Source organism: Arthrobacter sp. 01L42 (assembly GCF_056400005.1).
The window spans coordinates 1-57,671 of record NZ_JBFTSL010000010.1; the positions used below are offsets into that span (position 1 = coordinate 1).

Genomic DNA, 57,671 nt, shown 5'->3' on the forward strand with positions numbered 1-57,671 from the left:
CAACACCGCCATCAAACACCTGAAACGGACAGGACGGGGATTCGTCAATAGCCGGAACTACACCACCCGCATTATGCTCAGAAGCGCCGCCAGAACGGCGGCCTGAACATTCACCGCACACCGGAAATCACCACGAACCGGGGAGAGCCGAGTAACCGCCGCGCGGAGGCGTTTTTCCCCGAGTGGTTGAGCAGCGGATTCGACGTGCCGCGACAGCTCACAGGCTTTGTGTCCTACCAGACTGATGATCTGGCGCTGCTGGACGCAGACGAACAGCGGCGTGCCTGGCATGTCCCGCCCGCACTGACGGAGAAGATCACTGACGCCGCCACGGCATGGGGCCGCTTCGACGGCGCCGACGTCTACCTGCTGCGCAACATTCACTAGACCCTTACGCAGAACCCCGACGTGGGTCACGCGTTGGCGGACGCGGCCACGAAATCGCCATGGCTCGGGTGACCTACCTGCAGCCCGAGCAGCGCCGGGTCGCCTGGGCATCGCTAAGCCTCCTGGGCCGGGCCTGCTACGGGGTCATGGATGACACGGTGTCCTGGCAGGACCGGCTGGCCCATGTTGTCAAGGCAATGGTCGCGTTCCCCGAGGACACCGATCTGGCGTTTGTGCAGTACAGCGCTGCCCCTACCCTTAGCTGGAGTACACTATCGACCGGCAGGCCCCTGCTGCCATACGTGCAGGAATACCACGTTCGCTACAACAGGCACCTGAACGCGCAGTACATCCCCGACGCGCACGGATTGCAAATCCTCACCGACGCCCACCTGACGCACGCGAACGACCTCTCCGACTGGATCATCGAACCCCTCGGCGCAGGCAAACACCTCGTGCAGGCCAAAGACCTGGAGCCCTGGTACGCCACCATCGACCCCAACCCGGCAATACTCGCGAAGGCCCGCGCCGACTTCGGAGGCATGCTCCTCACACCGGAGAACATCGCAGCCAACCCGCCACCCTGGTCCTGACCCAGCGATGGCGTCAGCCAAACGATGGCGTAAGCGTAAGCGTGGATCGCCTTGTCGTCGCGGATCTATGAAAATCGCCATTCTGAACGAATCGTCGCAGCTCCAGCCATCCGGCGCGGCTGAGTCAACGGGGGGTCGATACGCGCGCACCCCCTTGTCTGGCCGCCCATCGACTAAACTTGGTCCGATGTCTAGATTATTTGGAACCGATGGAGTCCGGGGCCTGGCGAACGGGTTGCTGACCGCCGAGCTCGCCATGCAGCTGGCCCAGGCCGCCGCCGTCGTACTTGGCCATGACCGCAACACGACCGGGAAGCGGCCGATCGCCGTGGTGGCACGGGACCCGCGGGCCAGCGGTGAGTTCCTCGCGGCTGCCGTGGAGGCGGGGCTCTCCAGCTCAGGAATCGACGTCTACGACGCCGGCGTGCTGCCCACCCCGGCCGCCGCCTACCTCGTGGCGGACCTCAACGCCGACTTCGGCGTCATGATCTCCGCCTCCCACAACCCCGCGCCGGACAACGGCATCAAATTCTTCGCCCGCGGCGGCCAGAAGCTGCCCGACGACGTCGAGGACGCCATCGAAGTGCAGCTCGGCAAGGAGCCCTTCCGGCCCGTCGGCGGTGAGGTGGGACGCATCCAGCGCTTCTCCGACGCCGAGGACCGCTACATCGTGCACCTCCTCGGCACGCTTCCGCACCGCCTGGACGGACTGAAGGTCGTCCTCGACTGCGCCCACGGCGCGGCCAGCGGCTGTTCCCCGCAGGTGTTCAAGGACGCCGGCGCCAACGTGATCGTCATTGGCGCCGAACCGGACGGGCTCAACATCAACGAAGGGGTCGGCTCCACGCACCTCGGCCCGCTCAAGCGCGCCGTCCTGGACCACGGGGCGGACCTCGGCATCGCGCACGACGGCGACGCCGACCGCTGCCTCGCCGTGGACCACGAAGGCAACGAGGTGGACGGCGACCAGATCATGGCCATCCTGGCCGTGGCCCTCAAGGACGCCGGAAAGCTTAAGGATGATGTCCTGGTGGCCACCGTCATGAGCAACCTCGGCCTGAAGATCGCCCTGCGCGACGCCGGGATCAGCCTGCGCGAAACCGGCGTGGGGGACCGCTACGTCCTCGAGGAAATGCGCAACGGCGGCTACAGCCTTGGCGGCGAGCAGTCCGGGCATGTAATTTTTGCCGACCACGCCACCACCGGCGACGGCGTACTGACCGGACTGCAGATTGCCGCCCAGGTGGCACTCACCGGCCGCCCGCTCAAGGAGCTGTCCACCGTGATGACCAAGCTGCCCCAGGTCCTCATCAACGTCAAGGGCGTGGATCGTACCCGGGTCAAGGGCGATGCGGTGGTGGCGCAGGCGGTATCCGCGGCAGAATCCGAACTCGGCGACACCGGACGCGTCCTGCTGCGCCCCTCGGGCACCGAGCCGGTGGTGCGCGTGATGGTGGAGGCCGGAGACCACGAGACAGCCCAGGGCGTCGCGGAGCGCCTGGCGCAGGTGGTCCGGACCGAACTGGCTTTGGAGCTCGTCCCCGAGTAGGTAGCCGGCAACGGTTCTGTCTGAGGATCTCCGCGCCCGGCGACGCCGGGTTTCCCCACCTATGCCCGCGTCCGACGGCGTGTGGGCCGGTTGCGCCGGCGTGTGCCGGCGTCGTGGTGGCAAAGATGGGGAAAATCCGCGCGGACCGACGGGTAGGCGGGCGCCGCCTACAAGTACGCCGGGGCGGCTTCCAGGCCGAAGTATTCCTCGAGCGTGCCGATGCCGCGGGCGCGCATGTCCCCGGCCGCCTCCTTGCCGATGAAGCGCAGATGCCATGGCTCGTAGAAATACCCGGTGATTTCGTGCAGCATCCACGGGTAGCGGACCACGAAGCCGAAGCGGTGGGCGTTCGCCTTGGCCCAGATCGCCGCCGGGCGGTCCTTGAACTGGGGCGTGAAAGAGTCCGCCCCGCTGCCGTCGCCGATGTCGAACGCCCAGCCCGTCTGGTGCTCTGAGTAGCCGGGCCGGGCCGAGGCGGTGTCTGCCTCCGCCTGTCCGCGGGAATTCACGTAGCTGCCGTAGGTTGCCTGCTGCGTCGCGAACGAACGGTACCCGCTGGCCAGGGTGACGATGACGCCGTCGGCAGCCGCGGCCGCGAACATCCTCTCAGCCGCTGCCGCCGTCGTGCTGTTCACCAGCGCCGCCTCGCCCGACGTTGCCCGGCGGACGGCCGGCCGGGCCAGATCCGGCGGCACAAAGGTGGCGGGGGAGAGCGGGCGGTGTTTGTTGACGATCACCCACGGGCTGGTGGGGTCCGAAAGGGAGTGCTGCGGCCCCGGCGCCGCGGCCGATGGAGGGCGAGCAGCGGACGATGGCGGGACACGCGACGGCGCCTGCGTCGCCGTAGCGGTGCTTTCCGGAACGGGCGCCGACGATGAGCTTGCCGGCGGGGTCGACGCCGAAGCGGCGGCGGTCGGCGTCGAACTGCCCGTGCCCGTGCCCGGCGTAGGCCCCGGCGTGCCGGACGGCGTGAAGGACTGGGCCGGGGTGCAGGCGGACAGCGCCGCGAGGCCCGTGCCCGCCAGCAGGAGGCGGCTGAAAGCCCGGCGGCTCGGCGATTCCGGGCCGGCTTCCTGCCGTCCCGCCGTCCCGTCCGCGTCGTCGTAGCACATCTGTGCTAGACCTTCCTCAGCAGCATCCGGCGGATGGAGTGGTCGGCGTCCTTGGTGAGGACCAGTTGCGCGCGGCCCCGGGTCGGGAGGACGTTTTCCTCGAGGTTGGGCTCGTTGATGCGCTTCCAGATCTCACGGGCGGTCTCTTCGGCCTCGGCATCGGAGAGTGTTGCGTAACGGTGGAAGTACGATTCCGGCTGGGCGAAGGCTGTGCTCCGCAGTTTGCGGAACCGGTCCACGTACCACTCCTCGATATACGAGGTCTTCGCGTCGACGTAGATGGAGAAATCGAAGAAGTCACTCAGGGCCAGGCCCTGCCTGCCGTCCTGCCGCGGCCGGGCCGGGGCCAGGACGTTCAGCCCCTCGACAATCAGCACGTCCGGGCGGCGCACCACCACTTCCTTGCCGGGGACGATGTCATAGGTGACGTGGGAATACCAGGGGGCCCGGACCTCCTCGGCGCCGCCCTTGATCTCGCTCACGAAGCGCAGCAGGGAACGGCGGTCGTAGGACTCCGGAAAACCCTTGCGCTCGAGCAGTTGCCGGCGCTTAAGCTCGGCGAGCGGGTAGAGGAATCCGTCCGTGGTGATGAGCTCCACGTTGGGGGTGCCGGGCCAGCGCCGGAGCATTTCGCGCAGGACGCGGGCGATGGTGGACTTACCCACGGCCACCGAACCGGCCACGCCGATCACGAACGGCGTGCGCTGGGTGCTTTCGCCGAGGAAGGTGGTGGTGGCCGCGTGAAGCTGGCCCGCGGCTTCCACATACAGGTGCAGGAGCCTGGACAGCGGCAGGTAGACCTCGCGCACTTCCTTGATGTCGAGGGGGTCCCCGAGGCCGCGAAGGCGGAACACATCCTCTTCATTAAGGGGCTGCTCCATCTGGGCAGCGAGCCGGGACCAGGTCTGCCGGTCCAGCTCCACGAACGGGGAGACACCTTCCCCGTTCGCTTCATTGCGTTGCAAAGTCACCCTAGAGATTCTGCCCTTCACAACGCCGAGAGCGAAATGGACTGGCCGGTGGAAGCCGGGGCCGGCCGTCCTGAGCCCCGCGCAGGGGCCGTCACGCCCCGCCGTCCCACGTCCTCCCTCCCGGAAACCCGCTAGGCTTATGACCATGTGTGGAATCGTTGGATATGTGGGCCACTCAGATGGCCGGGTAAATGCTGGACACAATGCCTTGGACGTTGTCCTTGAAGGATTGCGGCGCCTGGAGTACCGCGGCTACGACTCCGCGGGTATCGCTGTAGTGGCCGACGGCACGATTTCTTCCCGGAAGAAGTCCGGCAAACTGAGCAACCTCATTGCGGAGCTGGACGCCCGCCCGCTGCCGGAATCCCTCACGGGAATCGGCCACACGCGCTGGGCGACGCACGGCGGCCCGACGGACCAGAACGCGCACCCGCACCTGTCCGACGGCGGCAAGCTGGCCCTGATCCACAACGGCATCATCGAGAACTTTGCCGAGCTCAAGCTCGAGCTCCAGCGCAAGGGCGTCACCTTCGAATCCGAGACCGACACGGAAGTGGCGGCCGCCCTGCTCGGGGACATCTACCGGAACCAGCTCGGCGGTGACGCCAGCAACGGCGGCCTCACCCGGGCAATGCAGCTTGCCTGCCAGCGGCTCGAGGGAGCTTTCACGCTCCTCGCCGTCCACGCCGACCAGCCCGACGTTGTGGTCGCTGCCCGCCGGAACTCCCCGCTCGTCGTCGGCCTCGGCGAAGGCGAGAACTTCCTCGGTTCCGACGTCTCCGGCTTCATCGACTACACCCGGCGCGCCGTGGAACTCGGCCAGGACCAGATCGTCACGATCACCGCCGACTCCGTGGAAATCACGGACTTCTACGGCGCCCCCGCCGAGGGCAAGGAATACCACGTCAACTGGGACCCGGCCTCGGCGGAAAAGGGCGGCTTCCCGTCCTTCATGGAAAAGGAAATCCACGACCAGCCGGATGCCGTGCTGCAGACCTTGCTGGGCCGTTCCGACATCCACGGCAAGCTGACGCTTGATGAGCTCCGCGTCGATCCGCAACTGCTCAAGAACGTCAACAAGATCATCGTCCTCGCGTGTGGCACCTCCGCCTACGCCGGGCAGGTGGCGAAATACGCCATTGAGCACTGGTGCCGGATCCCCACCGAGGTCGAGCTCTCGCACGAATTCCGCTACCGGGATCCGATCGTGGACGAGAACACGCTGATTGTCTCCATCTCCCAGTCCGGCGAGACCATGGACACCCTCATGGCGGTCCGCTACGCCAAGGAACAGGGCGCCAAGACCGTCTCCATCTGCAACACCAACGGCTCCACCATCCCGCGCGAATCTGACGCCGTGCTCTACACGCACGCCGGACCCGAAATCGCCGTGGCCTCGACCAAGGCGTTCCTGGCCCAGATCACGGCTGCCTACCTGCTGGGCCTTTATTTGGCACAGCTGCGCGGCAACAAGTTCCAGGGCGAGATCAAGGACATCCTGGCCGACCTGGGCAAGATCCCGGCCAAGATCCAGCGCATCCTCGACAACGAGGCCCAGATCAAGGAACTCGGCCAGTCCATGGCTGACGCCAAGTCCGTGCTGTTCCTGGGCCGCCACGTCGGTTTCCCGGTGGCGATGGAGGGCGCGCTGAAGCTCAAGGAGCTCGCGTACATCCACGCCGAGGGCTTCGCCGCAGGAGAACTCAAGCACGGCCCGATCGCGCTGATCGAGGAAGGCCAGCCCGTCTTCGTGGTGGTCCCCTCCCCGCGCGGCCGCGACTCGCTGCACTCCAAGGTGGTCTCCAACATCCAGGAAGTCCGTGCCCGCGGCGCCAAGACGATCGTGATCGCCGAAGAAGGCGACGAGGCCGTCAAGGCGTACGCCGAACACGTCTTCTACATCCCGGAGACCCCCACGCTCCTGGCGCCGCTGCTCGCAACGGTTCCGCTGCAGATCTTCGCCCTCGCACTCGCCTCGGCCAAGGGTTACGACGTGGACCAGCCACGCAACCTGGCCAAGAGCGTGACCGTAGAATAACGCCATGATTGTTGGCATAGGCGTAGACGTCGTAGACATTGAGCGGTTCGGGCGCCAGCTCGAGCGCACCCCCGGGCTGCGTGACAGGCTGTTCGTCCCCGCCGAGCGGGAACTGAACACGCGGTCCCTCGCCGCGCGGTTTGCCGCGAAGGAGGCCGTGGCCAAGGTGCTGGGGGCGCCGGCCGGCATGAACTGGCAGGACTGCTGGATTGGGCTGGACCAGAACGGCCCCACCGTCCAGGTCAAAGGCACCGTGCTGGCCGTGGCGGAGTCCAAGGGCGTCAAGCGCTGGCACTTGTCCATGAGCCACGACGGCGGGATCGCCACGGCGACGGTTGTCGCCGAAGGCTGAGACGGCCGTCCATGCAGAACCGGCCCCAGCGCCGAGCATTCCCCAGCGACCGCGAATGGACTGAAACCATGATCAGCGCCTACACCGGAACCCAAGTGCGAGAGGCCGAAAAGCCATTTCTCGACGACACACTGGGCTCCGGTGCGGGCGCTGTTCTTATGCAGCGGGCCGCGTACGGCCTCGCCAACGCTGTGATCCGCGAATTGCGGAGCCGCGGGCAGCGGCTGTACGGCTCCAGCGTGGCCGTGCTGGCAGGCAAGGGCAACAACGGCGGAGACGGGCTCTTCGCCGCCGCGCTGCTGGCCCGCCGCGGCATGCGCACGACGGCGGTGCTCACCGCGGGCGCGGCCCACGACGCCGGGCTGGCGGCGTTCCGGAAGGCCGGCGGCCATGCCGTGGCCCTCACCGGTGACAACGCTGCCGAACTCGCCGCGCTGGCCGGCGGCGCCGACGTCGTGATCGACGCAGTCCTCGGGACCGGAGCCCAGGGCGGGCTGCGCGGACCGGCCGCCGAACTGGTCGCGGCCCTGGAGCGTTCCCGGCCAGGCTCCCGTTCCCCCTTGGTGGTGGCCTGCGATATCCCCAGCGGGGTGGACGCGGACACGGGGGAGGCGCACGCGCCGGTGCTGGCGGCCGACATGACGGTGACCTTTGGGGCCGCCAAGGCCGGCCTGCTGGCGGACCCGGGCGCGGACTTCGCGGGCGCCATCCGGGTGGTCCCGATCGGAATCGAGCAGGCGCTGCCATGGCCGTCCCTGCGACGGCTTGAGGCCGCAGACCTGTCCGCCCTTTTGCCACGCCCGCAGCGGCGGGCGCACAAGTACTCCCGGGGGGTGCTGGGGGTGGTCGCGGGCTCCGGCGCTTATCCCGGCGCCGCGGTGCTGGCCTGCCAGGGCGCCCAGGCAGCCGGCGCCGGAATGGTGCGTTACCTGGGGCCGCCGGACGTCGCCGACCTGGTTCGCCGTTCCTGTCCCGAGGTGGTGTGCAGCGCCGGCGCCGTGGCCGACACGCACGTTCAGGCGTGGCTCGTTGGCTCCGGACTCGATGACTCCGATGAGGAGCAGTTGCAGCGCGCCCGTGACGCCGCAGACTCGGGCCTGCCGACGATCGCCGACGCCGGCGCGTTGCCGGCCCTGCCTGATGTGCTCGCCCCGCAAGTGATCCTGACACCCCACGCCGGCGAACTGTCGGCATTGCTTCAGCGCCTCGGGGCCGGGTTGGACCGCTCCGCCGTCGAAGCATCCACCCTCAGCGCTGTGCGGCGGGCTGCGGGCCTGACTGAAGCCACCGTGCTGCTCAAGGGCGCCACGACCCTTGTGGCCTCCCCCTTCCAGGACTTCTTCAGCCAGTCCGAAGGCACGCCCTGGCTCGCCACGGCAGGCAGCGGCGACGTCCTGGCCGGAGTCATCGGCGCGCTGCTGGCCCAGTTGGGCGCCGACGTCGGGCGCTTCGGTGCATATGACATCGACCCCGACGCCAGATGGGCGGCGATCGCGGCGATGGCTGCCAGCATCCATGGTCGTGCCGGAGTCCGGGCTTCCCGCGGGGGGCCAATGACCGCAACGGCCATCGCGCGTGCCGTTCCGGAGGTGATGCGGGAGCTGTAACAAACGGGGGCGCTCCGAGCGCCCGGGCAAATACTAACCCTACTTACAAGTAGTCTGTCTAGAGAATATTCGTTCCGCACGAGGAGTACACATGGAAGTCTGGCCCGGATCGGCTTACCCGCTGGGAGCCACTTTTGACGGCACTGGCACCAACTTTGCCCTGTTCAGCGAGCGTGCCGAGCGGGTGGAACTGTGCCTCCTCGCTGACGACCTCACCGAAACCCGGATCGAACTGACCGAAGTGGACGGCTACGTGTGGCACTGCTACCTGCCGCAGGTCCAGCCCGGACAGAAGTACGGCTACCGGGTCCACGGCCCGTACGAACCCGAACACGGCAACCGCTTCAACCCGAACAAGCTGCTGATGGACCCCTACGCCAAGGCCGTCCAGGGCCAGATCGACTGGGACCCGGCGCTCTTCACCTACGAATTCGGCGACCCCGACTCGCGCAATGACAGCGACTCGGCCCCGCACACCATGCACGGCGTCGTCATCAACCCGTTCTTCGAGTGGGACGGCGACCGCCAGCTGCGGATCCCCTACCACCAGTCGGTCATCTACGAGGCTCACGTCAAGGGCCTGACCGAGCTCCACCCGGAAATTCCCGAAGAGCAGCGCGGCACCTATGCCGGCGTGTCCCATCCGGCCGTGATTGAGCACCTGAAGAAGCTCGGCGTCACCGCGATCGAGCTCATGCCCGTCCACCAGTTCGTCAACGACGGCACGCTCGAGGAGAAGGGCCTCAACAACTACTGGGGCTACAACACCATCGGCTTCTTCGCCCCGCAAAACACCTACAGCTCCTCCGGCGACGTCGGGCACCAGGTGCAGGAATTCAAGGCCATGGTCCGCGAGCTGCACAAGGCCGGCATCGAAGTGATCCTGGACGTGGTGTACAACCACACCGCTGAAGGCAACCACCTCGGCCCGACGCTGTCCTTCAAGGGCATCGACAACCAGGCCTACTACCGGCTGGTGGACGATGACCAGAAGCACTACATGGACTACACCGGCACCGGCAACTCCCTCAATGTCCGGCACCCGCACTCCCTTCAGCTGCTGATGGACTCCCTGCGCTACTGGGTGACGGAAATGCACGTCGACGGCTTCCGCTTCGACCTCGCCTCCACCCTGGCCCGCGAGTTCTACGACGTGGACAAGCTGTCCACCTTCTTCGAACTCATCCAGCAGGACCCGATCGTCTCCCAGGTCAAGCTGATCGCCGAGCCGTGGGACATCGGCCCGGGCGGCTACCAGGTGGGCAACTTCCCGCCCCAGTGGACCGAGTGGAACGGCAAATACCGCGACACGGTCCGCGACTTCTGGCGCGGCGAGCCCTCGACCCTGGGCGAATTCGCCTCCCGCCTGACCGGTTCCGCGGACCTCTACGAAAGCTCCGCCCGGCGCCCGGTGGCCTCGATCAACTTCGTCACGGCGCACGACGGCTTTACCATGCGCGACCTCGTGTCCTACAACGAGAAGCACAACGACGCCAACGGCGAAGGCAACAACGACGGCGAATCCCACAACCGCTCCTGGAACTGCGGCGAGGAAGGGGACACGGACAACGACCAGGTCCTGACCCTCCGTGCCCGCCAGCAGCGCAACTTCATCGCCACCTTGCTGCTCTCGCAGGGCGTCCCGATGCTCCTGCACGGCGACGAGCTCGGCCGCACCCAGCAGGGCAACAACAACACCTACTGCCAGGACTCCGAGCTGAGCTGGATCCACTGGGACGCGATGGACCAGCCGCTGGTGGAGTTCACCGCCGTCGTCAACAAGATCCGGCACGACCACCCGACGTTCCGCCGCAGCCGCTTCTTCGACGGCCGCCCGGTGGTCCGCGGTGAGGGCGAGAAACTGCCGGACATCGTCTGGCTGAAGACCGACGGCACCGGAATGCTCCCGGAGGACTGGGGCAGCGGCTTCGGCCGGACCATCGGCGTGTTCTACAACGGCCACGGCATCCAGGAACAGGACTCCCGCGGACGCCGGATCACCGACGACAGTTTCCTGCTCGGCTTCAACGCCCACGACGGCGACGTGGACTTCGCCCTGCCGGCCGAGGAGTACTCACGGTTCTGGGACGTGCTGGTGGACACCGCGGACCAGGCGGACACTGAGGCCCCGCTGAAAGCCGGGTCCGTGCTGAAGCTGGCGGCAAAGTCGATGGTGGTGCTCCGGGCCCACTCCGGCCCCGAGGTGGAAGTGGACTACTCCGCGGCAGCCTCCCTCGCCGCGATGGCCGAGCACGAGGATTCGGCGGATGCAGGTTCTGCGGTCCAGGCACCGGAAGCTCCGGCGGACCCGGCACCGGAGGCGCCGGCTCCGGCGGACCCGGCTCCGGCTCCGGAGGCCCCGGCAACCGGCGCCTCCAAGGGCTCCGCGAAAGCCTCCGGCTCGAAAAAGGCGGGGGCCGACAAGCCGAAGACCCCGAAGGGCCGGGCTAAATGAGAACCCCCGTCTCGACGTACCGGCTGCAGATCCGGCCCGGGTTTACGCTGCAGGACGCCGCGCAGACCGTGCCGTACCTGAAGTCGCTGGGCGTGGACTGGATTTACCTCTCGCCGATCCTCACGGCGGAGCGCGGCTCGGACCACGGCTACGACGTTACCGATCCCTCCGCCATTGATCCGGACCGGGGCGGCGCGGACGGCCTGCTGGCGGCGTCGGCCGCCGCGCGGGAGGCCGGCATGGGTGTGCTGGTCGATATCGTGCCCAACCACGTCGGCGTCGCGACCCCGGCCCAGAACCCGTGGTGGTGGTCGCTCCTGAAGGAGGGGCAGCAGTCCCGCTACGCGCAGGCGTTCGACGTCGACTGGGGCATCGGCGGCGGCCGGGTGCGGATCCCGGTGCTGGGGGACGACTCCGACGTCGACGCGCTGGAAATCAAGGACGGGGAACTGCGCTACTACGACCACCGGTTTCCGCTTGCAGAGGGCACGTATACCGCAGGTGACTCCACTGCCGACGATCCCCGCGAGGTCCACGACCGTCAGCACTACGAACTGATCGGCTGGCGCCGGGCCGACACTGACCTGAACTACCGCCGGTTCTTTGCCGTCAACAGCCTGGCCGGGATCCGGGTGGAGATCCCCGAGGTCTTCGATGAAGCCCACGCGGAGATTGAGCGCTGGTTCCGCGAGGGACTCGTCGACGGGCTGCGGATCGACCACCCGGACGGCCTCGCCGATCCGGAGGGATACCTGCACCGGCTGCGGGAGGCCACGGGCGGCAGCTACCTGCTGATCGAGAAGATCCTGGAACCGGGCGAGGCCCTGCCGGCCGGCTTCGAGTGCGAGGGCACCACCGGCTACGACGCCCTCGCGGACGTGGACCGGGTGTTCGTCGACGCCGCGGGCCAGGGCCCGCTTGACGCGCTCGACGCCGAACTGCGCGGCGCCGCTGCCGACTACGAGGACATGATCCGCGGCACCAAACGGCGGATCACGGACGGAATCCTGCACTCGGAAATGCTCCGGCTGGCACGGCTGGTCCCTGCCGGGGCAGGGCTGGGCCAGGAAGCCGCGGCGGACGCACTGTCCGAGATCATCGCCGCGTTCCCGGTCTACCGCAGCTACCTTCCGGAGGGCGCTGACGTCCTGAGGGAGGCATGCGAACTCGCGGTCCGCCGCCGCCCCGAGCTGGAAGGCGCCGTCGGCGTGCTGCTGCCGCTGCTGCTCGACGCGCAGGCTGCCCCCTCCGCAGAACTGGGCATGCGCTTCCAGCAGACCTCCGGGATGGTCATGGCCAAGGGCGTGGAAGACACCGCGTTCTTCCGCTACACCCGGCTGGGCACCCTGACCGAAGTCGGCGCCGACCCCACCGAGTTCGCCGTGGCACCGGAAGAATTCCACACCCGGATGGGCCGCCGCCAGGCCGAATTGCCGTTGTCCATGACCACGCTCAGCACCCACGACACCAAGCGCAGCGAGGACACCCGGGCCCGGATCTCGGTCCTGGCCGAACTCGCACCGGAATGGCAGGCATCCCTGCAGCGGCTGCAGAAGCTGGCGCCGCTGCCGGACGGCCCGCTGGCCAACCTGCTGTGGCAGGCCATCGCGGGCGTGTGGCCCGCAGACCGGGACCGGCTGCAGTCCTACGCGCAAAAAGCCGCCCGGGAGGCCGGAAACTCGACCAACTGGATCGATCCGGACGAGGCCTTTGAGGCGAAACTTGCAGCCGCCGTCGACGCCGCCTTCGACACCCCGGAGGTGACCGCCGAGCTGGACTCCCTCGTGGCCCTGCTGGAGCCCTACGGCGCCGCCAATTCCCTGGGCGCCAAGCTCGTGCAGCTCACCATGCCCGGGGTGCCGGACGTCTACCAGGGCACCGAATTCTGGGACCGCTCGCTGACCGATCCGGACAACCGGCGGCCGTTCGACTTCGGTGCCCGCCGGCGCGCCCTCGCCGCGCTCGACGCCGGTGAGCGTCCGGCGTCGTTCCTGGACGAGGCAGCGAAACTCCTCGTCACCTCGCGGGCCCTGCGGCTGCGACGGGACCGGCCGGAGCTGTTCACCGGGTACGCCCCGGTCACCGCCACGGGCGCCGCCGCTGCGCACCTGCTCGCCTTTGACCGCGGGACTCCCGCAGCCCCGGGCGCGCTGACGCTCGCCACCCGGCTGCCCCGCGGCCTGGAGCAGCGCGGCGGCTGGCAGGACACGACCGTCGAGCTCGCCGCGGCCATGGCCGATGAACTGACCGGTGCCACACACGGTCCGGGCACCGTGGCGGTGGGGGAGATCCTGCGGGACTACCCCGTGGCCCTCCTGGTGCCCACCGCCTAAGCAGACCTTCGATATGGGGAATAGTACCGACATGGGGAACGGAAGAATGCCATGACCTTGCCTGCACACGGAAGCGACCGCTTCGATCTCTGGGCACCGGAAGCGCAGGACGTCACGCTCCTCGCTGACGGCCGGAAGTACGACATGACCCGCCGCGGCGCGGAGGCACCCGGCTGGTGGACCGCCGCCGGGGCGCCCGCCGCCGGGGACGTGGACTACGGCTACCTGGTGGACGGGGATCCCACCCCGCTGCCGGACCCGCGGTCCCGCCGCCAGCCCGCGGGCGTGCACGCGCTCTCCCGCACGTTCGACGCCGGACGCCACCAGTGGGCTGACGGCCAGTGGGCGGGGCGGGAGCTCAAGGGCGCCGTCATCTACGAACTCCATGTGGGCACGTTCACGCCGGAGGGAACACTGGACGCCGCGGCAGGGAAGCTGTCGTACCTGGCGGAGCTGGGCATCGACTTCGTCGAGCTGCTGCCGGTCAACGGGTTCAACGGCACCCACAACTGGGGCTACGACGGTGTCCTCTGGTACGCCGTGCACGAAGGCTACGGCGGACCCGCCGCGTACCAGCGCTTCGTGGACGCCGCCCACGCCGCCGGCCTGGGCGTCATCCAGGACGTCGTCTACAACCACCTCGGCCCCAGCGGCAACTATCTTCCCCGGTTCGGGCCCTACCTGAAATCGGGGGAGGGCAACACCTGGGGCGACTCGGTTAACCTTGACGGCCCGGAGTCGGACGAGGTGCGCCGCTACATCCTGGACAACGCCGCGATGTGGCTGCGCGATTACCACGTGGACGGCCTGCGCCTGGACGCCGTGCACGCCTTCAAGGACGAGCGCGCCGTGCACCTGCTGGAGGACTTCGGCGCCCTCGCCGACGAAATAGCCGCCGAGACCGGACGTCCGGCCACGATGATCGCGGAATCGGACCTGAACAACCCGCGCCTGCTCTACCCGCGGGACACCAACGGGTACGGGCTGGCCGGGCAGTGGAGCGATGACTTCCACCACGCCGTCCACGTCAACGTCAGCGGCGAAACCACCGGCTACTACGCCGACTTCGACTCGATCGGGGCTCTGGCCAAGGTCCTGGAGCGCGGGTTCTTCCACGACGGCAGCTACTCCAGCTTCCGCGCCCGCCACCACGGCCGGCCCATCGACCCGGCCCAGGTCCACCCGGCCGCGCTGGTGGTGTGCAGCCAGAACCACGACCAGATCGGCAACCGTGCCACCGGGGACAGGCTGTCCCAGACCTTGGGCTACGGGCCGCTCGCGCTCGCCGCCGTCGCCACCCTGACTTCGCCGTTCACGCCCATGCTGTTCATGGGCGAGGAATACGGGGCCACCACCCCGTGGCAGTTCTTCACCTCCCACCCGGAACCGGAGCTGGGCAAGGCGACGGCCGAGGGCCGGATCAGGGAGTTCGAGCGCATGGGCTGGGACCCCGCCGTCGTCCCCGACCCGCAGGATCCGGAGACCTTCACCCGGTCCAAGCTGGACTGGGCCGAGGCCTCGGGAGGGGACCACGCCCGCCTCCTGGAGCTGTACCGGGCGCTCATCGCGCTGCGCCGCACCACGCCGGACCTGACGGAACCCGGTTTCGAGGACACCGCCGTCGACGTCAGCGAGAACGAGGGCTGGCTGCTGCTGCGCCGCGGCCGCACCGAGGTGGCGATGAACTTTTCCGCCGAGGCGCGGCGGGTCCCGGTCCGCGGGGCGGCCCTGGCCCTGGCAACCGACGACGGCGTCCGGCTGGACCCGGCTTCCGATGCTGAACCCGCTCCTGGCGGCGCGGCGCCGGCCACACCACTGCATCTACCCGGCCACAGCGCCGCGGTACTCACCCACTAAGGCAGGATATGACGTATGACATATTTGGCAGCTGATACCCGCTACGACTCCATGCCCTACCGCCGCGTGGGGCGCAGCGGCCTGAAACTCCCGGCCATCTCACTGGGCCTGTGGCACAACTTCGGCGACGACAAGCCGTTCGAGATCCAGCGCGCCATCCTGCGCCGGGCCTTCGACCTGGGCGTCACCCACTTTGACCTCGCCAACAACTACGGCCCGCCCTATGGCAGCGCCGAGACCAACTTCGGCCGCCACTTCAAGGACGACTTCAAGCCGTACCGCGACGAGCTGATCATCTCCAGCAAGGCCGGCTACGACATGTGGCCGGGCCCGTACGGCAACTTTGGCTCCCGCAAGTACCTGCTGGCCAGCCTGGACCAGTCGCTGGGCCGGATGGGCCTGGACTATGTGGACATCTTCTACAGCCACCGCCCGGACCCCGAAACGCCGATGGAAGAAACCATGGGCGCCCTGGACCAGGCCGTGCGCTCCGGCAAGGCGCTCTACGCAGGCATTTCGTCCTACACCCCGGAACAGACCATCGAGGCCGCGGGGATCCTCAAGGAACTCGGCACCCCGCTGCTGATCCACCAGCCCAGCTACTCCATGCTCAACCGCTGGACCGAGAACGGCAGCCCCAACCTCTTCGAGGCGCTGGAGCAGGTGGGCGCCGGATCCATCGCGTTCTCGCCGCTGGCCCAGGGCATGCTCACCGACCGCTACCTGAAGGGCATTCCGGCCGACTCCCGGGCCGCCCAGCACAAGTCCCTGGGCGAATCCATGATCACCGAGGAGAAGCTGGACCGCGTGCGCGGGCTCAACCGGATCGCCGAGGGCCGCGGGCAGACGCTCGCGCAGCTGGCCATCGCCTGGATCCTGCGCGATCAGGGCAAGGGCTCGTCGGTCACGTCCGCACTGGTGGGCGCGTCCAGCGTCCGGCAGCTTGAGGACACCTTGTCTGCGATCAACAACCTGGATTTCACGGCCGATGAGATCGACGCGATCGATGAATTCGCCGTCGAATCAGATATTAACCTGTGGGCCCAGAAGTCGTAGGCATCCGCAGTTAACACAAGTGCCGGGGCCGCCGGGGAACAACCGCGGCCCCGGCGGCGTTGACTAGACTACTAAGGGCGCCTTACGGCGTCGTGTCCGCCTGCCGCCCGCACAACTGATGCAGTACCTCAGAGTGCGGCCGCGCCGGTCACCCTTGTTTCTCAAAAGGAGTTCCGTGTCTTCACATCCGATTCGTGTTGCAATCGTCGGCGTAGGTAACTGCGCCGCTTCGCTGGTCCAGGGCGTCCAGTACTACAAAGATGCCGACCCCAAGGCCACGATCCCGGGCCTGATGCACGTGGAGTTCGGCCAGTACCACGTCGGCGACGTCCAGTTCGTTGCCGCGTTCGACGTCGACGGCAAGAAGGTGGGGCAGGACCTGTCCGACGCCATCCTGGCCAGCGAAAACAACACCATCAAGATCGCCGATGTCCCGCCGACCGGCGTCACGGTCCAGCGCGGCCACACCCTGGACGGCCTGGGCAAGTACTACCTCGAGACCATCGAGCAGTCCCCGGAGGAGCCGGTCGACGTCGTCCAGGCCCTCAAGGACGCCCAGGTTGACGTCATGGTCTGCTACCTGCCGGTCGGCTCCCAGCAGGCCGCCGAGTTCTACGCCCAGTGCGCGATCGATGCCGGCGTGGCGTTCGTCAACGCCCTGCCGGTCTTCCTGGCCGGCACCAAGGAGTGGGCGGACAAGTTCATCGCCGCGGGCGTGCCGATCGTGGGCGATGACATCAAGAGCCAGATCGGTGCCACCATCACGCACCGCGTCATGGCCAAGCTGTTCGAGGACCGCGGCGTCACCCTGGACCGCACGTACCAGCTGAACGTCGGCGGCAACATGGACTTCAAGAACATGCTCGAGCGCGACCGCCTGGAGTCCAAGAAGATCTCCAAGACCCAGGCCGTCACCTCCAACGTCGAGGCCGAGCTCGCCGCCAAGGACGTCCACATCGGCCCGTCCGACTACGTCCAGTGGCTCGATGACCGCAAGTGGGCCTTCGTCCGCCTCGAGGGCCGCAACTTCGGCGACGCCCCGGTGTCGCTGGAATACAAGCTCGAAGTCTGGGACTCGCCCAACTCCGCCGGCGTGATCATCGACGCCATCCGTGCCGCCAAGATCGGCCTGGACCGCGGCATCGGCGGCCCGCTGGTCTCGGCGTCGAGCTACTTCATGAAGTCCCCGCCGGAGCAGTTCAACGACGACCTCGCCCGTGAAAAGGTCGAGGCCTTCATCCGCGGCGACCTGGAGCGCTAACCGCCACAGCTGCCGCGCTACCCCCGGACGCTCCCTCACGTTTGGCGTGTTCCAACCCGACGCTCCCTCACCAATGGTGGGGGAGCGTCGTCGTTTTCGGATTGGGTCCGGGATGCTCCCTCACCTTTGGCCGATACCGACCCGATCCTCCCTCACGTCTTGCAGACATCGGCGGCTCGCTGCCTCAGATTGCGCTGGAAAAGCCAGCTGCGGCCGGCGGGCTGAGGTATGAGGTGCGGAGGATTCGCTTCATCTTGGTGACGGCGCCGGAGAAGCCATCCGCGAGGTCATCTTTTGTCAGGACGAGCACTGTCCATCCGGCTGCCTCGAAGGCCTTGTCACGGCGGCGGTCGCTGAAGATCTGTGCGGGGAGCAGGTGGTGCCCGCCGTCGTACTGAACCGCCAGCCGCCGACGGCGATACCCAAGGTCCGCCGTCGGCGCGGCAGGACTGTCCGGTCGCAGCGGGAGCTGCAGTTCCGGTTCCGGGAGCCCGGCGTCGCACATCGCCAGCCGCAGCAACGTCTCCGGCGCTGAATCCGAGCCCACGCGCATCAAGTCCAGTGCGGCACGGGCGCGGACGATTCCCTGCAGGTTCGGGTGACGGCCCACCATCCAACGCAGCTCATCGATGGTCGCAAAGGGATCACTGCGCCCTTCCAACCCCAGTCGGGGAATCCGCACCAGCTCATCACCCAGGCAGACCAACTCCGGCAGGCTCAACCGCAGGGCGAGGTCGAGCCACGTCCGGGAGCGCGTGCTGATCCGGATCCCGTCCACTGTCTCGACCTCGCCCTCCAACGCAAGAACCGTGTGTCCGAGGATGCCTTTGCGCCGGACCTCCGGGAGCGCCCGCGGCTTGCTCAGGTGTAGCTCCTCCGAGTCCGAGAGCCACGGAGGCAATATCTGGCATCGGAGCCTGGCAGCGGTGACGTGGGAGATCCAGGCGCCAGGCGACGCTGCGGCCAACGCACGAGCCGCCGCCTCCAGCTCGAAGTCCCAATCCGTGGGCCGGTAGAGACCCCGGCTGATGTGGATTACGTCGGAGTGCCTGAGTCTGGTTCTCGGCACTCCCAAGGACCTTGCATCCGCGATGGTAAAGGGTGCTGCGCTGAGTGGACCGGGAAGCTTCGTAGGCTTTTCCATGCTGGAATTTTGAACCAATTTGGAGAACCGCGCAGGAGTTATCCACAGATGTCCCGGATCGGCCCGCGGCGGCAGGCGCAAGCGCCACGCCGGACCTGAGGGAGCGTCGGGTGGGGGCACGCCGGACCTGAGGGATCGTTGGTTGGGGGGATGCAGGATGTGAGGGAGCGTCGGGTGGGTTAGAAGAGGCCGACCGGGTTGCCGGCGTCGTCGACGTCCATCCGCATCGCTGCCGGCACCTTGGGCAGGCCCGGCATGGTCATCACGGCGCCGGTGAGGGCCACGATGAAGCCCGCGCCGGTCTTGGGGATGAGATCCCGGACGTGGATGGTGAAGCCCTTGGGCGCGCCGAGGCGGGTGGCGTCGTCGGTGAAGGAGTACTGGGTCTTCGCCATGCACACCGGCATCCCGGACCAGCCGTTCTTCTCGATCTCGGCCAGCCGTTTGAGCGCGGGCACGGAGAAGTCCACGCCGTCGGCGCCGTAAATCTCCTGCACGATGGTCCGGATCTTGTCCTCCACGGACATCTCCAGCGGGTACAGGTGCCGGAAGCCGTGCGGGGCGTCGATCGCGGCCGCTACCTTCGCCGCGAGCTCGTCGCCGCCGTCGCCGCCACCACCGCGGCCCCAGACATCGGCCACCGCGGCCTGGACACCCTCCGCGGCGCACCACTGAAGCAGCCAGTCCAGCTCCTCGGCGGTGTCCGTGGCGAATTTGTTGACCGCCACGACCGGGGTGATGCCGAACTTCTCGACGTTGCGGATGTGGCGCCGCAGATTGGCGACGCCGGCGGCCAGCGCCTCCACGTTGGGCTCCTTGAGCAGGTCTTTCGGCACGCCGCCGTGCATCTTGAGCGCCCGGACGGTGGCCACGAGGACGACGGCGGACGGGGCGACGTCGGCCATCCGCGCCTTGATGTCCATGTACTTTTCGGCGCCGAGGTCCGCGCCGAACCCCGCCTCGGTGATGACGATGTCTGCAAGGCGGCGGGCCGTCTGCGTGGCGATGAGGGAGTTGCAGCCGTGGGCGATGTTGGCGAAGGGCCCGCCGTGCACCAGCGCCGGGGTGCCGGCGATGGTCTGCACGAGGTTGGGTTTGATCGCGTCCTTGAGCAGCATGGTCAGGGCGCCCTGGACGCCGAGGTCGGCCACGGTGACGGGCCGGCGGTCGTAGGTGTAGCCGAACGTGATCCGGCCAAGCCGGTCGCGCAAATCGTTCAGGTCCGTGGCGAGGCAGAACACGGCCATGATCTCCGAGGCCACGGTGATGTCGAAGCCGTCCTGCCTCGGCGTGCCCTGGGCCGGCCCGCCGAGGCCGATCACGACCTCCCGGAGGGACCGGTCGTTCATGTCCAGGACGCGCTTGAACGTCATCCGGCGCGGATCGATGTTGAGCTCGTTGCCCTGGAAGATGTGGTTGTCCACGAGGGCCATGAGGGCGTTGTTCGCCGATGTGATGGCGTGGAAATCGCCCGTGAAGTGCAGGTTGATCTGGTCCATCGGCAGCACCTGGGAGTAGCCGCCGCCGGTCGCGCCGCCCTTCATGCCCAGGATGGGGCCGAGCGAGGGTTCGCGCAGCGCGATCATCACGCTGTGCCCGGCCCGGGCCAGGGAATCCGCGAGCCCCACCGTCGTGGTGGACTTGCCTTCGCCGGCGGGGGTGGGCGACATCGCGGAGACCAGCACCACCTTGCCGGGCGCGCGCACGGGGGTGCCCGCCGGAACGGTCAGCTTCGCAGGGTCGATCTTGGCCTTGTAGGGTCCGTAAAGTTCCAGCGCGTCCGGGGCGATGCCGGCGGCCGCCGCAATCTCCCCGATCGGCTTCATGACTGCCCGCTGGGCAATTTCCAGGTCGCTGGGGACGTTGTTCCCGGCAGTGGTGGTCTCAGACATCGTTGTCCTTCGGCTCGTGGCGTCGGCGGGTTTGTCCCGGTCCGGTGTTGCCGGGCGGGGTTGGAGCGGGCGGAGGGGGTGCAACCGGTTCAGGGTGTGTGGCCCACCGGGATGGTCAGGCTTCCAAAATACTGGCTTACGGCGGTGTGGTAGCTCTCCAGCGTAATCGCGGCGGTGCGTTGCCAGCCGAACTCCTGGGCATGGATCGCGGCGGCGCGCCCCATGTCGGTGCGGGTTTGGGTGTCGTCGAAGAGCGACTCGAGGGCGTCCGCCCAGTCGCTGGCCTTGTGGCCTTCGATCAGCATCCCGGTCCGTCCGTCCTGGACGGCGCGGGAGAGGCCGCCGACTTTCGTGGCGAGGACCGGCGTCCCGCAGGCCTGCGCCTCCAGCGCCACCAGGCCGAAGGACTCGCTGTAGGAGGGCATCACCACGACGTCGGCGGACCGGTACCAGCCGGCCAGCTCCGGGGCGTTCACCGGCGGGTGGTGGGTGACGACGTCGTCCATTCCGGCGGCGCTGATCAGCGTCTTGAGGTTGAAGTCCTTGGCGCCGCTGGCGGCCCCCAGGATGGTCAGCTGCAGGTCGATGTCCGGGCGCCGGGAGCGCAGGAGCGCCGCCGCCTTGATCAGGATCTGCGGGCCCTTGAGCCGCTGGATCCGGCCCGCGAACAGCAGATGGAACTTGCCCGGGGCGATGCCGTGCTGGGCCCTGGCCCGGTTCCTGAAGGCCGGCGTGAAGACGGCCAGGTCCACGCCGGGCGGCGCGACGTCGATGTGGTCGATGTCGGCGTTGTAGTGCGAGACCAGCTCGGCCGCTTCGGTGCCGGTATTGGCGATCAGCCGGGTGGCGCCGTCGACAATCCGGTGCTCGCCGTCCTCACGCCGCCGCGGCTCGGGCTGTTCGCCGGACTCGAGGAGCTGGTTCTTGACCTTCGCCATCGTGTGCATGGTGTGGACGAGGGGCAGCCGCCACAGCTCCGCGAGCTCCAGCCCGGCCACCCCGGAGACCCAGTAATGGGAATGGATGACGTCATACCGGCCGTGCGGCTGGAGCAGCCGGATCCGGTTGATCTCGGCGACCATGCTGTGCAGCAGCCCCGGGAGCTCCTCCTTGGGCAGCTTACGGGGCGGGCCGGCGAGGACGTTGTGCACGCACACGCCCGGGGACGGGTGTTCGACGGCGGGCTGCGTGGCCGAGGTGGACCGGGTGAAGATCTCTACTTCCACGCCGGTCTCGGCGAGGGCCGCGGCCAGCGCCCGGACGTACACGTTCATGCCGCCGGCGTCACCGGAGCCGGGCTGCTCCATGGGCGAGGTGTGCAGGGAAAGGAAAGCGACGCGGCGGATCAGCGACACGGTTCCCCTTTCCTCTGCCCATTTCTTTCTGCCCAATGCATGTCGATAAAACATTACTCCTGAAGTGCCGGCCGGTTCACGGGGCCGTTCGGTTCGCAGACCGGGGCGTGCTGCTAACGTGGCCGCTGTGAACACAACGACAGGACAAGAACCTGCAGCCGGCTGGACCATCCGGGAGGCGCGCCCGGAGGACTGGCCGGGCATCTGGGCGATCCTGGAACCCGTCGTCCGGGCCGGGGAGACCTTCACCTGGGACCGGGACACCGCCGAGGACGAGGCCCGCGCACGCTGGTTCAAGCAGGCGCCGGGCCGGACGTTCGTCGCGGTTGCCTCCGATACCGGCGCGGTTCTTGGCACCGGCGAGCTGCACCCCAACCAGGGCGGCGGCGGCAGCCATGTGGCCAACGCGGGTTACATGGTCCACCCGGGCCAGGCCGGCCGCGGACTGGCCCGGGCCCTCTGCGCCTATTCGCTCGACGCCGCGCGCGACGCCGGTTTCCGGGCCATGCAGTTCAACGCTGTGGTGGAAAGCAATGTCCGGGCCGTGGCAGCGTGGAAATCCATGGGCTTCGAGGTGCTCGCGACCATTCCCGAGGCATTCAACCACCCTGAACTGGGGTACGTGGGCCTGCACGTGATGTACCGAAAGCTGTAGGCTTGCCGGCCCGGTGCGCGGGACCCCGGGACGCTGATGTTGGCGGGCCGTTAAGGCCCGCGGGCGGCTACGGCCCGCCGTGCCAGAGACGGCCCAGTTCCGGGAAGGCTGCTTCATAGCCGGCCAGCAGTTTTCCGGCGAGGTCATCCGAGTCCACGAGCGGATGCCTGGCGAACGCGGCGAGGGCCGCCTCCCGCCGGCCGGTCGTCGCCGCCTCCACCACGAGCCGTTCGACGTCCTTGACGCGCCGCAGCAGCTCCAGTTGCGCCGGTCCCGGGCGGTCCTGCGGGACTGGCCCGGCGCCGTCGGGCGTCACCCGGCACGGAACTTCGACGACGGCGTCGGCCGGCAGCCCCGGGACAGCCGGCACCACCTGTGCTCCGGACCCGGCGCCGCCCGCTTCCGGGCCGGCGGGCGCCGCTTCCGGGCCCGCGGCCCCGGGGGAGGTGACGGCGTTGCGCGTGTTGAGGATCAGGTCCGCCGCGCCGCCGCCGGAGAGGGCGCGCATGGTCGCCAGCGCCACCCGCTCGTAGCCGCCGCCGGCGAGGTCGGTCTCGTCGCGGCGTTCGCCCGAGGTGCGGGCCTCCGCGAGGTAGCCCTCCTCGCGGGACCTGCGGGCGCCCTCCCACAGCGCAAAAGCCTCGGCTCCGGCAGCAGCCAGCCGGGGATAGAGCTCGGCCTGCTGCCGGGCGATCGATTCCCCCCGGGTCTGACCTGCGGCGCGCATGCCGGCCACCGCCCGAACGGTGTCGTAGTAGTAGAAAAGATATTCATTCGGCAGGCAGCCAAGGCTGGCCAGCAACCCGGGCGGGAACAGCCGGCCTTCCTCGAATTCCGACAGCGCCGCAGGGTTCGCGAGCAGTGCCGGGAGGGCGTCCCGGCCCCCGGCCTCCAGCCGGTACAGCCAGCCGAGGTGGTTCAGGCCGTAGTAGCCCACGCCGTCGAGCGTACCCTCCGGCAGCGCGACGCCGGCGGCCCGCGCCGCGCGGTGCACCAGGCCGCTGGCGGAGTCGCAAATCCCGATCACCCTAGGACCGAGCACGGGGACCAGGGCCTCCGTGACCATGCCGGCGGGGTTGGTGAAGTTGAGCAGCCACGCCCCGGGGCAGCGGCTCCGCATTTCCTCCGCGAGCCGCAGCATCGGCGGAATGGAGCGCAGCGCGTAGGAGATCCCGCCGGCGCCGGTGGTTTCCTGGCCCAGGAGTCCGAGGTCCAGGGCGATCCGCTCGTCGGCGGTCCGGCCGGCGGTGCCGCCGGGCCGGATGGCGGCGAAGACCATGTCGGCGCCGTCCAGGGCCTCGGGGAGCGAGGATACGGCACGGATCTGCGGGCCGGAACCCGGCGGGCTGGAACGCGGCGGGCTGGAACGCGGCGGGCCGGAACCCGGCGGGCCCTGCCGGGCCAGGGAGGCCAGGACCGCCTCAATGGCCGCCAACCTGGCGGGGTCGACGTCGTAGAGCACCAGCTCCCGCACCAGCCCCGCGAAAGGCCCGGCAGAGAGCGCCCGGTAGACCAGGGGGACGCGGAAGCCGCCCCCGCCGGCGATCGTGAGCCGCATGCGGACAGTCTATTCTCCGCCCTGTTCGCCGCCGGTTTGGGCCCCGCTTTCCCCTGGTATCCCTCGACGGCGGTACGGCGTAATGTGCCGTATATGGACGCGACCCCGGCGCGGCGATTTGATCCGCTCTCTGCCGTCCGCAGCCCGGCCGCGGACGGATTCGACTTGCTCCTGACCGGGACCGTGTTCCAGGACATCATCTTCACCGGGCTGCCCCACGCGCCGCAGCCCGGCACGGAAATCTGGAGCGACGGGATGGGCAGCTGCCCCGGGGGCGTCGCCAATCAGGCCATCGCCGCCTCCCGGCTGGGACTGCGGACCGGTCTTGCCGCCGTGTTCGGCGATGACGGCTACGGTGACTACAACTGGAAGATTCTGGCCGCCCAGGAACACGTGGACCTGTCCCTGTCCCGGCGTGTTCCGGGCTGGCATTCGCCCGTCACGGTGTCCCTGAGCGTGGAGAAGGACCGGTCCATGGTGACGCACGGGCACCCGGCGCCGGTGACTTCCACCGAGCTGGTTGGATGCCCGCCGCCGGCGCTCGCAGCCGTTGCGGAGCTGGGGGAGGAACTCGAACCGTGGGCTGTCGACGCGCACAAGAACGGCGTCCAGCTGTTCGGCGATGTCGGCTGGGACCCCACCGGCGCGTGGTCCTCGACCCGGCTGGACCACCTGAAGTATTTCCACGCTTTCATGCCGAACCAGCACGAGGCCATGAACTTCACGGGCTGCGACGACCCCTGGTCCGCCCTGTACTCGCTTGCGGACCGGGTTCCGGTGGCGGTGGTCACCCTCGGCGCCCAGGGATCCATGGCCGTGGATTCGGAAACGGGGGAGGAGGAGTGGGTCCCGTCCCTGCCGGTCCGGGCCTACGATCCCACCGGCGCCGGTGACTGCTTCGGTGCGGCCTTCATTGTCGGCTCCCTGGCCGGCTGGCCGCTGGGAGACCGTCTCCGCTTCGCCAATCTGTGCGCCGCCTTGGCCGTCCAGGAGGTGGGCGGCTCGCTGGCCGCGCCCGGCTGGGGCGACATTGCCGACTGGTGGCAGCGGGCCAACGCACGGAAGGAACGGCAAAGCAGCCAATGGCTTCGCCGCTACCGTTTCCTGGAAGAGATCGTGCACGACGTCCCGCCCGAGGCGCAGCGGCGCGCGACGGCGACCATCGCCCACCAGTCCGACGCGTAGACGGGCGGGCGCGGCTGGGCTTTCGTGGCTGGCACCAGTGGACATATCCTCCGCTGGGGCGGGGCTTGGGCATGGACCCGTTCTGCGCGGCCCTGGGCGTGAAGATTGGGCATGTCCCGGGGTGGGGGTGCGGCCGGATTCGTGGCACCAGTGGACATGTCCTCCGCTTCGGCCGGGGCGTGGGCATGGACCCGTTCTGCGCGGCCTTGGGTGTGAAGATTGGGCATGTCCCGGGGTGGGTGTGCGGCCGGATTCGCGGCACCAGTGGGCATGTCCCCCGCTGGGGCGGGGGCGTGGGCACGGACCCGTTGTGCGCGGTCATGGGTGTGAAAATTGGGCATGTCCCGGGGTGGGGGTCCGGCCGGATTCGTGCCACCAGTGGGCATGTCCTCCGCTGGGGCCGGGGCTTGGGCATGGACCCGTTCTGCGCGGCCCTGGGCGTGAAGATTGGGCATGTCCCGCGGGGAGGAATGGGCATGTCCAGCGGTGGCCGGGCCCGGCCGATTATTCGGCCCGCAGCGCCGCGCCTAGAATCGTTAGGTGACTTACCAAGCAGCAACAGGCGATCTCCTGCCCGGTTCGGCGGCAGTGCCGGCCCACGCTGAGGAGCGCTCAGCCGTAATCGATCTCGACGCCATCCGGCACAACGTCCGCCGCATCGCAGCGGTGGCCTCACCCGCGCAGGTCATGGCCGTGGTCAAGGCCGACGCCTACGGGCACGGCGCCGTCCAGGTGGCCCGCGCGGCCCTCGGCGCGGGGGCCAGCTGGCTTGGCGTCGCCCACATCTCCGAGGCCCTCGCCCTGCGCGCCGCCGGGATCGAGGCGCCGCTGCTGGCCTGGCTGCACACCCCGGACAGTAACTTCGCCGCCGCAGTGGCCGCAGGAATCGACATCGGCTGCTCGGGCTGGGAACTGGACCGGATCGTGGCCGCGGCCCGCGAGCAGGAACGGCCCGCCCGCGTCCACTTGAAGGTCGACACCGGGCTCGGCCGCAACGGCGCCACCCTCGACGCCTGGGACAGCCTGGTCGGCGAAGCCATGGAACACCAGGACCAGGGCCTGCTCCGGGTCGTGGGGATCTTCTCCCACCTGGCCGTAGCCGACGAACCCGAACGGCCCGAAACCGACGAGCAGCTCGCCGCGTTCCGCCAGGTCCTCGCCGTCGCCCAGGACGCCGGCGTGGACCCCGAGGTCCGGCACCTCGCCAACACCCCGGCCACCCTCTCCCGGCCGGACACCCACTTTGACCTGGTCCGCGTGGGGCTGGGCCTGTACGGGCTGTCACCCTTCGAAGGGCAAAGCCCGGCCGAACTCGGGCTGCGCCCGGCCATGACGGTCCGCACGGTGGTCTCGCACTGCAAGGACGTGCCCGCCGGGCAGGGCGTTTCCTACGGGCTGAACTACCGCACCGACGGCGTCAGCACCCTCGGGCTCATCCCGCTGGGCTACGCCGACGGCGTGCCGCGCGTCGCCACCGGCGGGCCCGTCCGGGTCGAGGGCGTGAACTATCCGGTAGTGGGTCGCATTGCGATGGACCAGATGGTGATCGACCTCGGACCCCGCCACGTGGCGGCCGGAGGCCCGAGCATCCTCGGCGCCGAGGCAGTGCTGTTTGGCGACGGCGCCGACGGCGGACCCACGGCAGATGACTGGGCCAAGGCCGCCGGTACCAACAACTACGAGATCGTCACCAGGATCAGCCCCCGCGTGCCGCGCCGCTACCTGAACGAAGAGCCCTCCACCGGCGAAGAGCGGCCGTGAGCGCGCCCGCGTGGGAACGGAGCCTTGAGGTCCACACGGCGGCGCAGACGCATGCGCTCGCCGCGGCCCTCGGCGCCGTGCTGGAAACCGGCGATCTGCTGGTCCTGACCGGCGAACTGGGTGCCGGCAAGACCACGTTCACGCAGGGGCTGGGGGAGGGCCTGGGAGTGCGGGCCGGCATCATCTCGCCGACCTTTGTCCTGGTGCGCATCCACCCCAACCTGCCCGGAGGACCCCGGCCGGGCGGACCGGACCTGGTGCATGTGGACGCGTACCGGCTGGAGTCGGCCGCTGAAATCGACGACATCGATCTTGAAAACACCATGGACAGCGCCGTGACGGTGGTCGAGTGGGGCCGCGGCCGGGTTGAGCACCTCAGCGACAGCCGGCTGGAGGTCGAACTCCACCGCACCCGCGGAGGCGCCGCCGCTTCCGCCGAAACCCCCGAAGCCCCCGCCGAAACCGGCGCCAGTCCCGTTCTGGATTTCGACACGGACGACGACGACGAGCCGCGGACCGTCGTGATCCGCGGCTTCGGTCCGCGCTGGGCTGAAGCGCCGGCGCTGCCCGGTGCCGAGCCCGGGCACGTTGTCGAGCCCCTGCCCGGGACCATGCCCGGCGCCGAGCCCCTGTCCGAGACTATGCCCGGCGCCAGGCCCCTCCCCGGGACCACGCCCCAGACCCCGGAACGGAATCCCTGATGCTGATCCTCGCCATCGACACCTCAGCTGTCGCCAGCGCCGCCCTGGTCTCCGATGATGCACCGGAATCCGTGCTCGCCAGCTTCGCCACCGAGGACACGCGCACCCACGCGGAGGTCCTGGCCCCGGGGATCGACGGGCTCCTGGCTGAGGCCGGCGTCGGCGGCCACGACGTCGACGCTATCGTCACCGGCGTCGGCCCCGGCCCGTTCACAGGACTGCGCTCCGGGATCGTCACGGCCCGCACCCTCGCCTTTGTCTGGGGCAAGCCGCTGTACGGCGTCATGAGCCTGGACGCGATCGCCCTGGAAGTAGCCGAATCCACCGACTCGGCCGCGGAGTTCATTGTCGCCACCGATGCGCGCCGCAAGGAAGTGTACTGGGCCCGGTACACACTCTCCGATGCCCAGCTGCCGCATCTGGAGGACGGCCCGCACGTGGGATTCGCCGCGGACCTGCCGGATCTGCCCGTGTACGGTGCAGGGGCAGGAATCTACTCCGAGGCCGTCAAGGCGGTCGCGGAATTCAGCACCCGCCAGCCGGAGGCCCTCTCGCTCGGCCAGTTCGCACTCGCCCGGCTCTCCGCGGGGGAACAGCTCCTGGACTCCACCCCCCTGTATCTGCGCGAATCCGACGCCCAGGTGCCCGGACCCCGGAAGCGTGCCCTGTGAGCGCGGAGCGAGCCGTCCGGCTGCCCGGCGGAGTCACCCTGCGGGACATGGACGCCGCGGACATCCCCGCCATCCACGCCCTGGAACTCCGGCTCTTTCCCGTGGATGCCTGGCCGCTGCAGATGTTCCACGACGAGCTGGCGCAGGTGGATACCCGCCGCTACCTCGTGGCGGAGACCCACGGCGGGATCGTGGGCTATGCCGGGCTCATGTGCATCGAACCGATCTCGGACGTCCAGACGATCGCCGTGGTGCCCGAGCAGGAAGGCAAGGGCATCGGCTCTGCCCTGCTCACCGAGCTGATCGCGGAAAGCCGGCGCCGGCACGCCCAGGATGTGCTGCTCGAGGTCAGGGCGGACAACCCCCGGGCCCAGCAGCTTTACCTGCGCTTCGGCTTCGAACAGATCCACATCCGGCCCCGCTACTACCGGGACGGCGTCGACGCCCTGATCATGCGGCTCCAGCTGCCCCGCGAACCGCTCAGCCCCCAGCCAACGGAAGCAGGCCGACCATGAACCGCACCCAGCCGCTCGTGCTCGGCATCGAGTCCTCCTGCGACGAAACCGGCGTCGGCATCGTCCGGGGAACCACCCTGCTGACGAACACCGTCTCGTCCTCCATGGACGAACACGTACGCTTCGGCGGCGTGATCCCCGAGATCGCCTCCCGCGCCCACCTCGACGCGTTCGTCCCCACCCTCGAGGAGGCCCTCGCGGAGGCGGGAGTGACGCTCGCGGACATCGACGCGATCGCCGTCACCTCCGGGCCGGGCCTGGCAGGTGCCCTCATGGTGGGGGTGTGCGCGGCCAAGGCGCTCGCCGTCGCCACCGGCAAACCGCTCTACGCCATCAACCACCTGGTGGCGCATGTCGGCGTCGGGCTCCTGCAGCAGGGCGCCGTCGCGCCGTCGCCGCAAACAACGCCGCACGCCCTGCCGGAGAATATGGGCGCGCTCCTGGTCTCCGGCGGCCACACCGAGATCCTGCGGATCCGGAGCATCACGGACGACGTCGAGCTGCTGGGCTCCACGATCGATGACGCAGCCGGCGAAGCGTATGACAAGGTGGCGCGGCTTCTGGGCCTGGGCTATCCGGGCGGTCCGGCCATCGACAAGCTCGCGCGCACGGGCAACGCCAAAGCCATCCGGTTCCCGCGCGGGCTCACCCAGCCCAAGTACATGGGGACCGCCGAGGAGCCCGGGCCGCACCGCTACGACTGGTCCTTCAGCGGGCTCAAGACCGCCGTCGCCCGCTGCGTGGAGCAGTTCGAGGCCCGCGGCGAGGAGGTGCCCGTGGCGGACATCGCCGCGGCCTTCCAGGAAGCCGTGGTGGATGTCATTACCGCCAAGGCAGTGCTCGCCTGCCGCGAAAACGGCATCACGGAGGTCCTCCTGGGTGGCGGGGTCGCCGCCAACTCGCGGCTGCGCCAGCTCACCGAACAACGCTGCAGTGCGGCCGGCATCCGGCTGACGGTGCCGCCGCTGCCACTGTGCACGGACAACGGCGCCATGGTGGCCTCGCTCGGGGCGCAACTGGTGATGGCCGGCGTGAAGCCGAGCGGGATCGGCTTTGCGCCGGATTCCTCAATGCCGGTCACGACCGTCTCCGCCTGAGGCCACAGCCTGAGGCTTCGTCCGCGTGGAGCTAGACGGCCTGGGGCTTCGGCCGCCTGCGTGGCGGCTGTTGGGCGCCGGAGCTAGGCGTCCGGGCCCTGGCGCATCTGCTTGACCAGGTCCAGGACGACGGCGCGCAGGTCCCCGCCGTGCTCGGCGGCGACCCGGCGCTGCCGCTGGTAGCCGGCGCCGCGCTCGATGATCTTCTCGACGTCGGCCAGTTCGGCGCTGCAGCCCAGCTTCGCCGCCACCGGCTCAAGCCGCTTGAGCGTCTCGCGCAGGTGCTCTGTTACGAGCTGCTCGTTGCCGTCGGCGTCGAGGATGATGATCGCGTCCAGGCCATACCGGGCCGCGCGCCACTTGTTTTCCTGCACATGCCACGGGGGCATCGTGGGAATGGTGCCGCCGTTGTCCAGCGTCGTGGAAAACTCGTCGACGAGGCACTGCGTCAGGGCGGCGATGGCCCCGACTTCCTCGAGCGTGGCCAGGCCGTCGCAGATGCGCATCTCGATGGTGCCGAAGTGCGGGACGGGCCGGATGTCCCAGCGGATCTCCGAGAGCGAATCGATCACGCCGGTGGTGAACATGTCCTGGGCGTACGCCTCGAAGTCCTCCCAGCTGGAGAACTGGAAGGGCAGCCCGGCGGTCGGCAGCTGCTGGAACATCAGCGCCCGCTGGGAGGCGTATCCGGTGTCCTCGCCGCCCCAGAAAGGGCTGGACGCGGAGAGCGCCTGGAAGTGCGGAAAGTAATTGACCAGGCCGTCCAGCACCGGAAGGACCTTGTCCCGGCTGTCGAGTCCGACGTGCACGTGGACGCCGTAAATGACCATCTGCCGGCCCCACCACTGGGTCCGGTCAATGAGCTTGGCGTAGCGTTCCTTGTCCGTGACGGGCTGCAGCTGGGGCGGGCTGAAGGGGTGGCTCCCGGCGCAAAAGATCTCCACACCCATCGGATCGGTCACGTCCCGGACCGCCGCGAGCGAGCTGCTCAGGTCCGCCTTGGCCTCCGCAACAGTGGTGCAGATGCCCGTGACGAGCTCCACGGTGTTCAGCAGCAGCTCCTGCTTGATGTGCGGGTGCTCGTCGTCCTCATTGAGTTCGGGATGCCGGGCAGCGACGCCGCGCAGCACCTGGTTCGCCACGGAGGCCAGCTCACCGGTCTCGGCGTCGACGAGCGCCAGCTCCCATTCCACGCCAAGAGTCGACTGCCTGGATGAAGCGAACTCGATCTTCATGTGGTCCCTTCACTGTTCTGCTGTCGCTGGCCGTGGTCCTGGCGGGGAAATGCGCTGGCGAACATCCTCGGACATGCCTCTGGACATGGCACCGGCGGTGTCACGTGCAATTTCCCACGCACCAGTGCGCCGGCCGGGGGCCGGCAGGGCTACGGGTGGTCCAAGTCTAGTGCAGGGGCGGCCCCGGGACGGTGTCAAAGTTGCCGCTGCTGCGTGAGTGTATTCACAACGTCGCTGGTCAGCGACGGCGCGCGCGGTTGCGCGTTGGGCTGCGGGTGGCCGGAGCGATCCTGGCGTTTAATGGAGCTGTGCCCATTCTGAACAAAGACATGACCCTGTGTATCTCGCTCTCGGCCCGGCCCAGCAACAATGGGACGCGCTTCCACAACCACCTGTACGAACAGCTGGGCCTGAACTGGATCTACAAGGCCTTTGCCCCCACCGACCTCGCCCAGGCGATCGCCGGGGTGCGCGGCCTCGGCATCCGCGGCTGCGCGGTGTCCATGCCTTACAAGGAGGACGTGATCGCCCTCGTTGACGTCATGGACCCGTCGGCGAAGGCCATCGACTCGGTCAACACCATCGTCAACGACGGCGGCCGGCTCACGGCGTACAACACCGACTACACCGCAATCGAGCAGCTCCTGCAGAGCAATGCAGTCCCCACGGACTACTCGGTGCTGGTCCTGGGCTCCGGCGGCATGGCCAAGGCGACCGTGGCCGCGCTCCGGGATGCCGGGTTCAAGGACGTGACCGTCGTGGCCCGCAACGAGGGCTCCGGCCGCGCCCTGGCCGAACAGTACGGCTTCGCCTGGCGCGCGGACCTGGGCTCTGCGGACTCCGGTACCGGCACGGCGGACATGCTCATCAACGTCACCCCCATCGGGATGGCCGGCGGCCCGGACGCCGCCTCGCTGCCCTTCCCGCAGGAGGCCATCGATGCCGCCAAAGTGGTGTTCGACGTCGTCGCGCTCCCGGCCGAGACACCACTGATCAAGGCCGGCCGCGCGGCCGGCAAGACCGTGATCACCGGAGCCGAGGTCGCCACGATCCAGGCGCTCGAGCAGTTCGTGCTGTACACCGGCGTCCGGCCGACCGACGAGCAAATCCGGGCAGCCGAGGAGTTCACGCGGGCCCAGTAGCCCGACAGCCCAGTTGACCGGCCGCTTCGCTGACATCCGGCGGCGGCGGGGCACGGCGCCGCGGGGCACTCGGCCGGTGGGATCCCGCTGGCGCGGCTAGACCGGCTCCACCGAGACGGCCACCCGGTCCTCGCCGATCCTGGTGAGGACCAGGGTGGCGGATTTCTTGTCCTTGTGCTTTGCGCTGCCGCCGGGCAGGAGTTGCTTGCGCAGCTCTTCGGGCGTGACAGCCATACCGCGCTTCTTGATGTCCAGGACCCCGATGCCTTGATCCTTGACCCACGTCTTGAGTGCCTTGACGTTGAACGGCATCACCTCCAGGACCCTGTACGCCTTGGCGAACGGGGTGTCATGCAGCTCCGGGGCGCAGATGTAGGCGATGTGCTCGTCCACGAGGTGCCCGCCCAGCTGGAGCGCGACGTCGGCCACCAGGCCGGCGCGGATCACCGCGCCGTCGGGCTCATACAGGTACCCCTCCACGGGCCCAACGGGCGCCACCGGGCCGGCGCCGAAGTCCTCGCCGCTGGTGAGCTCAGCGGAACCAAGGGGGCCGAGCACGAGGGCCGCGCGCCGCACCCCCGGACGCCGCACTGCGTTGAACCACAGGGCCACCTCGGTCACGTCCCCGCCCACAGAGACCCACTGCGCCTCGCAGCCGGCCGGCACGGAATCGTGCGGCATGCCGGGGCCCATCTTCACGCCGACGGCGCGGCCGGTGCCGGCGAGTGACTCCACGAAGGACAGCGGCGGGGAGAAATCCTCCGGATCCCAGATCCGCTTGGTTCCCGAAGTGGACGTCGTGCGCCGGGCTGGGTCGAGCCAGACGCCGTCGATCCCCTCGAGGGATACCGACGTTGCATCGGAATGGACCACCGTGGCGTTGCGGAACGGGATCAGGTTCATCGTGGCGCAGGCGGCCGTGGCCTCGTCCATTTCCACGGCGGTGACCACCAGGTCCAGGGAGGCCAGGGCCATGGAGTCCGCCCCGAGCCCGCAGCCGAGATCCGCGACGTGGCCGATCCCGGCCTCCGCGAACCGCTGCGCGTGCCGTGCCGCCACCGTGAGCCGGGTGGCCTGCTCCAGACCGGCCTTCGTGAAAATCATCTGCCGGGCGAATTCGCCGAACTTCGCCTCGGCCTTGGTCCGCAGCCGGGACTGGGTGAGCACAGCCGAGACCAGCTCGGGGGAGTGGCCGGCCTTGCGCAGCGACGCCGTGAGGCGGAAGGCCTCGTCCTCGCGGTACGGGCCCAACGACGCCAGCAGCTCCCAGCCCTCGGGGGTGAGGATCGGGGCAATATGTTCCTGCGGTGCGTCAGTCATGGCATCCAGCGTAGTTGAGGTCCGCGGGCGCGCTGTGACCGGACGGCGGGGGCTAGGCTTGATGGCATGGAAGACAGCGGCACAGGCGACAGCATCTCAGCGGACACGGCCGGGCAGGACACGGCCGGCGACGACGACGCCAGGCAGGAGCGCCGGCGGCCGCAGGGACTGGCCCGCTACGCAAAACCGGCGCTGATCGCCGGCGCGGTGATCGCCGTCGTGTCCGTCGCACTTTTGGTGATCATCTTCTTCCTCGATTCCTTCAACGCCACCGTGTATTCCGTCGGCGGCAAGAACGTCCAGGACGCCACGGACGAGGCCCGGGCCATCCGCGAGACCTATGCCGCGGCCCGGCTCGGCGGCATCATCTTCCTCGTCGCCGGCATTCTGCTGGCCGCCGCCGGCGCCGTGCTGTCGTTCCGGCACCGGAATGACGAAGGCCAGAACACGGACGAAGACGACGGCGAGGACGTGGACTTCGACGACCTCGCAGACCAGTAGCCATCGAGTAGGCGCGCGAATAGACGCCGCTGGTGGGCGCGCACCGCACCGCCAAACGGCCAACGCCCACGGGCCACGGGACATGCCCAGCCTCGTGCGCCACGGATGGACATGTCCTCCCCGGCAGCCCGGACCCGTTGGGCATGTCCATCGCTCAGCACGGGCACAGTGCATGATGCCCAAGTGTCCTCTGGCCGCAGCAAAAAATGGGCATGTCCCCTAGGGGGAAATGTTCACCCGGAACGAATTTCTGGCACTCGCCTTGACCGAGTGCTAACCATTTACATAGAGTCGTCATTAGCACTCTCCCTAGGAGGGTGCTAACACATGAAGCGCGTTCCGCCAGGCACGCTGCCGGCACCGCGACGACGGTCTGTGCGCCTTGGCATCACCGCTTCATAGTCCACGAATTTGCTGACGAAAAGGAGAGGTCCGAGTGTCGGTCTCTATTAAGCCTCTTGAGGATCGTATTGTTGTCCGCCCGCTCGAAGCCGAGCAGACCACGGCTTCCGGCCTGGTTATCCCGGACTCCGCGCAGGAGAAGCCGCAGGAAGGCGAGGTTGTTGCAGTAGGCCCCGGCCGCTTCGATGACAACGGCAACCGCGTTCCCGTTGACGTTGCCGTTGGCGACGTCGTCATCTACTCCAAGTACGGTGGAACCGAAGTCAAGACCGGCGGCACCGAGTACCTCGTGCTCTCCGCCCGCGACGTTCTGGCGATCGTCGTAAAGTAACTCTCTTGGACCCCCGCGCAGCCGATCCTTTCGCATTGAATGGATCAGTTGCGCGGGGTTCTGTCTTGAAAGGACAAAACCATGGCAAAGCAGCTTGCGTTTAACGACGCTGCCCGCCGGTCGCTTGAAGCCGGCATCGATAAGCTCGCCAACACCGTCAAGGTCACACTGGGCCCGCGCGGCCGCAACGTCGTACTGGACAAGAAGTGGGGCGCCCCCACGATCACCAACGATGGTGTGACCATCGCCCGTGAAATCGAGCTGGATGACCCCTACGAGAACCTTGGCGCGCAGCTTGCCAAGGAGGTCGCCACCAAGACCAACGACGTTGCCGGCGACGGCACCACCACCGCCACCGTCCTGGCCCAGGCCCTGGTCAAGGAAGGCCTGCGCAACGTAGCGGCAGGCGCCGCACCGGGCGAAATCAAGCGCGGCATCGAGGTTTCGGTCGAGGCCGTCGCCGCCCGCCTGCTGGAGAACGCGCGCCCGGTTGAAGGCACGCAGGTTGCCAACGTTGCCGCAATCTCCGCCCAGAGCGACGAGGTCGGCGAGCTGCTGGCCGAGGCGTTCGGCAAGGTCGGCAAGGATGGTGTGATCACCATCGAGGAGTCCTCCACCACGCAGACCGAGCTGGTCCTGACCGAGGGCATGCAGTTCGACAAGGGCTACCTGTCCCCGTACTTCGTCACTGACGCGGAACGCCAGGAGGCCGTCCTCGAGGACGCCCTGATCCTGATCAACCAGGGCAAGATCTCCTCGGTGCAGGATTTCCTGCCGCTGCTGGAAAAGGCGCTGCAGAGCTCCAAGCCGCTCTTCATCATCGCCGAAGACGTCGAGGGCGAGGCCCTGTCCACGCTGATCGTCAACCGCATCCGCGGCACGCTGAACGTCGTCGCCGTCAAGGCGCCGGGCTTCGGTGACCGCCGCAAGGCCATGCTCCAGGACATCGCGACCCTCACCGGTGCGCAGGTTGTCTCCGCGGAGCTGGGCCTGAGCCTGGACACCGTTGGCCTCGAGGTGCTCGGCACCGCACGCCGCATCACGGTCACCAAGGACAACACCACGATCGTCGACGGCGCCGGTTCGGCCGAGGACGTCGCCGCCCGTGTTGCCCAGTTGCGCGCCGAGCTGACCCGCACCGATTCGGACTGGGACAAGGAAAAGCTGCAGGAACGCCTGGCCAAGCTGGCCGGCGGCATCGGCGTGATCAAGGTCGGCGCCGCCACCGAGGTTGAGCTGAAGGAAAAGAAGCACCGCATCGAGGACGCCGTGTCCTCCACCCGCGCTGCCCTCGAAGAAGGCATCGTGGCCGGCGGCGGCTCCGCCCTCATCCACGCGCTGAAGGCGCTCGACGAGGACGCTGCCGTCCAGGCCCTCGAAGGTGACGCGGCCGCGGCCGTCGGCATCGTCCGCCGCGCCCTGGTCCAGCCGCTGCGCTGGATCGCCCAGAACGCCGGCTTCGACGGCTATGTCGTGGCTGCCAAGGTCGCCGAATCCGCCGTGAACCAGGGCTTCAACGCCAAGTCCGGCGAATACGAAGACCTGATCGCCGCCGGCGTGATCGACCCCGTGAAGGTGACGCGTGCGGCTCTGCGCAACGCGGCCTCCATCGCGGCACTGGTCCTCACCACGGAAACCCTCGTGGTGGAGAAGCCGGCTGACGAAGACGAGCACGCAGGGCACAAGCACTAGGCTCTGCCCGCAGGGGGGACGGTCCGGCATCTGCCGGGCCGTCCCTTTTTCTGTCGAGTCTCTGCTGCCGTCCTGCCGTGTTCGTGGCCGCAAGTTGCCGTGATTCTGGCAGAGTTAACCCGTCAGGTGCCGCTCCAGCGTCCCGGGTTCACTGGAAACTCCCACGTTGGCATGCCTCAATGGGGTTCAGTGGCCGCCGTGACGATTGGCCATCAAAATTACGTTTTGGTAACATGGAGGCTTTGGTTATCTGGTTGAGGGGTAGTTCTATGACACAGCAAGGAACCTTGCCCCGGCCTGCCCGGCACATTGCCGCGACGGGGCACGATCCCGCAGCCAAGTCCGGCCGAAAATCCACCTTCAGGCCCGAAATCCAGGGACTCCGGTCCCTCGCTGTGCTGATGGTCATGAGCTATCACATCTGGCTGGGCCGGGTTTCCGGCGGCGTGGACGTCTTCCTGCTGATCTCGGCCTTCCTTATGACGCTGCAATTCGTGGGCCGGTACGAGCAGGGCCGGTCCATGGCCCTCATCAAACACTGGCTGCACCTTTTCCGGCGCCTCGTCCCTGCCGCCGTCACCGTCCTGGTGGCCATCCTTGCCGCAACTGTCCTCTTCCTGCCCCGGACCCGGTGGATGGAAATCATCAACCAGGGCTGGGCCTCCCTGGGCTATGCCGAGAACTGGCTCCTGCAGACCCAGGCGACAAACTACTACGCCGCGGATCACAGCCAGGCCAGTCCCTTCCAGCATTTCTGGTCCCTTTCGATCCAGGGCCAGGTCTTTATCCTGTGGCCGCTCATTTTTGTGGGGGCCGCGTTCGTCGCCAAGCGCTTCAGGCTCCGCTACCGTGTGCTGCTGTCCTACGTCTTCGCCGTGATCTTCGTTGTTTCGCTGCTCTACTCGATCGTCTTCACCCAGGCGAGCCAAACGGAGGCGTACTTCGACACCTGGGCCCGGCTGTGGGAGTTTGCCCTGGGCACGCTCGTGGCTTTGGCCCTTCCTGCCCTGCGGCTTCCGCGGGGCTGGCGGATCGGGCTTGGCTGGCTGGGCATTGTGGCCATGCTCAGCTGCGGCCTCCTGCTCAACGTCCAGGCTTCCTTTCCCGGGTTTGTGGCGCTCTGGCCCACCCTGGCGGCCGCCTGTGTCATCGCAGCCGGGCAGTCGGGCAGCAAGCTGGGCGTCGACCGGATCCTGAGTTCGAAGCCCTTGGTCCGGCTGGGCGACATTTCGTATGCCCTGTACCTGTGGCACTGGCCGGTTCTGGTCATCTCCCTTGCCGTGATGCACAGGGAAAAAGCGGGTCTGATCACAGGCGCCGTCATCGTCACTGTTTCCCTGGTGCTCGCCTACCTCACCACCCGCTTCATTGAGAAGCCCTGGCGTGAGTGGCAGTGGCCGGAGATGCGGCGGCGCCGCGCCCTCGTTGCCATCGCCGTGGCCGTGGTCACCGCCGCCGTGCCGCTGGCGGGGATTCAGATCCAGCAGCACCTCGAAAGCGAAGCAGTCCTGGCCCAAGCCCCGAAGAACAACCCGGGCGCACTGGCGCTGACGCCGGGCTTTGTGGACCAGGCCGACGCCAACGCCGTCCTGCTCCCCACCCCGCAGACGCTGCCGCAGGACTGGGCCAGCCTCCCTAACTCGTGCTCCGGTGACCTGCAGCCGCAGGACCCGGTCCTTCAGAAGGACTGTTTCCAGAACAATCAATCCGACACCGGAGCGAAAAAGGTCCTCGTGATCGGGGATTCCCACGCACAGCAATGGCTGGGCTCGATTGCTCCCCTCAGCGATGAGAAGGGCTGGCGGCTCTACGCCATGCTCAAGGGTGCCTGCAAGCCCAACATCGCGCCGCAGCACGTCTCGGCGGATTGCGACAATTTCAATGCGGCCGTCGCATCCGAAGTGAAGAACAACCCGCCGGACGCCATCATCATCGTGGGCACTGAGGCAGCGCCGTCGTCGCCACAGGAGACCGTGATCCCGGGCTTCGAAGCCACCGCGAAGGCTTGGACGGACGAGGGCATCAAGGTCGTGGCCCTCCGGGACAATCCGCGTTTTACCTTCAACATGGCAGAGTGCGTAGCGACCAAGGGTGCCGGCGCGCCGGACTGCAGGCCGCGCGAGCAGGGCATGCTTGCGGCAACGAATCCCTTGGCCGCGCTGGATGGCAAGGTGCCGGGCGTCGCGTTCGTTGACATGACTGACCTGATCTGCAATGGCACGGAATGCCCGGGCGCGGTCGGCAACACCTACGTCTACCTGGATGACAACCACCTCAGCCGGAGCTATGCGGCCAGCATGGCCCCCATGTTCAGCCAGAGGCTCCTCGCCGCGACCGGATGGGGCCCCTAAGCTCCACGGTCCCCGGGCCGGCCGGCCGTAGTCCCCGCAGCTCCACGGTCCCCGGGCCCCTAAGCTCCACGGTCCCCGGGCCTGCCGCCGTGGTCCACGCGCCCAACGGCCGCCGTGGGCACCTGCGGCGTCCGTGGGTCAGTGCTGGGAGCGATCCGCCCTGCGCCGCAGCTGGCGGGCGGTGTCCGGTGCCAGCCGCCTGGTCACCAGCCGGTAGAACAGCAGGACCCCGACGGCGGCCACCACGATTCCGAGCAGGTTCAGGAACAGCTGCAGGGCGGAGCCGGCTGCCTTCTGGTACTCGCCCAGGACCAGTGCCACGGCCACGAACCCGGCTGCCGGCACCGTCGTGACGGAGATGAATACCCCGATCAGCGCCGCCGAGCGCCGGCTGATGACCGACAGCATCCCGGCTGTCCCGGCGAGGACGGCGACGATCAGGGAATAAGGGCCGGGGTGGTAGATGAATTCAACTGCTGAACCGTGGTCCAGCGCGTCCGCGGGGAACAGCCCGAGTGGCACGGAGAGCCACGCGGTCAGCGCGGCGGCCAGCATCGCGACGGGAAAACCGACGCCGAGGGCCAGGGCCGCGTCACGTCCGAGCCGCCGCTGGCGCCGGACCAGGGCTACGGCCAGGGCAGCCAGCGGGCCGAACTCCGGGCCCACGGCCATGGCGCCGACGATCGCAATGGTGGAGTCCGTCACGATGCCGATGGCCGCCAGCTGGGTCGCCAGGACCAGGAACGCCAGGAAACTCCACGTCAGGCGCGAATCCTCGCCGGTCTGCCGGGACACCTCGTCCCAGATCACGGCGTCCGCGCCCTCACCTGGAGCCTCCGCCTCCGCCCTGTCGGCGCGGTCCGAGAGCACAAGGTCCGGTGCGATGACCGTAATCGATCCCCGTTGCTGGACATCGAGGGCGTGCAGCTTCTCCACGAGCCCCTCCACGGATTCCCGGGCCAGCAGAACCTCGATGACGTCCCCGGGCGGCGTGACGGAAGAGGCCTTCGCGAGCGCCACTTCCGAGACGCCGACGTGGTTCGTACAACTTTCGAGAACAACTCCGGACAATTCACCCGGAACACAAATGCGCACCTGCACGATCACGTGGCGGCCTCCTCAGACTCCTACCAGCCTAGCTTCCGCCCCGCGGCCGACGGCGCCGCCGCCCCCTGGGTGCGCCGCCGGCCAGGCGTGTGAAGGACACCGCCGGGCCCGTGTGATTGGCAAAGAAAATTACGTTTCGGTAACATTGATGTTTTGGAAACCGGCCTGAAGGGATCTTTGTGTCGAACGAGCGAACCACCGTCACCCCGCCACGGGCGGATGCAGGTTCTCCGGCGACCCGAAAAACAAGCTACCGCCCCGAAGTCCAGGGCCTTCGCGCCCTCGCGGTCCTCATGGTGGTCACGTACCACGTGTGGCTGGGCCGGGTCTCCGGCGGCGTGGACATCTTCCTCCTCATTTCAGCCTTCCTGATGACACTCAGCTTCACGCGGAAAGTCGAAAGCGGCGCGCCGCTGCGGCTGCTCAGCCACTGGCTGCATCTGCTCAAGCGACTGCTGCCCGCCGTCGTCGTGGTGGTTCTCGGCGTCCTCGCCGGCACCTGGGCCATCCTGCCGCAAAGCCGCTGGCCCGACGTCCTTGAACAGGCCTGGGCCTCCCTGCTGTACCGGCAGAACTGGCTCCTGGCGGACAGCGCCGTGGACTACTACGCCCAGGACCATTCGGGCGCGAGCCCGCTCCAGCACTTCTGGTCACTCTCGATCCAGGGCCAGGTGTTCGTGCTCTGGCCGCTCGTCTTTGCCGGCACCGCACTTCTTTCCCGCCTGCTCCGCCGCCGGACCGGCCAGGACCACGTCCTGCTGCGTTACCGCTCCCTGCTGGCCGCGGCCTTCGGCGCCATCTTCGCAGTGTCCCTGGCCTACTCGATCCAGCAGACCGCAACGAACCAGGCCCACGCCTACTTCGATACCGGAGCCCGGCTCTGGGAGTTCGCGCTCGGCTCGCTCCTGGCCCTCGCCCTGCCGTACCTGAAACCGGGCAGGGTCCTGCGCGTCGTCCTGGGCTGGGCCGGCCTCGTGGCCATGCTCTCCTGCGGGCTCCTGCTGACCGTGGACCGATCGTTCCCCGGATTCATCGCGCTGTGGCCCACGCTGGCCGCCGCCGCGATCATCACCGCCGGTCAGAGCGGCAGCCGCTTCGGCGTCGACCGTCTCCTGAGCTGGAAACCCCTGGTGGCGCTGGGGGATAACTCCTATGCGCTCTACCTCTGGCACTGGCCGCTGCTGGTCCTGGCCCTCGCCGGGGCGGGCATCACGGCGCCCAACCTGTTCCAGGGGCTGTGCATCGTTGCCGCGTCCCTCGTTTTGGCCGTGCTCACCACCCGTTTCGTCGAGAAGCCGCTGCGCGAATGGCACTGGCCCAAGCGCCGCGTCTGGCGCACCGCCGTCGTGATTGCCGCCTGTGGTGCCCTGCTGGCGGGTCCCGTCGCCGTGTGGCAGAGCCAGCTCCTGGCCGACGAAGCCGAGGCGGCGTCCCAGCCCAAGGAACTGACCCCCGGCGCGGCCGCCCTGGCACCGGAAAACGCCGGCAAGCCCACGCCGGAAGCCAAGATCATCCCCGCGCCGGCGGCGATGAAGAACGAGTGGGCGGACATCGACGGGCTGTGCACGGACGCCAACGTCCCCAGCGACCCCCTGCTTCAGGGCTGCCTGCAGAACAACAAGCCGGACAAGGTCACCAAACGGATCGTGGTGCTCGGTGACTCCCATGCCCAGCAGTACATGGCGGCGCTGGGCCCCATCGCGAAAAGCCACGGCTGGGAAGTTGTCACGCTTCTGAAGGGCAACTGCCGCTTCGGCGGGGAGTCCCCGGAGCGGGACGCGGACTGCAACGCCTTCAACCGGGCCGGCGCGCAGTACGTCCTGGACCACCGCCCCGACGCCGTTTTCACGGTTGCGTCCCTGACTCACAAGGAAGCGCCGTTCGAGACCGAAGTGCCTGAGTACCTGGCGGGCATCAAGCCGTTCACCGACGCCGGCATGGACGTGGTGGGCATCCGCGACAACCCCCGCTTCACCATCAATATGCCCGAGTGCGTCCAGAAGAACGGCCCGGATGCCTCGGAGTGCAATGTGCCGGAGCAGGAATCGCTCGCGGGGTCTTCGCCGCTGGACGCGTACCGCGGCCAGGTGCCCAGGCTGCACCTCATGGACATGAGCGATTTCATCTGCGCCAACGGAACATGCCCCGCGGTGGTCGGCAACGTGTACGTCTACAAGGACGACAACCACCTGACCAAGACGTACGTCCAGACCATGATCCCCATGTTCGAACGGCGGCTGCTCGCCGCCACCGGCTGGAAGTAGTCCGACGCCGACCGGCCGGGAGCAGGCCCGGCCGGACGGGGGAGCCGGGGGAGCCGTCCGGCATGGGGCGGCTCACATTGAAACCGGACATTACCGCCCGGAATATGGCTATCGCCGCCAAGGTTCTACTATTTATTGAGGACTTCTGCACGAATCATCTGCACGAACCTTCTGCATGACCTTCTGCACAGGCCAGACCCGTAATGACGGGCTGGTCATCTGTTGCAACCCCTACCCGTGAACCCGTAACCCAAGGTAAGAGGCGCACTCATGACCCAGCCCGAACACGATCCCTTCGGCTTCATCGGCCTGACGTACGACGACGTCCTGCTCCTGCCCGGCCACACCGACGTGATCCCCTCGGAAGCGGACACGTCGTCCCGGATCTCCAAGCGCATCACGGTCCAGACCCCGCTGCTCTCCGCCGCGATGGACACCGTCACGGAGTCACGGATGGCCATCGCCATGGCCCGCCAGGGCGGTCTCGGCGTCGTGCACCGCAACCTCTCCATCGCCGACCAGGCCGACCAGGTGGACCGGGTCAAGCGCAGCGAATCCGGCATGATCACCAACCCCCTGACCATCGGCCCCGAGGCCACGCTGGCCGAGCTGGACGAAATCTGCGCACGCTACCGCGTTTCCGGCCTGCCGGTCGTGGACGAGGGCAACAGGCTGCTGGGCATCGTCACGAACCGCGACACCCGCTTCGTGCCCGAATCCGATTTCCCGCTGCGGCTGGTCAGCGATGTCATGACCAAGATGCCGCTCGTGACCGGACACGTCGGCATCAGCCGCGAGGAAGCCTCGCACAAGCTGGCCACGAACAAGATAGAGAAGCTCCCGCTCGTTGACGAGCAGGGCCGGCTCAAGGGCCTGATCACCACGAAGGACTTCACCAAGGCCGAGCAGTACCCGCTCGCCACCAAGGACGACGAAGGCCGCCTGCGCGTCGGCGCGGCGATCGGCTTCTTCGGCGACGGCTGGGAACGCGCCATGGCGCTGATCGACGCCGGTGTGGATGCCCTCTTCGTGGACACCGCGAACGGCCACTCCCAGGGTGTGCTGGAAATGATCCGCCGGCTCAAGTCCGATCCCGTTGCCGCGCACGTGGACATCATCGGCGGCCAGGCCGCCACCCGCGAAGGCGCCCAGGCCCTGATCGACGCCGGTGCCGACGGCATCAAGGTCGGCGTCGGTCCCGGGTCCATCTGCACCACCCGTGTGGTGGCCGGCGTCGGCGTCCCGCAGATCACGGCCATTTACGAGTCGGCGAAGGCCGCCATCCCGGCCGGCGTGCCGCTGATCGCCGACGGCGGCCTGCAGTACTCCGGTGACATCGGCAAGGCGCTCGTCGCCGGCGCCGACACCGTGATGCTCGGTTCCCTCCTGGCCGGTTGCGACGAATCCCCGGGCGACCTGATTTTCGTCAACGGCAAGCAGTTCAAGAGCTACCGCGGCATGGGGTCCCTCGGCGCCATGCAGACCCGCGGCAAGAACACCTCGTACTCCAAGGACCGCTACTTCCAGGCCGACGTCTCCGGCGATGACAAGCTCATCCCGGAAGGCATCGAGGGCCGGGTCGCGTACCGCGGTCCGCTGTCGTCGGTGGCGTACCAGCTGGTCGGCGGGCTCCGCCAGACCATGTTCTACACCGGCGCACCGACCGTGGCGGAGCTGAAGGCGCGCGGCAAGTTCGTCCGCATCACCGCGGCCGGGCTCAAGGAGTCGCACCCGCACGACATCCAGATGACGGTCGAAGCCCCGAACTACGGGTCACGCTAAGACCCGCCGCCCTTAAACCGGGTGAGCCCGCCGAAACCACAGTTTCGGCGGGCTCACCCGGTTTAAGGGCGCCCCGAATCCCGGCGGCATGACCCCACCCAACTAGCTCGCAGCAGGGGCCGTTTTGGCGGCTCATAACGCCCCCTGCTGCGAGCTAGTTGGGCAGGGGGAGTGTCCTAGGCTGGAGGCATGTCCGAACTCCTGCCGGCACGCGCGCCCAAACGCAAGCTCGCGCTCAAGCCCTACGCCCGCGCCGTGGCACAAGTGCTGCGGGTGAGCTTCCGGGCCTCGCCAGCCGCCGTCGTCATGAAGGTCCTGGGCTCGCTGATCTCGGCACTGCTGCCGCTGGTCACGACGTACTTCGCCGCCCTGACCACCACGGCGCTGGCCGCCGCCTACGCGGGCGACGCCGACGCCGGCGCGCAGGCCGTCGTGTACGTCATCATCACCGCGGCACTCGGGCTCTTCTGGGGATCGTTCAGCAGCGTGGACCGCTACATCCAGCAGCTCATGAGTTTCCGGGTCGGCGCGATCGTCGGTGACCTGATGTACGAGCGCTTCCTGACCCTGGACTTCTGGCGCTACGACGACAAAGAAACCGTGGACCTGTACGACCGGGCGAAGCGTTTCTCCGACTCCTACGCCCGCGTCCTGGACCGGATCGCCGCGATTTTCACCCAGCTCGTCTCCGTGCTGCTGGCGATCGGCGCGCTGCTGCTGGTCAGCTGGTGGATCGCCGTGATCGTCCTGGTTGCGATCGTCCCCAGCGTCTACCTGCAGTTCAAGCTCTCCCGCGAACAGATCGCGCACTGGAACACCCAGGTCGATTCGCGCCGGCAGCGCAGGATGATCGAAACCAACCTCCTGCGGCCGCAGCACATCGCCGAGATGCGGCTTTACGGGATTGTCGGCTACCTGATGGGCCTGCGCTCCCGCCTGCGGGACGCCGATGAAAAGCGCCGGCTGGACTTCCAGAAGCGCTACATCCCCAAACAGCTCGCGGCCGATGCCCTGCAGTACGGCGCCGAGGTGGTCTCGCTGATCTGGGTGGTGGGCCAGATCATCGCCCGGGCCCAGCCGGTGGGGCAGTTCCTCTATGTCCAGCAGATTGTCAGCCGCGCCCTCTCGACCGCCAACAGCCTCGTCTCCTCACTGAGCTCAATCGACGAGGACCTGGCGAACCTCACGGACTACGAGCTCTTCATGGCCCTGCCCGTGCCGTCCGGCCACGCGCCGCCGCTGCTGCAGGCGCCGAAGACGGTGGAACTGCGGGACATCCGCTTCACCTACACCGGCAGCGAACTGGAGGTGATCCGCGGCATTTCGATGACCATCAGGCAGGGCCAGCACATCGCGATCGTGGGGGAGAACGGCGCCGGCAAGTCCACCCTGATCCGTATCCTGGCCGGGCTGTACCGTCCCGACTCCGGGCAGGTGCTGCTCGACGGCGTGGACCTCGCCGCCGTCGACGTCACCTCCTGGCACCGGCACCTGGCGGTGCTCAGCCAGGAGTTCCTGAAGTATGAATTCGCCACCGCGGCGGAAAACATCTTCTTGGGCGACGTCGATTCGCCCCGCGACGACGGACGGGTCCGGCGCTCCGCCGCGGATGCCGAGGCCCTCGAATTCATCAACAAACTGCCCAACGGCCTGGACAACCACGTCAGCAACTGGATGGAGGACCCGCGCGGGCGGAAGGGCTCCGGCCTTTCCGGCGGGCAGTGGCAGCGGCTGGCGATGGCCCGGAACTTCTACCGCGGCGCATCGTTCATGGTGATGGACGAGCCGACGTCGGCCATCGACGCGCTGGCGGAACACCGGATCTTCACGCGGCTCTTCGCTGACCGCAGCAGCACCATCATCGCCATCAGCCACCGCCTGGCCACGATCGAGAAGGCCGATGTGGTCTACATGCTCGAGGAAGGCCGCATCGTGGAACAAGGCACCCACAGGGAACTTGTGGCGCGCCGCGGCCGGTACTTCCGGATGTTCGAGTCCCAGCTCACCGTCCCGGACACCGAGAACGTCAGCGGCGAGTAAGCGGAGCGCCCTCGATGGTCGTCCGCACCCGGGCCAGGCTGGGTTCGGGCGGGACGCTGCTGAAGCCGAAGCTGACGGCGGGGCGGATGGCGGTGAGCGGGCCGGCGTCGGCGCCGTCCCAGCTGACGGTCGCGGAGTCGATGCGGTGCAGATCGGTGACCCCGTAGTATTCCCGCCGGCCGCCCTTGGCCGTGCCCGCAGTGCGCACGCCGGGGATGATTCTGCCCGCAATGGGGTTGACTGCACGCAGCCAGCGCGGATGCACCGCCAGAGCCCGGGGGACCAGCCGCGCCACTGCGCCCAGCCGGGTGCGGGACCCGAGCCGGGCGCGGATCCGCAGCGGCCCGGCGTCGACGGCGAGCTGCCCCGCCCCATGCTCTGATGCCAGGGGCACGATGCAGGTCTCGTCGAAGTTATAGACCGCGCTGATGAAGCCGGCGGCCTCGACGCTCGGTGCCAGCAGGATCCGGTGGCCGGAGGGCAGCTGGACCATCGCGTCGGTGAAGGACCCGAACGGGGACTGCGTCCACAGGCCCACCACCGTGCGCAGGCCCGATCCCGTGCCGAGTCCGGCAATGTGTCCGTCGAAGATCCAACGCTGTCCGTTACGCCAAAGCATGACGCCACAGTACGCCGAAGCGGCGCCCCGCGTCCGCTGGGATAACCTAGAGCAGTGACTTACGAGATTGAGATTGGCCGTGGCAAGCGTGGGCGTCGTGCCTACTCCCTGGATGACATTGCGATCGTCCCCAACCGGCGCACCCGTGACCCCAAGGACGTCTCCGTCTCCTGGCAGATCGATGCCTACAAGTTCGACATGCCGGTCATCGCGGCGCCGATGGATTCGGCCATGTCGCCGGAGACCGTCATCGCCCTGGGCCGCCTCGGCGGACTCGGTGTGCTCGACCTCGAAGGCCTGTGGACCCGGTACGAGAACCCGCAGTCCGTACTGGACGAAATCGCGGGCCTCGCTGACGAGACCAACAGCCCGGCCGTCACCCGGCGCATGCAGGAGCTCTACCAGGCGCCGATCCAGCCTGAGCTGATCACCTCCCGCCTCGCCGAGATCCGCGCCGCCGGCGTCACGGTGGCCGGCTCCCTGACCCCGCAGCGCACGCAGGAACACTACAAGACCGTGGTGGCCGCCGGCGTCGACATCTTCGTCATCCGCGGGACCACTGTCTCGGCCGAGCACGTCTCCAAGGACCACGAGCCGCTGAACCTCAAGCAGTTCATCTACGAACTCGACGTCCCCGTGATCGTCGGCGGGGCGGCCGGCTACACCCCGGCCCTGCACCTGATGCGCACCGGCGCCGCCGGCGTGCTGGTCGGCTTCGGCGGCGGAGCCACCACCACCACCCGGCGCGCCCTGGGCATCCACTCGCCCATGGCCTCCGCGATCTCCGACGTCGCGGCGGCCCGCCGGGACTACATGGACGAGTCCGGCGGACGCTACGTCCATGTGATCGCCGACGGCGGCATGGGCTCCTCCGGCGACATCGTCAAAGCCATCGCCATGGGCGCCGACGCCGTGATGCTGGGCAGCGCCCTGGCCCGCGCCGACGAAGCCCCCGGCAAGGGCTGGCACTGGGGCCAGGAAGCCCACCACCTCGAACTGCCCCGCGGCGACAGGGTCAACGTGGGAACGGTCGGGCCGCTCGAAGAGGTTCTGTTCGGGCCCGGCCACCACACCAACGGCACCTCCAACCTCGTCGGCGCGCTGCGCCGTTCAATGGCTACCACCGGCTACTCGGACCTGAAGGAATTCCAGCGCGTCGACGTCGTCGTCTCGCCGTACGCCGGCAACTGAAACCGCGCGCGGGCCGTTGAGGGCCCTGCCCATCCGGGAAACTTGGACGTAGTCTGGTGCCCTACGAGGTTTGATCCGGATGGAGGCGTGACATGAACAGTTTTCCCGGCGGTTCTGCCGAGGCCGGAGGTGCCCTCGGGCCAACGGCTCGCGAGGCTTCAATCACTGTGCTCAGGGGCAGCACCGCCCCCGGCAAAGAGCTCGACATCCTGATCGTGGGCGGAGGCATCGTGGGTGCCGGCGCCGCCCTCGACGCCGTGACCCGCGGGCTCAGTGTCGGCATCGTCGAGGCGAACGACTGGGCTGCGGGGACGTCGTCGCGGTCCTCGAAGCTCATCCACGGTGGCCTCCGGTACCTCGAAATGCTCGACTTCGGCCTGGTCAAAGAGGCACTGCATGAGCGCGGCCTCATTCTCTCCGTCCTGGCGCCGCACCTGGCCCGGCCGGTCCCGTTCCTGTACCCGCTCCACAAACCGTTCCTGGAGCGGCCCTATGTCGGCGCCGGAATCGCCCTGTACGACGCGATGTCCATCACCGGCGGGCACAGCCGCGGCGTCCCCTTCCACAAGCACCTGTCCCGGCGAGGGACCCTGCGGGCCGCCCCCAGCCTCAAGGACGACGCCTTCGTCGGATCCATCCGCTACTACGACGGCCAGGTCGACGACGCCAAGTACGTCGCCAACCTCGTGCGGACCGCGGCGCACTACGGCGCCCACGCGGTCAACCAGATGTCGGTTGTGGACTTCGTGCGCGAGGGCGAGCGCGTGGTCGGCGCCAAGGTGGTCAATCACGAGGACGGCTCCAGCTTCAAAATCCGCGCCAAGCAGGTCATCAACGCCACCGGGGTCTGGACGGACGAGACCCAGGCCATGGTGACAGACCGCGGGCAGCTCAAGGTGCGGGCGTCCAAGGGCATCCACCTCGTGGTGCCCCGCGACCGGATCCAGTCCACGGTGGGGCTGATCCTGCGGACCGAGAAATCCGTGCTCTTCGTGATCCCCTGGGGCAGGCACTGGATCATCGGGACCACTGACACCGACTGGCACCTCGACAAGGCCCACCCCGCGGCCTCCAGCAAGGACATCGACTACCTGCTCGAGCACGTCAACAAGGTCCTCAAGCGCCCGCTGACCCGCGAGGACGTCGAGGGCGTCTACGCGGGGCTGCGGCCGCTGCTGGCCGGCGAAAGCGATTCCACCGCGAAGCTCTCCCGCGAACACGTGGTGGCCCACCCCGTGCCGGGTCTCGTGGTGGTGGCGGGCGGTAAATGGACCACCTACCGGGTCATGGCCAAGGACGCCGTCGACGAGGCGACGCGCAGCATGGACGAGCGTGTCCCGGCCAGCTGCACGGAATCCGTCCCGTTGCTGGGGGCGAGCGGTTTCAAGGCCGCGTGGAACCAGCGGAACCGGATGGCGGAGGAGACCGGCGTCCACGTTGCCCGGATCGAACACCTTCTCAACCGCTACGGTGCCATGACGCCGGAGGTCCTGGCGCTCATCGCCGACAGCCCGGAACTGGCCGAGCCGTTGCCGGGCGCTGACGACTACCTGGCCGCCGAAGCCGTCTACGCGGCCACGCACGAGGGCGCCCGGCACGTCCAGGACGTCCTGACCCGCCGCACCCGGATTTCGATTGAGGCGTGGGACCGCGGTGTGTCCGCCGCTCCGGTAGTCGCTAAACTAATGGGAGACGTTCTCGGCTGGAGTGATGCGCAGCGCGAGGGCGAAATCAAGCACTATCTGGCCCGGGTTGATGCCGAGCGCCTGAGCCAACAGCAGCCGGACGACGAATCCGCCGACGCCGCACGGCTGGGCGTGGAGGACATCGTGCCCCTGCGCTAAGACTCAGCGCCGGCCGGCAGTGCAGGATTGCAACGCTAGTCATTGGACTGCCGGCCGGCGTCACTGACGCCACTTCGAAGGGACATCTCTTGGCGGAACCACTGGACCGGTACGACGCCGAGCTCACCACACCCGAGATGGTGATCCTCGAAATGGATGCCACGGACAAGCTCGACGCCACTGCCCAGCTCGCTGAACGCATGCATGCTGCCGGACGAATCTCCGATCTCGAGGGCTTCCTCAAGCAGGTCAATGCCCGGGAGCACCAGCTCGCAACCGGCCTGCCCGGCGGTGTCGGCCTGCCGCACGCCCGCAGCGAGCTCGTGTCACAGACATCCATCGCGGTCGGCATCACGAAGTACGGCAGGGCGCTGGACTTCGGCGCGGCCGACGGCCCGGCCACGGTGATTCTGCTCATCGCCACCCCGGCGAGCTCCTTTTCCGATCACCTCGAAGTGCTCGCGACGCTGGCACGCTCACTGTCGAAAGAGTCCTTCCGCGAATCGCTCCGCCGCGCCTACGACGCCGAAGTGATCGCCGAACTGATCAATTCCAGCCTGGTGTTCTTCGACCACTAAGATTGGGGCAGGCCCTATCGTGTCGACTCCGTCGCCACGTAGGGACCCGGCTGCCCCACTCTAGGGGCAGGCCCTTTCGTGTCGACTCCGTCGCCACGTAGGGACCCGGCTGCCCCACTCTCGATGGCCCGTTTCGCTGTTCTACACAGGGACGAAGTACCTTTAAGGGGTGCTGAAAACTGCCCTCAAACCCCGCTGGATCGCAGGACTCGTGTTCGCGATCGCCATTTCCGGGGTCTTTGTGCTGCTCAGCCAGTGGCAGTTCGGCCGTTCAACGCAGGCCGAAGCCCCGGTCTCCACCACAACGGAGCAAACGCGGCAGCTGACCTCGGTCCTGCAGCCGGGTGGGTTCTTCCCCGGATCCGTGGCTGACCAGATGGTCTCCGCCACCGGCAGCTACGACCCCCAGAAGCAGGTCCTCGTCCCCGGCCGGCTCAATGACGGGGCGAAGGGCTACTGGATCGTGTCGGCCTTCGCCGTCAAGGATGCCCCGGCCCTGAAAGGCGGCGGGGCCACACCGCAGACCTGGATTCCGGTCGCACGCGGATGGGTGGCGGATCCCGCGGACGCCGTGGCGCCGCCGTCGGGCACCATCGAACTGACCGGGCGGCTGTTGCCGTCCGAGTCCCCGCTGCCGCGGACGGATCCCGGACCCGGCCGCGCCAGCGCCGTCTCGGTTGCCGAACTCATCAACGACTGGAACGTCAGCAGCTACCCGGGCTTTGTCGCAGCGACCACCGAACTGGCCGGCGGCACCGACGTCGGGGCCGCGGCCGCAGGCGGCGACGTCAAACCCCTCCGGATCGGCCCGCAGCCGCCCGCGCAGCAGGTCAACTGGCTCAACCTCTTTTATTCCGTGGAATGGGTGGTCTTCGCTGGTTTCGCGTTGTTCATCTGGTGGCGGCTCGTCAAGGACGACTACCGCCGCGACCTCGAAGACGCGCTCGACGAGGAAACGGCCGGCGAAGAGCCCCCAACCGACCGCCACGCGGCCCACCACCAGGCGGCCCACCACAACGCGGCCCACCATAACGCGGCCCAAGCGCCCGCCGAATCCCATCCCACAGCCCCCCAACCCACAGACCCGAGAGTGCAATCATGATCGAGCCCCAGCCCGCCATCCAGCCGCAGTCCACCAACGGCACGGGGAAAGCCGGGAAGAAGCGCCGCTTCGGCGGCACCGAGGCCCAAATCCGGTCCGCCCTGAAGTTCTACAAGGTGCTCGCCTACCTGACGGGCACGATGCTGCTGCTGCTCTGCGCCGAACTGATCGCCCGGTACGGCTTCGGTCAGTACCTCTTCGCCGGCGGCACCAACGCCGTCACCGGCCAGCCGTTCGGCCTCGGATTCGCAGACGCCGAGCCGCCAGGGGTGATCGGGGGCGTCAACCTCTCCATCACGGTCCTGATCGTGCACGGCTGGATGTACGTCGTGTACCTGATTTCCAACTTCCGGCTGTGGTCGCTCATGCGCTGGCCGTTCACCAAGCTGGTGGTTATGGCCCTCGGTGGCGTCGTGCCGTTCCTGTCCTTCTTCGTCGAGAAGAAGTTCCACGCCGAGGTCGAGGCCGAACTCGCAGCAAACCCGCAGGCGCCCCAGCGGTACTGAACCCCTCCTGGCCCGGCGCCCTTCCTGATCCGTCCTGATCAGTCCTTCCGGGTCAGCGACTCGACGCCGGCGGCCGCCGGCGGGCATGTGAGTTCGCTTACCTCGGCCCGCGATTCGGGCCCGCACCGGCTTCTCAATGTGCGGGCGGGCAGCGGCGCAAAGTAGGCTAGTGGGGTGACTACTCCCACTGCATCCCAGACGTCCCACAGGCCGGTTCTGGTTGTTGACTACGGTGCCCAGTACGCGCAGCTGATTGCCCGCCGCGTCCGGGAAGCGAATGTGTATTCGGAAGTGGTTCCGCATACGTACAGCACCGAGCAGCTGCTGGCCAAGAATCCCGCCGCGATCATCCTCTCGGGAGGGCCCTCGAGCGTCTACGCCGACGGCGCCCCCAGCGTCGGTGCCGACCTCTTCGAGGCCGGCGTCCCGGTCTTCGGCATCTGCTACGGCTTCCAGGCCATGGCCAACGCCCTCGGCGGCAAGGTGGCCCAGACGGGCCTGCGCGAATACGGCGCCACCGAGACCACCACCCTCGGCGAGGGCCGCTCCATCCTGGCCGGCATGCCCCAGCACCAGAGCACCTGGATGAGCCACGGCGACTCCGTCCACGAAGCCCCCGAGGGCTTTGAGGTCCTGGCGACGACGGCGGGCGCCGACGTCGCGGCCTTCGCCAATGAGGACAAGCGCCTCTACGGCGTCCAGTGGCACCCCGAGGTCAAGCACTCGGCCTACGGCCAGCAGGTCCTGGAAAACTTCCTCTTCAAGGGCGCCGGGCTGGAACCGAACTGGACCACCGGCAACATTCTGGAAGAGCAGGTCCAGCGGATCCGTGACCAGATCGGCGACGCCAGGGTCATCTGCGGCCTCTCCGGCGGCGTCGACTCGGCTGTGGCCGCCGCCCTGGTACAGCGCGCCGTCGGCGACCAGCTGACCTGCGTCTTCGTGGACCACGGGCTGTTGCGCGAGGGCGAAGCCGAACAGGTCGAACGCGACTTCGTGGCCGCCACCGGCGTCAAGCTCTACGTCGCCAACGAGCAGGAGCGCTTCCTGAGCGCCCTAGCCGGCGTCAGCGATCCCGAGACCAAACGCAAGATCATCGGCCGCGAATTCATCCGCGCCTTCGAGGAAGCCGAACTGGCGATCATCGCCGAGGCAGCGGCGCACGGGGAAAAGATCAAGTTCCTCGTCCAGGGCACCCTGTACCCCGACGTCGTCGAATCCGGCGGCGGCGAGGGTGCGGCCAACATCAAGAGCCACCACAACGTGGGCGGGCTCCCCGAGGACCTGCAGTTTGAACTGGTTGAACCACTGCGCGCCCTGTTCAAGGACGAGGTCCGCGCGGTCGGTGCCCAGCTCGGCCTGCCGCAGGAAATCGTCGGACGCCAGCCGTTCCCCGGCCCGGGCCTCGGCATCCGGATTGTTGGCGATGTCACCAAGGAACGCCTGGACCTGCTCCGCAAGGCCGACGCGATCGCCCGCGCCGAGCTGACCGCGGCCGGACTGGATGACGAAGTGTGGCAGATGCCCGTGGTGCTGCTGGCGGACGTCCGCAGCGTGGGCGTCCAGGGCGACGGCCGCACTTACGGACACCCGATTGTCCTGCGCCCCGTGTCCTCCGAGGACGCCATGACCGCCGACTGGTCGCGGCTGCCCTACGATCTCCTGGCCCGGATTTCCAACCGGATCACCAACGAGGTGGAAGGCGTCAACCGCGTGGTGCTGGATGTGACCAGCAAGCCGCCGGGAACCATCGAGTGGGAATAGCAATCTGAGTGGCCGGCCTTTCGAGGCCGGCCATTTCATTTTGTTCCTGACAATGTTTCTGACAATTCAGCCTGAATTTCGCACCGCCCAGTGTTGCGGCCCCGCACCTGCGGGGGATTCGGGCTACCCTCGAAAGCATGCCGGTATGGTCCAAGGCGTCCCGCGCGAGCCTGGCAACCGCGAGCACACAAGATGCGGCCAGGGAAAGCGCGGACGCAACACAGACGAGCGTTGATACGACGAACCCGCCAGAGTCGAGCCCGCCGCGGTCCGGCACAGAGAAGTCGAGCACAGAAAAGAAGGCAGAAGTGTCAGTTGGTCAAGGCCACCCCGAGGGCTCCGAGGAGTTCAGGAAATGGCTGTCGGGGCTCAAGCCCGTCACCGGTGCAGATACCATGCTGCGCTTCACCAAGACGCCCGAAGGCTCAATTGACCTGACTCATGCCCATCCCTCGGGGCTCGCCCAGCTGATGGCAGGGCGGCGTACCCGGCTCTCGACCCTGATCCGCGACCGCCAGCAATTCGTTGTCGCGGCCCGGGCATCGCGCAACCTGCGCTCCAAGATTTTCGAACTCGCCAATGACCGCGGCATCGACGCGGGGTATTTCTCCGCCGGCACGGTCGTCTGGACGTCCGCCGTCGGCGGTAAGCCGCAACGGATCTCGGCCCCGGTCATGCTCACCGCCATATCCCTCACGGTGCGCCCTGGGGAGGACGACTATGAGTTGCAGCTCACCGAACAGGCGCAGATCAACCCGGCGCTGGTCCGGCACCTCAAGACCGTCCACGGGATCGTTTTCGACGTCAACGCGGTGACGAGGATGGCGTACAGCACGGCCCGTTACGACCCGCAGCCCGTTCTGGACCGCCTGGGCACCCTGGTCCAGCCGATTCACGGCGCGGAGGTCGAACACAACCTGCTCGTCTCCACGTTCGCCGACCTCTCCGGCAACCTCGATGATCCGTGGATCAACCAGAACAACCCCCTGGTCACCGCGCTGGCTCGGTCCGGTTCCGGCGAACTGGTCGACGTGCCTGCTCTGGAACCCGGCCGCTTCCCCAGCACGGACGACCGTGACCCCGCGGACGAGCTTCTGCTGCTCGACGCCGACACGGACCAGCAGTATGTGGTCGACGCCGTCCGGGCGGGCGACTCGCTGGTGGTCAGCAGCCCGCCGGGCACGGGCCAGACCCAGACAGTCATCAACACCATCGGCGCCCTGGTGGACGAGGGCAAGTCCGTCCTGGTGGTTGGTGACAGGCGGGCCAGCCTCGCCGAGATCTCCGGGCAGCTGGATGGCCTTGGCCTGGATTCGGTCCTCTTGCAGCTGACGGGCAGCGCCAGCCCGCTGCAGCTGAAGGGCCAGCTGGTCCGGGCGATTGTCCGCAACGAGAAGTCGCTGCAGCCGCAACTGAGCAACCTTCACGCCACCCTGACCGGGCACCGCCACGCCCTCATGGACCACGTAGCCTCCCTGCACAACGTCCGGGCGCGCTGGGGTTGCTCGCCGTATGAGGCCATGCAGTCCCTTGCAGAGCTGACCTCCATCCAGCCGGCACCGGCGACGACCGTCCGGCTCAAGCGCAGCGTGCTGGACAATATCCGGGACCGGGAGGAGCTCGCAGGCCGGCTCCGCCGCGCCGCCGAGCTCGGCAGCTTCAGCCGCGCGTCGACCACCAGCCCCTGGCACGGCGCGCGCCTGCTGACCCGCAAGGAGACGCAGGAAGCGCAGGGCGTTGCCCAGTCCGTTTCGGAAAAACTCCCGTTGCTGCGCGGGCGCATGGATGCCGTGGCGGAACACGCAGAGATCCGGCTCGGCCGGACCTTCGCCGAATGGGGCGAGCAGATCGAACTTCTCGTGGCCGTCCGCGAAAGTCTGGACAAGTTCACTCCCGACATCTTTGACCGGCCCGTCCACGACCTGATCTCGGCCACCGCGTCCTCCGCCTGGCGCAGGGAACGCGGGATCGAAATGCCGTCCATGCAGCGCTCACGCCTGCGCAGGGTGGCCAAGGAGTACGTCCGGCCCGGCGTGCACATCGCGGACCTGCACAGCTCCCTGGTCCTCGTGCAGGAACAGCGCGCCGCCTGGTCCGGCTACGCGACCACGCAGCGGCACCCGGCCGTGCCGTCCGGGCTGGCTGAAATCAGCGGCCTTTACCGGGAGCTCGCAGCGGAACTGGCTGAACTGGGCCTGGCTGTCAAGCACACCGCTGCCGGCGGCGACTTGGACCGCGCACCCTACGACGAACTCCTGCCCCGGGTGCGGCGGCTCGTCGCCGACACCGCGACCCTTGAAACCCTTCCGGAGCGCACGCTGCTCGTCGAAAGCATGCGAGAGCACGGCCTGGGCGAGCTTCTCGCCGACCTTGCCGAGCGCGAGGTCCCGGAGGGGTCGGTGACCGCCGAACTTGAGCTGGCCTGGTGGCAGTCGGCCCTGGAGGCCATGATCAGCGGCGATGACTACCTCGCCATGTCCGACGGCGACGCCCTGCGCCAGCTTGAGGCGGAGTACCGACTGGCGGACAACGCCCATATCGCCAGCGGCGCTGCCCGGCTGCGCTGGAACCTGTCCGAGCGCTGGCGCACTGCCATCTCGGCGTACCCCCGCCAGGCCGAGCTGTTGCGCAGCCTGCTGAAGGACGGCCGGGTGACCCTGGCCGCCTTGAGCGGCCAGGCGCAGGAGCTGCTGCCCACACTGGTACCGGTGTGGTCCGTCAGCCCCTACCTCATGACGGGTCTGCTGCCGATCGAGCAGACCTTCGATGCCGTCGTGATCCTCGACGCCGAGACGACCTCGTTGCAGGCCGTCCTCCCGGCGATCGCCCGGTCCCGGCAGGTCATCGCCTTCGGCGACGAACAGATCGCCAGCCCCCGGACCTTTACCGTGGGCGTCGAACGGCTCGCCGCGGGGGAGAGCTCCTACCAAAGCGTTGAGAGCTCGTACCGGGCACTCTCTGCCGTGCTTCCGGTCTGGAACCTGAGGACCGTGTACCGTGCGGTCGATGAAGACCTGGTGCGCCAGCTCAGCAAGAGTTTTTACGGCGGGGAACTCACCCGCCTCCCGGAGGGCCAATCTGCCACAGGGCTGGACCGTACCCTCAGCGTGGAGTACCTCCCCGACGGCACGGGGCTGCCCAGCGCTGACCACGACGGCGTCGAATCGGTTGTTGCCGAGGTCAACCGCGCGGTGGAGCTGGTCTTCGAGCACGCCCGGCTCCGCCCCCGGACGTCGCTGGCCGTGGTGACCGGCAGCCTTCGCCATGCCGCCCGGATCGGCGAGGCCATCAGGGCGCAACTGCCCAACTACCCCATGCTGGGCAGCTTCTTCACTGCGGGGGATGAGTCCTTCCGCGTAGTGGATCTGGAACGGGCCCAGGGCCTTGTCCGCGACCACGTCATTTTTTCCCCGGGCTATGGCCGCACCCCGCATGGGCGCACCCTCCACAGCCTCGGGCCGCTTTCCGCCGAAGGTGGCCGAGCAAAATTCGCCCTGGCGATGACGCGTGCCCGCCGGTCCCTGCACGTGCTCAGCTGCTTCCGGCCCGAAGACCTTGATGTCAGCCGCCTCAGCCACGGCGCCGTGGACTTCTACGAGCTCCTGGACCGTGAGATCGCGGGCAACACGGATCTTGGCAGCCCCGCCTCCCGGGCTGCGGCCAGCGAGCAGGCGCTCGGCGCCGATCCGCTCGTGGCCGACCTGGGTGACCGGCTCCGGGCCCGCGGGGCACGGGTGTGGCACCAGTACGACGGCGTCCTGAACATGGTGGCGGCCGCCGATCCGATGACCACGA

General features: G+C 68.2%; 44 protein-coding genes (1 of these 44 running past the window's edge). 34 read left to right on the plus strand and 10 right to left on the minus strand.

Annotated elements, in window-relative coordinates; all coding sequences use genetic code 11:
• Positions 1-204: 204 nt before the first annotated feature.
• From AC1DN2_RS10455 to glmM, 3 genes are all read left to right on the plus strand, one after another.
• Entirely contained in the window at positions 205-387 is a 183-nt protein-coding gene (locus AC1DN2_RS10455; RefSeq protein ID WP_476850274.1) for a hypothetical protein, read from the plus strand.
• Positions 388-446: 59 nt separating this feature from the next.
• Positions 447-980, plus strand: a complete 534-nt coding sequence (locus tag AC1DN2_RS10460; RefSeq protein WP_476850275.1) for a hypothetical protein — start codon at positions 447-449, stop codon at positions 978-980.
• A 187-nt stretch (positions 981-1,167) separates the two neighbouring features.
• Positions 1,168-2,529: a phosphoglucosamine mutase gene (gene glmM / locus AC1DN2_RS10465; RefSeq protein WP_476850276.1), complete on the plus strand. Its 1,362-nt coding sequence runs from the start codon at positions 1,168-1,170 to the stop codon at positions 2,527-2,529.
• A gap of 167 nt (positions 2,530-2,696) precedes the next feature.
• Here the strand turns inward: glmM and AC1DN2_RS10470 are convergent, their stop codons facing one another.
• Positions 2,697-3,266: a M15 family metallopeptidase gene (locus tag AC1DN2_RS10470; protein ID WP_476850277.1), complete on the minus strand. Its 570-nt coding sequence runs from the start codon at positions 3,264-3,266 to the stop codon at positions 2,697-2,699.
• Between the two features lie 112 nt (positions 3,267-3,378).
• Here AC1DN2_RS10470 and AC1DN2_RS10475 point away from each other — a divergent pair, with 112 nt between their 5' ends.
• Positions 3,379-3,636, plus strand: a complete 258-nt coding sequence (locus AC1DN2_RS10475; RefSeq protein ID WP_476850278.1) for a hypothetical protein — start codon at positions 3,379-3,381, stop codon at positions 3,634-3,636.
• 10 nt (positions 3,637-3,646) lie between these two features.
• Here the strand turns inward: AC1DN2_RS10475 and coaA are convergent, their stop codons facing one another.
• Positions 3,647-4,612, minus strand: a complete 966-nt coding sequence (gene coaA / locus AC1DN2_RS10480; RefSeq protein ID WP_476850279.1) for a type I pantothenate kinase — start codon at positions 4,610-4,612, stop codon at positions 3,647-3,649.
• A gap of 145 nt (positions 4,613-4,757) precedes the next feature.
• Between coaA and glmS the strand changes: the two genes are divergently transcribed.
• The 8 genes from glmS (at position 4,758) to AC1DN2_RS10520 (ending at position 17,571) form a co-directional block, all read left to right on the plus strand.
• A complete protein-coding gene (gene glmS / locus AC1DN2_RS10485; protein ID WP_079550530.1) occupies positions 4,758-6,650 on the plus strand; it encodes a glutamine--fructose-6-phosphate transaminase (isomerizing) in 1,893 nt (630 codons plus the stop codon).
• A 4-nt stretch (positions 6,651-6,654) separates the two neighbouring features.
• On the plus strand, positions 6,655-7,002 hold the full coding sequence (locus AC1DN2_RS10490; protein WP_018773713.1) for a holo-ACP synthase: 348 nt from the start codon (positions 6,655-6,657) through the stop codon (positions 7,000-7,002).
• Positions 7,003-7,070: 68 nt separating this feature from the next.
• Positions 7,071-8,609: an NAD(P)H-hydrate epimerase gene (locus tag AC1DN2_RS10495; protein WP_476850280.1), complete on the plus strand. Its 1,539-nt coding sequence runs from the start codon at positions 7,071-7,073 to the stop codon at positions 8,607-8,609.
• Between the two features lie 91 nt (positions 8,610-8,700).
• Positions 8,701-11,064, plus strand: coding sequence for a glycogen debranching protein GlgX (gene glgX, locus AC1DN2_RS10500; RefSeq protein WP_476850281.1), 2,364 nt, complete (start codon positions 8,701-8,703; stop codon positions 11,062-11,064).
• Positions 11,061-13,397: a malto-oligosyltrehalose synthase gene (gene treY / locus AC1DN2_RS10505; protein ID WP_476850282.1), complete on the plus strand. Its 2,337-nt coding sequence runs from the start codon at positions 11,061-11,063 to the stop codon at positions 13,395-13,397. Before glgX ends, treY begins: the two co-directional genes overlap by 4 nt.
• Positions 13,398-13,448: 51 nt before the next feature.
• Entirely contained in the window at positions 13,449-15,254 is a 1,806-nt protein-coding gene (gene treZ / locus AC1DN2_RS10510; protein ID WP_476850283.1) for a malto-oligosyltrehalose trehalohydrolase, read from the plus strand.
• Between the two features lie 15 nt (positions 15,255-15,269).
• The gene (gene mgrA / locus AC1DN2_RS10515; RefSeq protein ID WP_476850284.1) at positions 15,270-16,310 is read left to right on the plus strand and encodes an L-glyceraldehyde 3-phosphate reductase; all 1,041 of its coding nucleotides are present in this window, start codon (positions 15,270-15,272) and stop codon (positions 16,308-16,310) included.
• A gap of 175 nt (positions 16,311-16,485) precedes the next feature.
• A complete protein-coding gene (locus tag AC1DN2_RS10520) occupies positions 16,486-17,571 on the plus strand; it encodes an inositol-3-phosphate synthase (RefSeq protein ID WP_476850285.1) in 1,086 nt (361 codons plus the stop codon).
• A 184-nt stretch (positions 17,572-17,755) separates the two neighbouring features.
• Here the strand turns inward: AC1DN2_RS10520 and AC1DN2_RS10525 are convergent, their stop codons facing one another.
• The 3 genes from AC1DN2_RS10525 to mshA all read right to left on the minus strand — a co-directional run bounded on the left by AC1DN2_RS10525 (position 17,756) and on the right by mshA (position 21,962).
• Positions 17,756-18,715: a hypothetical protein gene (locus tag AC1DN2_RS10525; protein ID WP_476850286.1), complete on the minus strand. Its 960-nt coding sequence runs from the start codon at positions 18,713-18,715 to the stop codon at positions 17,756-17,758.
• Positions 18,716-18,894: 179 nt separating this feature from the next.
• A complete protein-coding gene (locus AC1DN2_RS10530; protein WP_476850287.1) occupies positions 18,895-20,607 on the minus strand; it encodes a formate--tetrahydrofolate ligase in 1,713 nt (570 codons plus the stop codon).
• 89 nt (positions 20,608-20,696) lie between these two features.
• On the minus strand, positions 20,697-21,962 hold the full coding sequence (mshA, locus tag AC1DN2_RS10535) for a D-inositol-3-phosphate glycosyltransferase (RefSeq protein WP_476850288.1): 1,266 nt from the start codon (positions 21,960-21,962) through the stop codon (positions 20,697-20,699).
• A 127-nt stretch (positions 21,963-22,089) separates the two neighbouring features.
• Here mshA and AC1DN2_RS10540 point away from each other — a divergent pair, with 127 nt between their 5' ends.
• Positions 22,090-22,617 carry an N-acetyltransferase family protein gene (locus tag AC1DN2_RS10540; protein WP_476850289.1) on the plus strand — a complete coding sequence of 176 codons (528 nt, stop codon included), beginning with the start codon at positions 22,090-22,092 and terminating at the stop codon, positions 22,615-22,617.
• Positions 22,618-22,684: 67 nt separating this feature from the next.
• On the opposite strand, the gene AC1DN2_RS10545 is transcribed toward AC1DN2_RS10540, so the two are convergent.
• Entirely contained in the window at positions 22,685-24,175 is a 1,491-nt protein-coding gene (locus tag AC1DN2_RS10545; protein WP_476850290.1) for a family 4 glycosyl hydrolase, read from the minus strand.
• 93 nt (positions 24,176-24,268) lie between these two features.
• On the opposite strand from AC1DN2_RS10545, the gene AC1DN2_RS10550 reads away from it, so the two are divergent.
• The 6 genes from AC1DN2_RS10550 (at position 24,269) to tsaD (ending at position 30,105) form a co-directional block, all read left to right on the plus strand.
• Positions 24,269-25,360 carry a carbohydrate kinase family protein gene (locus AC1DN2_RS10550; protein WP_476850291.1) on the plus strand — a complete coding sequence of 364 codons (1,092 nt, stop codon included), beginning with the start codon at positions 24,269-24,271 and terminating at the stop codon, positions 25,358-25,360.
• 540 nt (positions 25,361-25,900) lie between these two features.
• Positions 25,901-27,121 (plus strand): alanine racemase, encoded by a 1,221-nt coding sequence (alr, locus tag AC1DN2_RS10555; protein WP_476850292.1) that lies wholly within the window; start codon positions 25,901-25,903, stop codon positions 27,119-27,121.
• Positions 27,118-27,822 (plus strand): tRNA (adenosine(37)-N6)-threonylcarbamoyltransferase complex ATPase subunit type 1 TsaE, encoded by a 705-nt coding sequence (gene tsaE / locus AC1DN2_RS10560; RefSeq protein ID WP_476850293.1) that lies wholly within the window; start codon positions 27,118-27,120, stop codon positions 27,820-27,822. Before alr ends, tsaE begins: the two co-directional genes overlap by 4 nt.
• Complete coding sequence (tsaB, locus tag AC1DN2_RS10565) at positions 27,822-28,493, plus strand: tRNA (adenosine(37)-N6)-threonylcarbamoyltransferase complex dimerization subunit type 1 TsaB (RefSeq protein ID WP_476850294.1); 672 nt, start codon at positions 27,822-27,824, stop codon at positions 28,491-28,493. The genes tsaE and tsaB overlap by 1 nt, the downstream gene beginning before the upstream one ends.
• Before the next feature lie 47 nt (positions 28,494-28,540).
• Positions 28,541-29,008: a ribosomal protein S18-alanine N-acetyltransferase gene (rimI, locus tag AC1DN2_RS10570; protein ID WP_476850367.1), complete on the plus strand. Its 468-nt coding sequence runs from the start codon at positions 28,541-28,543 to the stop codon at positions 29,006-29,008.
• Positions 29,005-30,105 carry a tRNA (adenosine(37)-N6)-threonylcarbamoyltransferase complex transferase subunit TsaD gene (tsaD, locus tag AC1DN2_RS10575; RefSeq protein ID WP_476850295.1) on the plus strand — a complete coding sequence of 367 codons (1,101 nt, stop codon included), beginning with the start codon at positions 29,005-29,007 and terminating at the stop codon, positions 30,103-30,105. Before rimI ends, tsaD begins: the two co-directional genes overlap by 4 nt.
• 83 nt (positions 30,106-30,188) lie before the next feature.
• Here tsaD and AC1DN2_RS10580 read toward each other — a convergent pair whose 3' ends face one another.
• Entirely contained in the window at positions 30,189-31,340 is a 1,152-nt protein-coding gene (locus tag AC1DN2_RS10580; protein ID WP_476850296.1) for a glutamate--cysteine ligase, read from the minus strand.
• Between the two features lie 308 nt (positions 31,341-31,648).
• Here AC1DN2_RS10580 and AC1DN2_RS10585 point away from each other — a divergent pair, with 308 nt between their 5' ends.
• A complete protein-coding gene (locus AC1DN2_RS10585) occupies positions 31,649-32,482 on the plus strand; it encodes a shikimate 5-dehydrogenase (RefSeq protein ID WP_476850297.1) in 834 nt (277 codons plus the stop codon).
• 96 nt (positions 32,483-32,578) lie between these two features.
• Here the strand turns inward: AC1DN2_RS10585 and AC1DN2_RS10590 are convergent, their stop codons facing one another.
• On the minus strand, positions 32,579-33,802 hold the full coding sequence (locus AC1DN2_RS10590) for a class I SAM-dependent methyltransferase (RefSeq protein ID WP_476850298.1): 1,224 nt from the start codon (positions 33,800-33,802) through the stop codon (positions 32,579-32,581).
• A gap of 66 nt (positions 33,803-33,868) precedes the next feature.
• On the opposite strand from AC1DN2_RS10590, the gene AC1DN2_RS10595 reads away from it, so the two are divergent.
• From AC1DN2_RS10595 to AC1DN2_RS10610, 4 genes are all read left to right on the plus strand, one after another.
• Positions 33,869-34,303 (plus strand): hypothetical protein, encoded by a 435-nt coding sequence (locus tag AC1DN2_RS10595; protein ID WP_476850299.1) that lies wholly within the window; start codon positions 33,869-33,871, stop codon positions 34,301-34,303.
• Between the two features lie 436 nt (positions 34,304-34,739).
• Positions 34,740-35,036, plus strand: coding sequence for a co-chaperone GroES (gene groES / locus AC1DN2_RS10600; RefSeq protein ID WP_028275747.1), 297 nt, complete (start codon positions 34,740-34,742; stop codon positions 35,034-35,036).
• A gap of 81 nt (positions 35,037-35,117) precedes the next feature.
• On the plus strand, positions 35,118-36,728 hold the full coding sequence (gene groL, locus AC1DN2_RS10605; RefSeq protein WP_476850300.1) for a chaperonin GroEL: 1,611 nt from the start codon (positions 35,118-35,120) through the stop codon (positions 36,726-36,728).
• Positions 36,729-36,997: 269 nt separating this feature from the next.
• Positions 36,998-39,079 carry an acyltransferase family protein gene (locus AC1DN2_RS10610; RefSeq protein ID WP_476850301.1) on the plus strand — a complete coding sequence of 694 codons (2,082 nt, stop codon included), beginning with the start codon at positions 36,998-37,000 and terminating at the stop codon, positions 39,077-39,079.
• A gap of 138 nt (positions 39,080-39,217) precedes the next feature.
• Here the strand turns inward: AC1DN2_RS10610 and AC1DN2_RS10615 are convergent, their stop codons facing one another.
• Complete coding sequence (locus AC1DN2_RS10615) at positions 39,218-40,150, minus strand: DUF389 domain-containing protein (protein ID WP_476850302.1); 933 nt, start codon at positions 40,148-40,150, stop codon at positions 39,218-39,220.
• A 215-nt stretch (positions 40,151-40,365) separates the two neighbouring features.
• On the opposite strand from AC1DN2_RS10615, the gene AC1DN2_RS10620 reads away from it, so the two are divergent.
• The 3 genes from AC1DN2_RS10620 (at position 40,366) to AC1DN2_RS10630 (ending at position 46,272) form a co-directional block, all read left to right on the plus strand.
• Positions 40,366-42,450 (plus strand): acyltransferase family protein, encoded by a 2,085-nt coding sequence (locus tag AC1DN2_RS10620; RefSeq protein WP_476850303.1) that lies wholly within the window; start codon positions 40,366-40,368, stop codon positions 42,448-42,450.
• A gap of 270 nt (positions 42,451-42,720) precedes the next feature.
• Positions 42,721-44,232, plus strand: coding sequence for an IMP dehydrogenase (gene guaB, locus AC1DN2_RS10625; protein WP_018773740.1), 1,512 nt, complete (start codon positions 42,721-42,723; stop codon positions 44,230-44,232).
• A gap of 189 nt (positions 44,233-44,421) precedes the next feature.
• Complete coding sequence (locus AC1DN2_RS10630) at positions 44,422-46,272, plus strand: ABC transporter ATP-binding protein (protein WP_476850304.1); 1,851 nt, start codon at positions 44,422-44,424, stop codon at positions 46,270-46,272.
• On the opposite strand, the gene AC1DN2_RS10635 is transcribed toward AC1DN2_RS10630, so the two are convergent.
• Entirely contained in the window at positions 46,259-46,891 is a 633-nt protein-coding gene (locus AC1DN2_RS10635; protein WP_476850305.1) for a hypothetical protein, read from the minus strand. The two genes, AC1DN2_RS10630 and AC1DN2_RS10635, sit on opposite strands and share 14 nt — an antisense overlap.
• A 54-nt stretch (positions 46,892-46,945) precedes the next feature.
• Between AC1DN2_RS10635 and AC1DN2_RS10640 the strand changes: the two genes are divergently transcribed.
• The 7 genes from AC1DN2_RS10640 to AC1DN2_RS10670 form a co-directional block, all read left to right on the plus strand.
• On the plus strand, positions 46,946-48,082 hold the full coding sequence (locus tag AC1DN2_RS10640; RefSeq protein ID WP_230007196.1) for a GuaB3 family IMP dehydrogenase-related protein: 1,137 nt from the start codon (positions 46,946-46,948) through the stop codon (positions 48,080-48,082).
• Between the two features lie 92 nt (positions 48,083-48,174).
• Positions 48,175-49,926, plus strand: coding sequence for a glycerol-3-phosphate dehydrogenase/oxidase (locus tag AC1DN2_RS10645; protein ID WP_476850306.1), 1,752 nt, complete (start codon positions 48,175-48,177; stop codon positions 49,924-49,926).
• 89 nt (positions 49,927-50,015) lie between these two features.
• The gene (locus AC1DN2_RS10650; protein ID WP_028275739.1) at positions 50,016-50,504 is read left to right on the plus strand and encodes a PTS sugar transporter subunit IIA; all 489 of its coding nucleotides are present in this window, start codon (positions 50,016-50,018) and stop codon (positions 50,502-50,504) included.
• A gap of 169 nt (positions 50,505-50,673) precedes the next feature.
• Positions 50,674-51,606: an SURF1 family protein gene (locus AC1DN2_RS10655; RefSeq protein WP_476850307.1), complete on the plus strand. Its 933-nt coding sequence runs from the start codon at positions 50,674-50,676 to the stop codon at positions 51,604-51,606.
• Positions 51,603-52,112, plus strand: a complete 510-nt coding sequence (locus AC1DN2_RS10660; RefSeq protein ID WP_028275738.1) for a DUF3817 domain-containing protein — start codon at positions 51,603-51,605, stop codon at positions 52,110-52,112. The genes AC1DN2_RS10655 and AC1DN2_RS10660 overlap by 4 nt, the downstream gene beginning before the upstream one ends.
• Positions 52,113-52,286: 174 nt before the next feature.
• Complete coding sequence (gene guaA, locus AC1DN2_RS10665) at positions 52,287-53,876, plus strand: glutamine-hydrolyzing GMP synthase (RefSeq protein ID WP_079550220.1); 1,590 nt, start codon at positions 52,287-52,289, stop codon at positions 53,874-53,876.
• 308 nt (positions 53,877-54,184) lie between these two features.
• Positions 54,185-57,671, plus strand: partial view of an AAA family ATPase gene (locus AC1DN2_RS10670; RefSeq protein ID WP_476850308.1) — the 5' portion only. The gene runs 854 nt beyond the window's last position; the window shows 3,487 of its 4,341 coding nt (coding positions 1-3,487); its start codon is at positions 54,185-54,187; its stop codon lies beyond the right edge, outside the window.

Coding starts and splice junctions, on each gene's coding strand:
- AC1DN2_RS10460 (WP_476850275.1), top strand. CDS start 447: ATGGCTCGGGTGACCTACCTGCAGCCCGAGCAGCGCCGGGTCGCCTGG.
- glmM (WP_476850276.1), top strand. CDS start 1,168: ATGTCTAGATTATTTGGAACCGATGGAGTCCGGGGCCTGGCGAACGGG.
- glmS (WP_079550530.1), top strand. CDS start 4,758: ATGTGTGGAATCGTTGGATATGTGGGCCACTCAGATGGCCGGGTAAAT.
- AC1DN2_RS10490 (WP_018773713.1), top strand. CDS start 6,655: ATGATTGTTGGCATAGGCGTAGACGTCGTAGACATTGAGCGGTTCGGG.
- AC1DN2_RS10495 (WP_476850280.1), top strand. CDS start 7,071: ATGATCAGCGCCTACACCGGAACCCAAGTGCGAGAGGCCGAAAAGCCA.
- glgX (WP_476850281.1), top strand. CDS start 8,701: ATGGAAGTCTGGCCCGGATCGGCTTACCCGCTGGGAGCCACTTTTGAC.
- treY (WP_476850282.1), top strand. CDS start 11,061: ATGAGAACCCCCGTCTCGACGTACCGGCTGCAGATCCGGCCCGGGTTT.
- treZ (WP_476850283.1), top strand. CDS start 13,449: ATGACCTTGCCTGCACACGGAAGCGACCGCTTCGATCTCTGGGCACCG.
- mgrA (WP_476850284.1), top strand. CDS start 15,270: ATGACATATTTGGCAGCTGATACCCGCTACGACTCCATGCCCTACCGC.
- AC1DN2_RS10525 (WP_476850286.1), bottom strand. CDS start 18,715: ATGGAAAAGCCTACGAAGCTTCCCGGTCCACTCAGCGCAGCACCCTTT.
- AC1DN2_RS10530 (WP_476850287.1), bottom strand. CDS start 20,607: ATGTCTGAGACCACCACTGCCGGGAACAACGTCCCCAGCGACCTGGAA.
- AC1DN2_RS10545 (WP_476850290.1), bottom strand. CDS start 24,175: ATGCGGCTCACGATCGCCGGCGGGGGCGGCTTCCGCGTCCCCCTGGTC.
- AC1DN2_RS10550 (WP_476850291.1), top strand. CDS start 24,269: ATGGACGCGACCCCGGCGCGGCGATTTGATCCGCTCTCTGCCGTCCGC.
- tsaB (WP_476850294.1), top strand. CDS start 27,822: ATGCTGATCCTCGCCATCGACACCTCAGCTGTCGCCAGCGCCGCCCTG.
- rimI (WP_476850367.1), top strand. CDS start 28,541: ATGGACGCCGCGGACATCCCCGCCATCCACGCCCTGGAACTCCGGCTC.
- tsaD (WP_476850295.1), top strand. CDS start 29,005: ATGAACCGCACCCAGCCGCTCGTGCTCGGCATCGAGTCCTCCTGCGAC.
- AC1DN2_RS10580 (WP_476850296.1), bottom strand. CDS start 31,340: ATGAAGATCGAGTTCGCTTCATCCAGGCAGTCGACTCTTGGCGTGGAA.
- AC1DN2_RS10590 (WP_476850298.1), bottom strand. CDS start 33,802: ATGACTGACGCACCGCAGGAACATATTGCCCCGATCCTCACCCCCGAG.
- AC1DN2_RS10595 (WP_476850299.1), top strand. CDS start 33,869: ATGGAAGACAGCGGCACAGGCGACAGCATCTCAGCGGACACGGCCGGG.
- groL (WP_476850300.1), top strand. CDS start 35,118: ATGGCAAAGCAGCTTGCGTTTAACGACGCTGCCCGCCGGTCGCTTGAA.
- AC1DN2_RS10610 (WP_476850301.1), top strand. CDS start 36,998: ATGACACAGCAAGGAACCTTGCCCCGGCCTGCCCGGCACATTGCCGCG.
- guaB (WP_018773740.1), top strand. CDS start 42,721: ATGACCCAGCCCGAACACGATCCCTTCGGCTTCATCGGCCTGACGTAC.
- AC1DN2_RS10630 (WP_476850304.1), top strand. CDS start 44,422: ATGTCCGAACTCCTGCCGGCACGCGCGCCCAAACGCAAGCTCGCGCTC.
- AC1DN2_RS10635 (WP_476850305.1), bottom strand. CDS start 46,891: ATGCTTTGGCGTAACGGACAGCGTTGGATCTTCGACGGACACATTGCC.
- AC1DN2_RS10645 (WP_476850306.1), top strand. CDS start 48,175: ATGAACAGTTTTCCCGGCGGTTCTGCCGAGGCCGGAGGTGCCCTCGGG.
- AC1DN2_RS10660 (WP_028275738.1), top strand. CDS start 51,603: ATGATCGAGCCCCAGCCCGCCATCCAGCCGCAGTCCACCAACGGCACG.